The organism is Kriegella aquimaris (assembly GCF_900103215.1).
GTDB lineage: Bacteria > Bacteroidota > Bacteroidia > Flavobacteriales > Flavobacteriaceae > Kriegella > Kriegella aquimaris.
On record NZ_FNGV01000005.1, the window covers coordinates 115,343 to 173,013 of the forward strand.

The 57,671-nt window shown below is 40.3% G+C and carries 44 protein-coding genes (2 of these 44 running past the window's edge); 24 read left to right on the forward strand and 20 right to left on the reverse strand.

Features of this window, described 5'->3' with window-relative positions; all coding sequences use genetic code 11:
* Window positions 1–277, reverse strand: the 5' portion of a protein-coding gene (locus BLS33_RS12185; protein WP_089889216.1) for a hypothetical protein. 140 nt of this gene lie to the left of the window's left edge; 277 of the gene's 417 nt are visible here — the first part of the coding sequence; it begins with the start codon at window positions 275–277; its stop codon lies beyond the left edge, outside the window.
* A gap of 169 nt (window positions 278–446) precedes the next feature.
* Window positions 447–1,451: a recombinase RecA gene (gene recA, locus BLS33_RS12190; RefSeq protein ID WP_089889219.1), complete on the reverse strand. Its 1,005-nt coding sequence runs from the start codon at window positions 1,449–1,451 to the stop codon at window positions 447–449.
* Window positions 1,452–2,003: 552 nt separating this feature from the next.
* On the opposite strand from recA, the gene trhO reads away from it, so the two are divergent.
* From trhO to BLS33_RS12225, 7 genes are all read left to right on the forward strand, one after another.
* Window positions 2,004–3,035, forward strand: a complete 1,032-nt coding sequence (gene trhO, locus BLS33_RS12195) for an oxygen-dependent tRNA uridine(34) hydroxylase TrhO (protein WP_089889222.1) — start codon at window positions 2,004–2,006, stop codon at window positions 3,033–3,035.
* A gap of 226 nt (window positions 3,036–3,261) precedes the next feature.
* Window positions 3,262–4,425 (forward strand): PSP1 domain-containing protein, encoded by a 1,164-nt coding sequence (locus BLS33_RS12200; RefSeq protein ID WP_089889225.1) that lies wholly within the window; start codon window positions 3,262–3,264, stop codon window positions 4,423–4,425.
* Window positions 4,418–4,903 carry a gliding motility lipoprotein GldH gene (locus tag BLS33_RS12205; protein WP_089889234.1) on the forward strand — a complete coding sequence of 162 codons (486 nt, stop codon included), beginning with the start codon at window positions 4,418–4,420 and terminating at the stop codon, window positions 4,901–4,903. The genes BLS33_RS12200 and BLS33_RS12205 overlap by 8 nt, the downstream gene beginning before the upstream one ends.
* 4 nt (window positions 4,904–4,907) lie before the next feature.
* Window positions 4,908–7,250 (forward strand): penicillin-binding protein 1A, encoded by a 2,343-nt coding sequence (locus BLS33_RS12210; RefSeq protein WP_089889751.1) that lies wholly within the window; start codon window positions 4,908–4,910, stop codon window positions 7,248–7,250.
* A 260-nt stretch (window positions 7,251–7,510) separates the two neighbouring features.
* On the forward strand, window positions 7,511–8,212 hold the full coding sequence (locus BLS33_RS12215; RefSeq protein ID WP_089889236.1) for a CoA transferase subunit A: 702 nt from the start codon (window positions 7,511–7,513) through the stop codon (window positions 8,210–8,212).
* 11 nt (window positions 8,213–8,223) lie between these two features.
* On the forward strand, window positions 8,224–8,877 hold the full coding sequence (locus BLS33_RS12220; protein ID WP_089889239.1) for a 3-oxoacid CoA-transferase subunit B: 654 nt from the start codon (window positions 8,224–8,226) through the stop codon (window positions 8,875–8,877).
* A 60-nt stretch (window positions 8,878–8,937) separates the two neighbouring features.
* Window positions 8,938–10,701: a carboxypeptidase-like regulatory domain-containing protein gene (locus tag BLS33_RS12225; protein ID WP_089889244.1), complete on the forward strand. Its 1,764-nt coding sequence runs from the start codon at window positions 8,938–8,940 to the stop codon at window positions 10,699–10,701.
* Between the two features lie 108 nt (window positions 10,702–10,809).
* On the opposite strand, the gene BLS33_RS12230 is transcribed toward BLS33_RS12225, so the two are convergent.
* From BLS33_RS12230 to BLS33_RS12285, 12 genes are all read right to left on the reverse strand, one after another.
* Entirely contained in the window at window positions 10,810–12,600 is a 1,791-nt protein-coding gene (locus BLS33_RS12230) for a carboxypeptidase-like regulatory domain-containing protein (RefSeq protein WP_089889247.1), read from the reverse strand.
* Between the two features lie 655 nt (window positions 12,601–13,255).
* Window positions 13,256–16,273 carry a right-handed parallel beta-helix repeat-containing protein gene (locus BLS33_RS12235; RefSeq protein ID WP_089889250.1) on the reverse strand — a complete coding sequence of 1,006 codons (3,018 nt, stop codon included), beginning with the start codon at window positions 16,271–16,273 and terminating at the stop codon, window positions 13,256–13,258.
* Window positions 16,274–16,496: 223 nt separating this feature from the next.
* Window positions 16,497–19,382: a T9SS type A sorting domain-containing protein gene (locus tag BLS33_RS12240; protein ID WP_089889253.1), complete on the reverse strand. Its 2,886-nt coding sequence runs from the start codon at window positions 19,380–19,382 to the stop codon at window positions 16,497–16,499.
* Between the two features lie 199 nt (window positions 19,383–19,581).
* A complete protein-coding gene (locus BLS33_RS12245) occupies window positions 19,582–20,727 on the reverse strand; it encodes a methionine aminotransferase (RefSeq protein WP_089889755.1) in 1,146 nt (381 codons plus the stop codon).
* Between the two features lie 122 nt (window positions 20,728–20,849).
* Entirely contained in the window at window positions 20,850–21,395 is a 546-nt protein-coding gene (locus BLS33_RS12250; RefSeq protein ID WP_089889256.1) for a type 1 glutamine amidotransferase domain-containing protein, read from the reverse strand.
* Window positions 21,396–21,483: 88 nt separating this feature from the next.
* A complete protein-coding gene (locus tag BLS33_RS12255; protein WP_089889258.1) occupies window positions 21,484–21,960 on the reverse strand; it encodes a very short patch repair endonuclease in 477 nt (158 codons plus the stop codon).
* A gap of 123 nt (window positions 21,961–22,083) precedes the next feature.
* On the reverse strand, window positions 22,084–22,830 hold the full coding sequence (locus tag BLS33_RS12260) for a succinate dehydrogenase/fumarate reductase iron-sulfur subunit (protein WP_089889261.1): 747 nt from the start codon (window positions 22,828–22,830) through the stop codon (window positions 22,084–22,086).
* A gap of 52 nt (window positions 22,831–22,882) precedes the next feature.
* Entirely contained in the window at window positions 22,883–24,886 is a 2,004-nt protein-coding gene (locus BLS33_RS12265; RefSeq protein WP_089889264.1) for a fumarate reductase/succinate dehydrogenase flavoprotein subunit, read from the reverse strand.
* Between the two features lie 2 nt (window positions 24,887–24,888).
* Window positions 24,889–25,557, reverse strand: a complete 669-nt coding sequence (locus BLS33_RS12270; RefSeq protein WP_089889268.1) for a succinate dehydrogenase cytochrome b subunit — start codon at window positions 25,555–25,557, stop codon at window positions 24,889–24,891.
* A gap of 219 nt (window positions 25,558–25,776) precedes the next feature.
* Complete coding sequence (locus BLS33_RS12275) at window positions 25,777–27,765, reverse strand: serine hydrolase (RefSeq protein ID WP_089889271.1); 1,989 nt, start codon at window positions 27,763–27,765, stop codon at window positions 25,777–25,779.
* Between the two features lie 106 nt (window positions 27,766–27,871).
* The gene (locus BLS33_RS12280; RefSeq protein ID WP_143017604.1) at window positions 27,872–28,534 is read right to left on the reverse strand and encodes a collagen-like protein; all 663 of its coding nucleotides are present in this window, start codon (window positions 28,532–28,534) and stop codon (window positions 27,872–27,874) included.
* 313 nt (window positions 28,535–28,847) lie between these two features.
* Window positions 28,848–29,729: a helix-turn-helix domain-containing protein gene (locus tag BLS33_RS12285; protein WP_089889277.1), complete on the reverse strand. Its 882-nt coding sequence runs from the start codon at window positions 29,727–29,729 to the stop codon at window positions 28,848–28,850.
* Between the two features lie 449 nt (window positions 29,730–30,178).
* On the opposite strand from BLS33_RS12285, the gene BLS33_RS12290 reads away from it, so the two are divergent.
* Both BLS33_RS12290 and BLS33_RS12295 read left to right on the forward strand, forming a co-directional pair.
* The gene (locus tag BLS33_RS12290; RefSeq protein WP_089889280.1) at window positions 30,179–31,075 is read left to right on the forward strand and encodes a RimK family alpha-L-glutamate ligase; all 897 of its coding nucleotides are present in this window, start codon (window positions 30,179–30,181) and stop codon (window positions 31,073–31,075) included.
* A gap of 22 nt (window positions 31,076–31,097) precedes the next feature.
* A complete protein-coding gene (locus BLS33_RS12295; protein ID WP_089889758.1) occupies window positions 31,098–32,078 on the forward strand; it encodes a succinylglutamate desuccinylase/aspartoacylase family protein in 981 nt (326 codons plus the stop codon).
* Window positions 32,079–32,313: 235 nt separating this feature from the next.
* On the opposite strand, the gene BLS33_RS12300 is transcribed toward BLS33_RS12295, so the two are convergent.
* The 3 genes from BLS33_RS12300 to BLS33_RS12310 all read right to left on the reverse strand — a co-directional run bounded on the left by BLS33_RS12300 (window position 32,314) and on the right by BLS33_RS12310 (window position 36,754).
* Complete coding sequence (locus tag BLS33_RS12300) at window positions 32,314–32,706, reverse strand: DUF2721 domain-containing protein (protein WP_089889283.1); 393 nt, start codon at window positions 32,704–32,706, stop codon at window positions 32,314–32,316.
* Window positions 32,707–33,693: a ThuA domain-containing protein gene (locus tag BLS33_RS12305; RefSeq protein ID WP_089889286.1), complete on the reverse strand. Its 987-nt coding sequence runs from the start codon at window positions 33,691–33,693 to the stop codon at window positions 32,707–32,709.
* A gap of 190 nt (window positions 33,694–33,883) precedes the next feature.
* A complete protein-coding gene (locus tag BLS33_RS12310; protein ID WP_089889290.1) occupies window positions 33,884–36,754 on the reverse strand; it encodes a VPS10 domain-containing protein in 2,871 nt (956 codons plus the stop codon).
* Between the two features lie 309 nt (window positions 36,755–37,063).
* Here BLS33_RS12310 and BLS33_RS12315 point away from each other — a divergent pair, with 309 nt between their 5' ends.
* Complete coding sequence (locus BLS33_RS12315) at window positions 37,064–38,356, forward strand: aminopeptidase P family protein (RefSeq protein ID WP_089889293.1); 1,293 nt, start codon at window positions 37,064–37,066, stop codon at window positions 38,354–38,356.
* A 302-nt stretch (window positions 38,357–38,658) separates the two neighbouring features.
* A complete protein-coding gene (locus BLS33_RS12320) occupies window positions 38,659–39,393 on the forward strand; it encodes a transglutaminase domain-containing protein (RefSeq protein ID WP_218129557.1) in 735 nt (244 codons plus the stop codon).
* Between the two features lie 208 nt (window positions 39,394–39,601).
* Here the strand turns inward: BLS33_RS12320 and brnQ are convergent, their stop codons facing one another.
* Window positions 39,602–40,876: a branched-chain amino acid transport system II carrier protein gene (brnQ, locus tag BLS33_RS12325; RefSeq protein WP_089889296.1), complete on the reverse strand. Its 1,275-nt coding sequence runs from the start codon at window positions 40,874–40,876 to the stop codon at window positions 39,602–39,604.
* Between the two features lie 229 nt (window positions 40,877–41,105).
* Between brnQ and BLS33_RS12330 the strand changes: the two genes are divergently transcribed.
* Entirely contained in the window at window positions 41,106–41,324 is a 219-nt protein-coding gene (locus BLS33_RS12330) for a hypothetical protein (RefSeq protein ID WP_089889299.1), read from the forward strand.
* A 23-nt stretch (window positions 41,325–41,347) separates the two neighbouring features.
* Here BLS33_RS12330 and thiL read toward each other — a convergent pair whose 3' ends face one another.
* Together thiL and BLS33_RS12340 are read right to left on the reverse strand one after the other, a co-directional pair.
* The gene (gene thiL / locus BLS33_RS12335) at window positions 41,348–42,397 is read right to left on the reverse strand and encodes a thiamine-phosphate kinase (protein WP_089889303.1); all 1,050 of its coding nucleotides are present in this window, start codon (window positions 42,395–42,397) and stop codon (window positions 41,348–41,350) included.
* Window positions 42,398–42,555: 158 nt separating this feature from the next.
* Complete coding sequence (locus tag BLS33_RS12340) at window positions 42,556–44,013, reverse strand: Gfo/Idh/MocA family protein (RefSeq protein ID WP_089889306.1); 1,458 nt, start codon at window positions 44,011–44,013, stop codon at window positions 42,556–42,558.
* A 441-nt stretch (window positions 44,014–44,454) separates the two neighbouring features.
* Between BLS33_RS12340 and BLS33_RS12345 the strand changes: the two genes are divergently transcribed.
* From BLS33_RS12345 to BLS33_RS12400, 12 genes are all read left to right on the forward strand, one after another.
* Window positions 44,455–44,784, forward strand: a complete 330-nt coding sequence (locus BLS33_RS12345) for a HesB/IscA family protein (RefSeq protein ID WP_089889310.1) — start codon at window positions 44,455–44,457, stop codon at window positions 44,782–44,784.
* 48 nt (window positions 44,785–44,832) lie between these two features.
* On the forward strand, window positions 44,833–46,275 hold the full coding sequence (gene sufB, locus BLS33_RS12350) for a Fe-S cluster assembly protein SufB (RefSeq protein ID WP_089889313.1): 1,443 nt from the start codon (window positions 44,833–44,835) through the stop codon (window positions 46,273–46,275).
* Window positions 46,276–46,302: 27 nt separating this feature from the next.
* Entirely contained in the window at window positions 46,303–47,055 is a 753-nt protein-coding gene (gene sufC, locus BLS33_RS12355) for a Fe-S cluster assembly ATPase SufC (protein WP_089889316.1), read from the forward strand.
* Between the two features lie 72 nt (window positions 47,056–47,127).
* Entirely contained in the window at window positions 47,128–48,444 is a 1,317-nt protein-coding gene (gene sufD, locus BLS33_RS12360; protein ID WP_089889319.1) for a Fe-S cluster assembly protein SufD, read from the forward strand.
* Window positions 48,445–48,513: 69 nt separating this feature from the next.
* On the forward strand, window positions 48,514–49,740 hold the full coding sequence (locus BLS33_RS12365; protein ID WP_089889322.1) for an aminotransferase class V-fold PLP-dependent enzyme: 1,227 nt from the start codon (window positions 48,514–48,516) through the stop codon (window positions 49,738–49,740).
* A 73-nt stretch (window positions 49,741–49,813) separates the two neighbouring features.
* Window positions 49,814–50,236, forward strand: coding sequence for a SufE family protein (locus BLS33_RS12370; RefSeq protein ID WP_089889326.1), 423 nt, complete (start codon window positions 49,814–49,816; stop codon window positions 50,234–50,236).
* Between the two features lie 5 nt (window positions 50,237–50,241).
* Entirely contained in the window at window positions 50,242–50,571 is a 330-nt protein-coding gene (locus BLS33_RS12375) for a DUF59 domain-containing protein (RefSeq protein ID WP_089889330.1), read from the forward strand.
* A gap of 85 nt (window positions 50,572–50,656) precedes the next feature.
* Window positions 50,657–51,163 carry a DUF2480 family protein gene (locus BLS33_RS12380; RefSeq protein WP_089889333.1) on the forward strand — a complete coding sequence of 169 codons (507 nt, stop codon included), beginning with the start codon at window positions 50,657–50,659 and terminating at the stop codon, window positions 51,161–51,163.
* A 76-nt stretch (window positions 51,164–51,239) separates the two neighbouring features.
* Window positions 51,240–52,172, forward strand: a complete 933-nt coding sequence (locus tag BLS33_RS12385; RefSeq protein WP_089889337.1) for a DUF3078 domain-containing protein — start codon at window positions 51,240–51,242, stop codon at window positions 52,170–52,172.
* 1,207 nt (window positions 52,173–53,379) lie between these two features.
* Window positions 53,380–56,193, forward strand: coding sequence for a hybrid sensor histidine kinase/response regulator transcription factor (locus BLS33_RS12390; protein ID WP_089889340.1), 2,814 nt, complete (start codon window positions 53,380–53,382; stop codon window positions 56,191–56,193).
* A 350-nt stretch (window positions 56,194–56,543) separates the two neighbouring features.
* Window positions 56,544–57,521 carry a carboxypeptidase-like regulatory domain-containing protein gene (locus BLS33_RS12395; protein WP_089889343.1) on the forward strand — a complete coding sequence of 326 codons (978 nt, stop codon included), beginning with the start codon at window positions 56,544–56,546 and terminating at the stop codon, window positions 57,519–57,521.
* Between the two features lie 62 nt (window positions 57,522–57,583).
* Window positions 57,584–57,671 carry the 5' end (the start) of a hypothetical protein gene (locus BLS33_RS12400; protein ID WP_089889346.1) on the forward strand. Its footprint extends 350 nt past the window's final position, so 88 of the gene's 438 nt are visible here — the first part of the coding sequence; its start codon is at window positions 57,584–57,586; its stop codon lies beyond the right edge, outside the window.

Below are 57,671 nucleotides of genomic sequence, written 5' to 3' on the forward strand. Positions count from 1 at the left end.
AATCTTTATTGTCAAGTATGGCACCGATGGCTACGATGTTACGGGTAGTCAAATCGCCCCTAGTTACATCGAACCCTTCGATCAATGTACAATCGTCTGGTCGTAAAAGCTTTACTTTAATATTATACACTTCATTTAGGTCGAATGATTCGGGAAGCTCTACATTGGTAATCTGCAATGGTTCATAATGGAAATTCGCTCCGTCATCGTCTAAACTACATGCGCCCAAGGTGAGAAAAAGCACAATGGCACAGAAAATCAAATTTAACCTTTTCATATTACAATTAGTTTATTTCTAAGATGTAATTACTGTGAAAAGGTTGCGTTTATGCCGGGCGGAGATATAAAAAAAGCCTCAATTTGATTGAGGCTTTTTTTTAATTATAAAATGACCAAAATCGGCACAATTTCTAATGTTTTACCGACTTTGCTATTGTCAACAATATTTATTTTATAGCGGCGATTGCCTCCCGAATTTTTCCGTCCAATTCTTCAAAGAGTTCGGGATTATCATTGAGAAGTGCTTTTACTGCATCTCTTCCTTGTCCGAGCTTGGTGTCTCCATAACTGAACCATGAACCACTTTTTTTGATAATTTCATACTGTACGCCCAGATCAATAATTTCACCGACTTTTGAAATTCCTTCACCATACATGATATCGAATTCGGTAGTTCTGAATGGAGGAGCTACTTTGTTCTTCACAACCTTAACGCGGGTCTTGTTCCCTTGAACGGCACCATCTGTGTCTTTAATTTGTGTAGACCTTCTAATGTCAAGTCGAACGGAAGCATAGAATTTAAGAGCGTTACCGCCTGTTGTGGTTTCAGGATTACCGAACATCACCCCAATTTTTTCACGCAGTTGGTTAATGAAGATAACGGTACAATTGGTTTTGCTAATGGAGCCGGTTAATTTTCGCAGGGCCTGTGACATTAACCGAGCATGAAGGCCCATTTTTGAATCCCCCATTTCACCTTCGATTTCACTTTTTGGTGTAAGGGCTGCAACAGAATCGATAACAACGATATCAATAGCGCCCGAACGAATCAGGTTATCAGTAATCTCTAACGCCTGTTCACCATTATCTGGTTGTGAAATAATCAAATTATCGATGTCAACACCTAATTTCTGTGCATAAAAACGATCAAAAGCATGTTCAGCATCAATAAAGGCAGCAATGCCACCATTTTTTTGCGCCTCGGCCATGGCATGAAGTGTTAGTGTAGTCTTACCAGAAGATTCAGGACCATATATTTCAATAACTCTACCTCGCGGATATCCACCTACTCCGAGGGCAATGTCCAGACCTAAAGAGCCCGATGGAATCACCTCTACGTCTTGCACGATACTATCACCCATTTTCATTACTGCACCTTTGCCATAGGTCTTATCCAGCTTGTCAAGGGTCAATTTTAAGGCCTTTAATTTTGCGTCTTTTTCGGAACTCATTATTTGAATTTTAGGGAAGCTAAATTACTATTTCTTTTGGCATAAAACCACTTATATCCCTTATTTTCTAAAATATCGAATAGATTTTAAGAATCGACTATTATAATCTTGCTGCAAGAGATAATGGGGTTTAAGTGAACGAAAACTTTACCTTGTGAATGCTATTGCTCCAACTCTTTTGGAGGTCGAATTATTTTTTTTGAGGAGAAAATTTTTTGTCGGACGCAACCTTTCTGTCTTAAATGCATCTAATTTAAAAATAGCATATACTAACTCAATTTTATATGTATGCCATCGCTTTAAAATGCGATGGATTTTATGGCCTTTTCCTTTTGCATCTTTGAAGAATGCTATGAAAAAGAAAAAAATGGACTGGCCAATGAAGAGTCTCGATTACATCGGGACTCTTTTTTTTAGTATTTCCCATTCAGAATATTTTAAAGGGTGGTCTGAGCCGCCGTTGGTTTTGTGAGCACAATGCACCCGAAGCTTTTGTGAACATTTATTATATTTGCACTTTAGTCATTCTTTAACTTAAACGATTCGTATAGCATGCAACTGTACAATACCTTAAGTGCAAAAGAAAGGGAGACGCTTATTGAAGAAGCAGGGCAAGAGCGCCTGACCATCTCTTTCTACAAATATGCACATATCGGCAACCCCGTAATTTTTAGAAACCATTTGTTTATCCATTGGAACGAACTTGACGTTCTGGGCAGAATTTATGTGGCTAATGAGGGAATAAATGCTCAGCTTTCCGTGCCTGCTCTAAATTTTGAGAATTTCAAAGAGCATCTTGATAGTATTTACTTTTTAGAAAACGTACGCCTTAATATTGCCATCGAGCAAAATAATAAGTCGTTTTTAAAGCTTAAAGTGAAAGTGCGCAGAAAAATAGTAGCAGATGGGCTTAATGACAATACGTTTGACGTTACGAACAAAGGCATTCATGTTGGTGCCGAACAATTTAACGAACTTATTGAGGATCCCGATACGATTTTAGTCGATATGCGTAATCATTACGAGAGTGAAATAGGGCATTTTAAAAATGCCATTACTCCTGATGTAGATACCTTCCGCGATTCGTTAGATCTTATCGAAAACGATTTGGCGAATCACAAAGAAGATAAAAAGCTTGTGATGTACTGTACTGGGGGCATTCGTTGCGAAAAGGCCAGCGCTTATTATAAGCATAAAGGTTTTAAGCAAGTGTACCAATTGGAAGGTGGTATAATAGATTATGCCCGACAGGTAGAGAACAAAAAACTTGAGAACAAATTCAAGGGCAAGAATTTTGTTTTCGATCACCGGCGTGGTGAGCGCATTTCCGATGATGTTGTTGCCCACTGCCATCAATGTGGCGACCCATGTGATACCCATGTGAATTGTGCCAATAAGGCATGCCACCTTTTATTTATTCAATGCGAAGATTGTGCCGAAAAAATGGATGATTGCTGTTCGCTAGACTGCAAGGAAATACATGCATTGCCTTACGAAGAGCAAAAAAAACTTAGAAAAGGGAAAGAAGTGAGCAATAAAATTTTTAAAAAAGGCCGATCTGCAGTATTGAAGTATAAGAAATGAAAAATGGTTAACGGGGTATAAGCTAGTTAACAGATAGATTGATATTTTTTGAATGTCTTTAAGACTTCTTGGCCAAAAAGACAAGGGGCAATGAGAAATGGTGAACAAGCCACCTCATTCAAAACTACTTTCTTTCCTATACAAAAAACACTACCTTTACTTTTAAGAATAGTATGAACCTTTTTTGACAAGAACGTTTGGTTTTTGTTGAATCAAGATATAAAATATGGGTTGTAGCAGTTGTTCAACCGACAAGGATGGACAACCGCGCGGGTGCAAGAACAATGGGACTTGCGGTACTGACGGTTGTAATAAATTAACGGTTTTTGATTGGCTTTCAAATATGTCGCCTCCAAATGGGGAAATGCAGTTTGATTGTGTAGAGGTGCGTTTTAAAAATAGTAGAAAGGAATTTTTCCGGAATAGTGAAAACCTTTCCCTTTCCATTGGAGACATTGTTGCCACACAGGCACAATCAGGTCATGACATTGGTATGGTGACCTTAGTGGGCGAACTGGTCAAAGTACAGATGAAAAGGAAAAAGGTCGACTTCAAAGATGATGCTCTTCCGAAAGTGTATCGAAAGGCATCACAAAGCGATATCGATAAATGGCAAAAATGTAGAAATCGCGAAGAAGAAATTAAAAAGCGGGCACGGGAAATAGCCATTATCCTAAAACTGAAAATGAAAATTTCAGATGTGGAATTTCAAGGTGACGGTTCTAAGGCTACGTTCTATTATACGGCTGAGGAGCGTGTCGATTTTCGACAACTGATCAAAGACATGGCCAAGGCTTTCGGTATACGAATCGAAATGCGCCAAATAGGTTATCGTCAAGAAGCCCAACGTTTGGGAGGCATTGGGTCTTGTGGTCGTGAGCTTTGCTGCTCTACTTGGTTGACAGACTTCAGATCGGTGAGTACTTCGGCTGCACGATATCAACAGCTCTCCCTTAATCCACAAAAACTCGCCGGGCAATGTGGTAAGCTCAAGTGCTGTTTGAATTATGAACTGGACATGTATCTCGATGCCTTAAAAGATTTTCCATCATCGGATACTAGGCTTCACACTGAAAAGGGAATGGCATTCTGTCAAAAAACCGATATTTTCAAAGCTACACTATGGTTCTCCTACAAAGAAGATCCTGCAAATTGGCATGCCCTTTCGAAAGAGCAGGTAAAGGAGATCTTAGAGAAGAACAAAAAGAAAGAAAAGGTAGCAAGCCTTGAAGAATATGCGATTGAGAATACGGTCGAAGAAAAAGTGGTATTTGAAAATGTCGTCGGGCAAGATAGTCTTACGCGATTTGATAGACCAAAAGGCAGAAATAATAGAAATAAGAACAAGAAGAGAAGGAACAATAGAAAAAGACGTCCAAAAAATGCCTAAAAACTTGTTTGTCTTAGTCGTCCTTATATGCTGTATTTCTTGTAATGATGCATTATTGGTTTCAGAATACAAAGCCACAGATAAAGGACAGTGGAACAAAGACCACACGATTGAATTTACGTTTTCGGAAGTTGATACAATTCAGCGTCATGATATGTTTATTAACGTTCGAAATGACGCAACTTTTCCTTACAGCAATCTTTTTTTAATAGCTGAACTCAATTTTCCTAGTGGAGAAACCGTTAAGGATACATTAGAGTATGAAATGGCCCTACCAGATGGTACATGGCTGGGTACAGGTCACGGAAGTATTAAAGAAAACAAACTTTGGTATAAAGAAAACATCGTTTTTCCGTCTTCTGGCGTATATACATTGAGTGTTTCACATGCAATGCGAAAAAATGGCAGTGTTGATGGCATAGCCAATTTGCCAGGTATAACTGATGTAGGTTTTGAAATTGTAAAAAGTAATGAGTAAAAATATGGCAGGGGCCAATAAGAAAAAAGCGGACCAAAGTTTTTGGAAATTCATTAAATGGTTCTGGATATTGTTCGTCACAGGTATTTTCGCTGTGGCCGCACTATTTTTATTGGCGTCTTGGGGCGCCTTTGGTGAATTGCCCACTTTTGAGTCTTTGGAAAACCCACAGACCAATCTGGCATCGCAGATTATTTCTTCTGATGGAGAGTTATTGGGAAAGTTTTATTTGGATGATAACCGTACTGATGTTTCCTACGAGGATTTACCTCAGAATTTAGTAGATGCTTTGATTGCCAGTGAAGATGTTCGTTTTCGGGAACACTCGGGTATCGATTGGTATGGAACATTACGGGCACTTTTCTTTTTAGGCAAACGTGGAGGAGCGAGCACCATTTCACAGCAGTTGGCCCGCCAATTATTTGTCGGTGTTCGTTCAAGAAACAAATTCGAGACTATAAAGCAAAAAGCGATGGAATGGGTCATCGCAACGCGTTTGGAGCGGAGCTATACCAAAGAAGAGATTATGAAGATGTACTTAAACATCTATGATTTTGGTAACAACGCCGATGGTATTCGTTCGGCCTCTAGAATTTATTTCGGAAAAGAACCTAAAGACTTAAAAATCGAGGAATCGGCCATGTTGGTAGGGATGTTACAGAATTCCTCCTATTATAACCCTTTACGACGCGAAGAAATTACTTGGAAAAAAAGGAATCTAGTATTGAGCCAATTGGCAAAATATGAATTTATCAATGATTCGGAGAAAGATTCATTGCAAGCGATGGAGATTAACTTGAATTATAATCCTGAATCTCACCGCGATGGTATTGCCACTTACTTTAGAATGTACCTTCAAGGCTTTATGAATAGTTGGATTAAGAAAAATCCCAAACCTGCACTTAAAGGGCAACGGGATAAATGGAATCTTTATTTAGATGGTCTGCGTATATACACAACCATAGATTCGCGCATGCAACAAAACGCCGAAGATGCGGTCGGTGAACATATGAAAAGATTACAGGCCGAGTTTTTTCATCAGAATACACCTGACCGCAATGCCACAGCTCCTTTTTTAGATTTAGACAAAAGCGAAATCAATCGTATTATGGAGCGAGCTATGAAAAATTCCCCTCGCTGGCGTGGAATGAAGGCAAACGGAAAGTCTGAAAAAGAAATTCGCGAATCGTTTACCAAGAAAGTCGACATGACCGTTTTCGACTGGAATAGTGAAACACGTGAGAAAGATACGATAATGACCCCGATGGACTCCATTAGGTACTACAAGACTTTTTTAAGAACAGCGATGATGTCTATGGAACCCCAGACAGGCCATGTAAAGGCCTGGGTCGGTGGAGTAGATTACAAACATTTTCAATATGATGGTGTTTATCAGGGGTCTCACCAACCGGGTTCGACATTTAAACCTTTCGTATACGCAGCGGCCATTGATCAGCTACGCCTATCACCCTGTGATTCCTTGCCTGACATGCTATATTGCATAGAAGCGGGAAAACACGGCAATCCTGAAAAATGGTGTCCGAAGAATGCCGATGGTAAATATTCGGGAAAAATGTATACGTTAAAAAAGGCGCTCGCTAATTCAGTAAATACAGTTACGGCCCAATTAATCGATAGAGTGGGGCCCAAATCAGTGGTCTCTATTGTAAAAAACTTAGGATTTACCAGAGAAATTCCAGAAGTACCTTCCATCGCCTTAGGAACACCTGACGTAAACCTCTACGAGATGGTTGGGGCCTATGGTGCTTTTGTAAATCAAGGTGTTTACGTCAAGCCGATAATGGTAACACGAATTGAAGATAAAAATGGTACCGTGCTTTACGAATATGTTCCTGAAACAAAGGATGTATTAAGTAAAGATGTAGCTTATGCGATGTTGAATCTTATGGAAGGGGTAACCGAGGGAGGTTCTGGAACAAGATTACGTCATAGCTACCAAAAGAATGCTACGGAGTATAAAGAGATTATAACGGGTTATCCGTATGGATTCACTAATCCTATTGCAGGAAAAACGGGCACAACACAGAACCAAAGTGATGGATGGTTTATGGGAATGGTTCCAAATCTGGTTACTGGTGTGTGGGTTGGTGGAGAAGATCGAGCAATACACTTTTCGAGTCTGAGATATGGTCAAGGCGCCTCCATGGCCTTACCCATTTGGGGTCTTTATATGAAGAAAAATTACACAGAAAAGGACCTCGGAATATCGGATGGAGAATTTCCGAAACCGGAAAACCTATCTATAAATGTCGACTGTTCAAAGACTGGTAACGATACTAATGAGGAAGTTGATCCAGGTGATGATTTGGACGATTTGGATTTTTAGAGACAATTCAGTCTGGTATTTCCTATTTAAAGTCTTTCGGTTTAGGAACACCTACTTCTAGCAGATTCATTACGTCTTAATTAGTCTTCGTAATGGCTGGCACAGGTTCTGAACCTTTGCTAAATTATCTTGGAATTGTTTATGTATTTCCAATCGCTAATTGCTTTCCCAATATTTCTGATTTTTGCTTCACGGGTTGTAAAAAAAGTGGTATTTTAAAGACATGCAAGATGCGTTTGTAATTAATAAAATTAAGCGAAATGATTCGTAAAACGGTTTCCGGTGTAGAAGACGCCATGGTTGACGTTCAAGATGGAATGACTTTCATGTTGGGCGGTTTTGGTCTCTGTGGCATTCCTGAGAACATGATAGCTCAATTGGTGCGTATAGGCGTAAAAAACCTGACCTGTATATCAAATAATGCAGGAGTCGATGATTTTGGATTGGGACTTTTGCTGAAAAAGCACCAGATAAAGAAAATGATTTCATCTTATGTGGGCGAAAATGAAGAGTTCGAGCGTCAGATGTTAAGCGGGGAACTTGATGTTGAATTAACGCCGCAAGGAACCCTAGCTGAAAAATGTCGGGCGGCCCAAGCAGGATTTCCGGCCTTTTACACTCCGGCTGGCTATGGTACGGAAGTGGCCATAGGCAAAGAAACCCGTGAATTCAATGGTAAAATGTACGTGCTCGAAGATGCTTTTAGAGCTGATTTCGCGTTTGTAAAAGCCTGGAAAGGTGATGAGGCAGGAAATTTAATATTTAAGGGTACAGCGCGAAATTTTAATTCGTGCATGTGTGGTGCTGCAAAGATTACTGTTGCAGAAGTAGAAGAATTGGTGCCTGCAGGGGAATTGGATCCTAATCAAATTCATGTCCCGGGTATTTTTGTTCAGCGAATTTTTCAAGGGAAGAACTATGAAAAGCGTATAGAGCAGCGCACGGTGCGTAAACGAAACTGATATTAATGACCATGTTGGATAAGAACGGAATCGCAAAACGAATAGCACAAGAAGTTAAAGACGGATATTATGTCAATTTGGGTATAGGGATTCCCACCTTAGTGGCCAATTTTGTCCGTGATGACATTGAGATAGAATTTCAAAGCGAAAATGGTGTGCTGGGCATGGGCCCATTTCCTTTTGAAGGAGAGGAAGATGCCGATATCATTAACGCGGGTAAACAAACTATTACGACGCTGCCAGGAGCCTCCTTCTTTGATTCGGCGACCAGTTTCGGAATGATTAGAGGGCAACATGTTGATTTAACTATTTTGGGTGCCATGGAAGTAGCCCAAAATGGAGATATTGCTAATTGGAAAATACCTGGAAAAATGGTGAAGGGTATGGGGGGCGCTATGGATTTGGTGGCATCTGCTGAAAATATTATTGTCGCCATGTTACATACCAACAGGGCGGGCGACTCCAAACTTCTGAAAGAATGCACATTGCCTTTGACGGGCGTAGGCTGCGTAAAAAAAATAGTGACTAATTTGGCCGTTTTAGAGGTGACCCCGCGAGGCTTTAAATTGCTTGAGCGAGCACCCGGGGTTTCCGTAGCCGACATAGTGAATGCAACCGAGGGAGCTTTACTTTTTGATGGAGATGTGCCGGAAATGAAACTATAACAGGTAATCGGAACTTTTTATCGGGACTATCTCATAAATAGATTGTGTAATCATGCGAATATGAAAAATTGGTCGGCGTTTTTAGTTCTATGGTTTGTAGTACCATTTTACGCTCAAACTTCTGAACAAACCATTTCAGGGATGGTGACCGATGTATGGGAAACTCCCATTCCAAATGTAAATATTCTTCTCAAAGGCACCGACCGTGGAACTCAAACAGATGAAAGCGGATGGTTTTCGTTATATACACTTGTCAACGAGGTTTTGGTGTTCTCTTCCCTGGGATATGGAAGTGTTGAAATTGACGTGCCGGAAACGGGAGAAGAACTAAAAATTGTCTTATCCCCAAAGGCAACTGAATTGGATGAAGTGACCTTAAAGAAAAGGAAACTCAAAAAGCAAAAAGATTTTTTGGCCGAATATCCCGAAAACGCAAATTTGATCAAGACCTCAAGTGGAGTTTTAGACAAGGATCGTTCTTCATCGGCGTTGCGGGTTATCAACGGTACGGATTTGGTGGCAATAGGACCTGATTTTTTATCTTCTTTGAAGAATTTTAGTCCTAATATGAGGGTTGTTAGGCCCCCTTTTGCTCCTGATGTTGAGGTATATTTGTTCAGAATCGTTTTTACTTCCATTGATGATGAACTGGACATACCACCGAAAGCTATTTTTGATGTGGACGGATTTATACAAGAGACAGCGCCAACATATCTGTCAGCAAATGATATTGACCGTGTGGCTATACTCGAGCGCAATGCGGCGATTTCCAGATATGGACCAAGGGGTACCGGAGGTGTTATTGTAGTGAACACCAAGGCCACCACCCAAATGGACCAATTTGGGGTTGACAAGCGGTATGATAATTCCGTTTTGCATGACAGCCTAAGTGAGCTGTTTATTGACCAAAGAGGCTATTCACCAAAACCTCCCGATTACATGGAAGCTTATGGGGAGGCCACTACCGTTGTAGTGGCAGAACGATTACTGGAAAGAGACAAAGAACTTTTCTTGAAAAACCCAATCTTTTTTTTGGACTTAGCCGATTATTTTAGAAAGCGCTGGAAAGATGACAAGACTTCAGATATGCTCCTTAAGGAGGTTCGTCAACGCTTTCCTGAAAATAGTGCGGTATTAAGGTCACTGGCATACAGATATGATATTTTGGGAAGGAAGAACGAAGCTTTGGATCTGTTCCTTGAGATTTTAGAGCTTGATCCGTCAGCCGCACAATCCTATTATGATTTGGCGGATGTATATGCCGAAAAAGGAAATGATAAAAAAGCCTCGGAAGTTTACGATCGCTATCTGCACCACAGGAATAATGATAGTATTGCATTTGACGAATATGGAGCTGACCTAATGATGACTCTAGAATCTCTTAACACCTTGAAGCCCCAAAAAGAAAAAATAAGTTGGGAAAAATTAGAGAAAGAAGCAGGGGTTGAAATTTCACGGACCCGAGTTCTGCTAACTTGGAGCAACCACAACATTAATATAGGGTTTCTAATGGCAAGCCCCGAATCATTGTACGATACTTGGACAAATACCGTGAAGCTAAATAGATTGCAAAACGGCGAAGCGCTTAGGGGATATGCCTGCGCCCAATTTTTTCTAGACGATGACCCAAAAGGGAAGTGGCAGTTGAATCTACAACATTATGAAGGAGCGGACCAAGAGCCCACCTATTTACACATATCGGTTTTTTTCGACTATGGGCTTCCTACACGGCACAGGGTATTGCGATTGTTCAAGTTGACCTCTGAATATGAGGGTACGGGCCTTCTCACCGTTAACACCCAATCGGGTACTGTTAGCGATTAAATACCGTGCGTCTAGAGAAGGCACGGGGAGGGACCCTTTCTATTATAACTTAAAATAAGAGTATGATTTTTGTAATAGTAGATCATCTCTCTTTATACATGAAGTAGTTTATTGAACCATGGCAAAATTGTCAATATTTAATTTTATTTTTATTCGGTTGTTCCATTTAACCAAACCCTCCTCATCATTGCCGTGACGGGTTTCCTTATCCATTTTTTTTACTTCGGATGAGGCCCCAATATACATTTCATCATATACCGCTTTTACTTCATCAAAGGTCATATTTTCGGTAATTCGGGAAGCGCCCAATTGTCTATACACCTCATAAATGTCAAAAATAATATTATAGTAGACCAACTTATTTTTTGTACGTTCATAGCTGAATCGAGAAGAATTGATATCCAACAAAGTTCGGCTAGGCATTTTTTCAATCCCATTTTCACCTTTATAACTATCCACCACATAACAGATATTGAAATTGTCTTTGTTATTTCGGGAAGTTTTGCTTTGCAGTTGCTCAAACGGTGTATCGTAGGCTTTGCCTGATGTTATATCTTTTCCTGGGTTATTGCTCATTGCATCGTTCTCATTCTCTTTTGAAGATATATCATATATATGTCCCCATTTAAGTCGTCTCTCTTTTTGCCATGAAAGGACCGTGGGTTTTGTATATTTTAAATCATCTAACGGGATGTAATTGTTATAATTAATCAGGAACCCATTTTTTTTCATGAAATCCATCGACCTATTTTCGCTGATACTTTTGGGAAATTGGTAGTTGATCTCCCAGAAGTCGTCAGATGCCCGCAAGGCAATCATTTTGTCATAATCGTTGTTAAATGGAATCACCTCGGTAAAATAGGGATCTTTAAAAAAAGTGTCGTAATCAAAGAAATATAGAAAAGTGTGGGAATCAATGACCTCCGAAACATTTTTAGATTTGTAACCCATTCGAAAGGTAAGGTCTAGATACTGTATTTTTTCAAGGTCCATAGGATTAAAAACAATGTTCAGTAGAATCTCTGTTGGGGTCAAGACAACATCTTCATTGATTGAAGTCAATGCATTTGTTATGGGGTTTTTGGTCCAAAGTTCGATTTTTTTGACCACCAAAAGCTGAGGGTCTACCAACATTTTTCCATGAAACAATCTGCCATTGGTCTCTTTAGGGGAAAACGAAATGGATACCTCCTTCTCGCCACATGTAATGCAGTCATCAATTTGTACGTCGTATTTTCTTTCAATGGCATTATAGGTCAGATTGCCCGGATAATCGGGAAATATTTGCTTTGAGGTCTCAAAAAGTTGAAAGTCACTTAAAATTTTGGTATTGTCCAAGCTATAGAAGGGGAATGAGCTGTTTTGGCCAAACCGTCCACTTTTGACCCTGAGGTCCAAAATACCTTTTGCTAAATTCTGTTCACTGTTGTAGAAACCCTCTACTTGCTCAATCGGAATATTTCTTGTTGAGGAAATCATGGTCAAAAAGGCTTTGCTGACCGTTGTATTTTTACTATTTCGATACACTTCTATAACCCTGCCCAATAGCCTATAGGGGTAATCCTTGTCTTCGTCGGCGGTCAGCACAACTTCGTCCAAAACAGAAACATCCATTTCCATATAAAGTTTGGATTCTTTCTCAAAATAAGATACCACCGTTTTTTTTGGTTTAAACCCTAAGTATCTTATTTCTAACGAATCCGTAGAAAAAACGTTATCGACAGCGAACTTCCCATCCTCGTTTGTTATCGTATAATTGGTTTTTGTACTGTAAATCCTAATCGTACAATAAGGCAGTGGATCATTTGTTGTCTCGTCATAAATAAAGCCTTCTATTTTTGACTGCGCCAAACTTTTTGTGCAAATGATGATGATCAAAAGAAAAATGATTTTTTTCATACCGCTAACTTCTCCCTCAAATGTATTGCTACACTAAAATAACCGTTTTATTTGTGAGGTGTGATTTAATTAGAGGTTTATTGCCAAGGTTCTTCAAAAAGAATTTGTACAAATTTTTATCACGATGGTTGTACCTGACGACCTATAAAAAAGGGTCAGACTTTAGATAAAAGTCCAACCCCTGCTATTTTGAAGGTGCAAATTTAATGGGATAGTATCTATCTATTCGATATTTTTTGAAATTCGTGTTTTTACAACACAAAGAGAACTGTTCACAACATTAATTTCAAACCTTGCCCTCTTCATAGTATATTTATCGTGTAATTAATTAGAAGTCCTCCAATACCAATTGGAACCCAAATCAGACTCTTTAAAAAATACTTAACTATGGATGCCCAAATGAACCACACCTCAGCCGAAAAAGAAATTCAAGTGTACAAAAATGATTTTTTAAGTGGAATTGTAATGCTGGCAAGAAAGCTATTTATGTTATAACGGTTTTCTAACAAAATTTAAAAAAAGGAACGACATCCCCAAAGTCGTTCCTTTTTTTTGTTTCAATTTGTTATCATATTAGTAGTGTATCAATAGAATCATGTGGAGATTCTTTGACCACACTATGTTCCACGTGTTTCGCTTTATCTACTTAAGAGCTTTATTCTTTTAATACTTTCAAGAATTCGGAGTTGCCATCCTCATCCATGACATTGAGCAATAATAGGCCTTTCGGGGCGGATGAAATATCGACGACGAAAGCGTTTCCAATAGAATTGATTTGTCCTTGTTTTATCATAACACCTGAAAGCGTATGCAGTGCAAACTCGGTATAGTTAGAGTGTTGCGGCAGGGCGACGTTCATATTTCTTTGCACCGGGTTCGGAAACACGGAAATTTTAGGGCTTTCCATTTCGGTGTCGGTAGAAATTGCTTCGCCGATCCGTGCCTTGAACGAACTTCCCTTTGGTGTGACCGTTAGATATACACTGGTTTGACAGCCATTTGCTGAGGTCAGTACATATGTGCCACTATCAGAGGAAGTCAAATTTTGAATTCTAAAGTTGTCTCCCAATGTGGAACCATTTGGTCGCCTAACAGTAAGGCCAATACCATTCGGAAGCATGCTGAAGGTTACATCTTTTCCTTCAATGGCTGTGATACTGCTACTTCCACTTCCCCATACACCGTTAACTCTGTATTCTGATGTTATTCCGGTCGAACAATTATTGTTGTTCGAGTTGCTACCAGAAGATCCCCCAATACTTAGGTTCAAGGTTGTTTGGCAACCTGTAGCTGAAGTGAGTATATAAGCCCCACTATCTGCAGAGGTTACCTTGCCAAGCCTGTAGTTATCACCTACTGTTGATCCGTTGGGCAACTTAATAGTGAGTCCGACACCATTGGGAATCATACTCAGTATTACGTTAGTGCCTTCTGCCAAGCTAAGATTATTCTGACCGCTCTGCCATGATCCGTTTAAACTGTATTCCGGGGTAATGTTTCCTGACGGGCAGTTATTGACAGGAGTATTGCTATTGTCGTTACTACTTGAGTTTCCAACCGTCAAGTTCAGAGTGGTTTGACACCCATCTTCCGAGGTAATTACATAGCTTCCGCTATCTGCTGCTTTTACTTTGCCAAGACTGTAATTGTCCCCTGCGTTCGAGCCATTAGGCAAAGTAATGGTGAGGTTTTTCCCATTTGGCAACATGCTCAAAATAACATCTGTGCCTTCGGCTACATTTAAGTTATTCTGACCACTGCCCCACGAACCGTTTAAGCGGTATTCTGGAGTAATATCTCCCGAAGGGCAATCATTTTTTGCACTATTACTGGAACTTCCTACAGCCAAATTTAAGGTGGTCTGGCAGCCATTTGCTGAAGTCAATGTATATGCACCACTATTGGCGGTCGTTACTTCGCCTAGTTTGTAATTGTCTCCTACCGTTTTACCATTTGGAAGCTTAATTGAGAGTCCTATACCATTCGGAATCATACTTAGTATAACATTGGTTCCCTCGGCGACATTAAGATTGGTCTGCCCGTTTTTCCAAACACCATTCAAGCTATATTCTGGAACTACTTCACAAAGAACGGGATTATTGTTATTACTCGTCTGAGAACCCTGATATTCGTGTGGGCCTATGTCGGGTGTTGAAATCAATGAATTCCCATTTAAATCGGTGGAGCGCCCTGAAAACGTAACCCCTGCATTTATTGCCGGGCTAGTTACCTTTAATTTATATCTTGCGGATTGGGTTCCTGAATTGGTGAATAAGGGGTTTGTATTTTTCGTACTTGAAAACCCGGAGGTAGGAGTAGTAAATGAATTGTTATGAAAAATGTTATTATCACCATCAACCGAGATACTTCCCGAGCTTATTGTGGCCCACTTTTTGGAAGTGGAATTAACAACAATGTTGTTTTTGAAGTTCATGGAGGTTCCTGAGTTATAATAGCGAATTCCTCCAGACTGCCCATCAAAAACGTTATTATAAATGTCAATATTCTTACTTGTTGTTTTTTCGTAACTCCCTTCCCCAAAAGAGACAATTCGTCGACCACCTTTGAAGACATTGTTAAAGACTTTAATGTTGTTGGGACTTGCCGAGGATACTATTGGATTATAGCCCTTGACTATAAATAAAAGTGCAGCGTGGTCGCATTCGAGATAGTTGTTTTTTAAGGTTATATTGGTAGCTCCATTCTCAATAGTTACCTGATTGTCGTCAGAACCTGTCATACTATTTCCGTCAAATACTGCACCTGATGAACTCGGATACCTAACTTCTATAATTGTTCTATAAATAAGATTGCCTCTCCATGTATTGTTCCTACCACCTCCATTGGATAAACCGTGGCCATTGTGAGAGCCATTATGCAGCCGATAAATTTTATTATTTTCAAATAAATTATTGGATGCTGTGTTTGAATCGGTTCCTTTGTAGCGAGTGGTTAGGTAGTAGTCTGTCTGACGATTTGAATCATCGTTGCGATACTCATTGTTCTTTATGGTATTATTATTTCCTTTTGCCGAGGTATGCGGATCGATAAATATAAAGGCATATGCCGAGTTTTCACCATAGCAATTGCTAACGGTGTTATTATTTCCCCTAATGTAGACTGATGAGCCCTGATACCCTTTTGTATCTAAACTTAGGTCGGAGAATGCAAGGTTGTCGAGCTTGTTGTTATTTCCCTGTACTAGAACGGCATAACCAGCTCTTCCATAGGGATCATTAAATCCAATATTATGAAGTTCAATATAATTGCCTCCAACGAAAATTGCATATGAATCACTGGCATTGGTGGGGCGTATCACAGGAAAACCTATAGAACTTATGGAGTTCCCATAATCCATTGTGCCGTAGGGTTTGCTTGAAATGTCTCCAGGGCTGGAGGTGTATCCTCTGAAAATGATGGGCTTGGAACTTGTACCACTTTGCTTAAACCAGAGACCTGATACGTTATAGCTGCCAGACTTGACATGCACAACATCTCCAGCTTGAACTCTACTAACGGCGGCTTCCCAGTTCCAGGCGGAGGCTTCCGATAGTCCGTTATTGGTTGATTTACCACTAGTGGTTATATAATAAGTCTTGCTTTGCGCTATTAATGTTTGAAAAAAGGAGACGGATAAAAGTAGAATGATTAAAAAACATTTATTGTAGGTCATGGCACTAATGTTCTAGAAATTTTTATAGTTCAAAAAAAGTGGGGGCTTTTCTTTATTATATTTAATCGATATTGATTCGTGTTTTGAAAATGGCTTTATTTTTAATATCTAATTCACTTTTTTAAAATTTATAAATAGTATTTCATTTGGGTATGTTCCCAAAAATTGATTGATTTATTATAAAATGGGGGAGATTGAGTCGTGCTTAATCCTTAACGATTCTTTATTTTTTCAGAACTTTTAAAAATTCATTATTACCGGTGTCATTACTAACATTTAGAAGGATTAAACCTTTTTGTGCTTTTGCAACGTTAATGACAAAATTATTTTGACCATAATCAATTGTACCTTCCTTAATCAAACTTCCTGAGGTGTTGAACAACTTATACGTCGTGTAGTTGGAGCCATTGGGTACGGATACATTTATTTCTCTTTCTACCGGATTAGGATATACTGTGAGCTTATCAACTGTATATGTCGAGTTTAAATAACTTTGTTCCGCAGCTAGGGCTCCTTCCGCATTTAACCTGACTTTTAATGATGTTCCTTTAGGGCTCACATTCAGATTGATTACAGTTTGGCATCCACTTGAAGAAGTGAGCAAGTAGGTTCCACTGTCAGCTGTTGTTAAGTTTTGAAGGGTATGATTGTCTCCGACTATAGATCCGTTGGGCAATTTTATGGTTAGTCCAACCCCGTTTGGGAGCATGCTTAATGTTAAATCTTCTCCTTCACTAGCATTAATGTTATTTTGACCACTTATCCACAGCCCTTCATATCTATACTCTGGAATAATGTTGCCTGCTGGGCAGTTATTAATTGGGTCATTACCTACGGTGAGATTCAAGGTGGTTTGACAACCCTCCTCGGAAGTGATAATATAAGTTCCACTATCTTCCGAAGTTACGCGGCCCAAGGCAAAGTTATCACCTACGGTCGATCCGTTGGGCAGCTTAATACTAAGATCTACTCCATTGGGCATCATGCTTAGCATAACATCGGTTCCTTCATCAACATTCAAATTGTTTTGGCCACTGGTCCAAACGCCATTCAATCGATATTCTGGAGTGATGTTTCCAGTTGTGCAATCGCTATCGCTAGAGCCACCACTACTATCATTGGGTGTATCTCCAACACTCAGGTTCAAGGTCGTTTGGCAACCGTCTTCCGAAGTAATCACGTAGGCGCCACTGTTGGCTGTTGTTACTTTGCCTAACGAATAGTTGTCTCCCACAATGGACCCATTAGGTAATTTAATGCTCAAGTCAACTCCATTTGGCATCATACTTAATAAAACATCCGTACCCTCATCGACATTCAAATTGTTTTGGCCACTGCTCCATGTACCGTCTAATCTATATTCAGGAACAATGGTACCTGCTGCACAATCTTCATCGTTAGATCCGCTGTCGTTGGAACTTCCTACTTTTAAGTTTAAAGTTGTCTGACAACCATCTTCGGAGGTTAGTAAATAGGCCCCACTATCAGCTGCGGTGACTTTGCCTAACTCATAGTTGTCACCTACTGTAGATCCGTTCGGAAGTTTAATGGTTAAACCTACACCATTGGGATACATGCTCAAGGTAACGTCGGTACCTTCCTCTACATTCAAATTATTGGATCCGTGGTCCCAAGCACCATCCAAGCTATATTCTGGGGTAATGGTTCCTGTACAATTTTTGCCCACCTCAGTGCCACCCACTTTTTCCATACGGTCAAAATCTCCTGCTGCATAGGCCAAATATATTTCTAGGGCAGAATAACCGGCATTATTTATTACTTGATAACTCCCGAAGTTATAGCTTCCCTTTACTTGACTGCTAGAAGTGATGCTATGTGCTGATTCAAAACTGTCAGGTATGTAGTTGTTATTGCTATCCGTTGAGGTGGATCCGCTTTTGATGCTGGGGAAAGAACCGCTGGTCGCCGTACCTCCATTGCCATTCTTATATTGGCTAATAAGTCGGCTATCGACGGCATCGCGATTAGCAAAACTTGCGCCTACATGGGGCAATAAAACACTTTCTATAGATGATGCTGGTATGGCTGCACCAACAAGTCCTGAAGTCTTATAAGGTGAAGATTTGATATAGGGTGAAAGATTGGAACTATATTGCCCTTGACCTGATACTTGAATGTTTCCTTTAATATAGGCGTACGTATTCGACGTCGATCCGGTCCCATCACTTTCTCCATTTACAGAAGTAGAACCTTTGGAGCTTACTTGGCTAGACGCCTTGTATTTATTATTTAAAACCGTAAATTTTGTACCAAGGCTAGTATTCGTTCTCCAAAGTGCACCATGTACTAAATTATTGACCATTTCGTATTGCAACTTGGAAGCTTGTGGATGATTGCTCCTTATATTTCTTTCTTTATTATGGATAAAAAGATTTCTATAAACAGAGATGTTTTCATTTTTCTTGTAGCTCAAAAGGCCATAGTTGCTCTCTGCAACTATACAATTTTGAATGGTAACGTCTTTGATCGTGGAACCGGAAAAGTTTCCAACTAATGATAGGTTTTCATCCCTTGCCCAGCTAAGACTGCAATGGTCGATGATTATATCTTCGATATGGGTTCCATTATAAGCAGATATGTTAATACAATCTTCATTACTGCCAGAACTTGAACTCGACTGCCGTATTCTTAACCCTCTAATGATTACGTTTGAAGCGCTTATGCGTATTTCACCACCTTTTATCAAAATACCGTCACCAGGAGCGGTTTCGCCGGCCACTGTGACATTGCCTGCATTGTATGGGATGTCTAAATAATTGCTGCCACTGTGGGTTATGGTGCCTGATACTTTAAAAACAATAATTCTCCGTCCGGTCATTTTAAGGGCGGCATCCAGACTTCCGGAGCCACTTGAGTTAAGATTTGTAACCGCGACAATTTTTCCACCTCTTCCGCCAGTTGCATATTTGCCATATCCTTCTGCTGTAGGAAAAGCTTTTTTAGAGGAAAGTGTTATCGTAGGAATAGCAGGTTTCGGATAATAGTTACTCGATATGGTAGCAATATGATTGTTGTTGGTCTCGGGAAGATGTGCGTAAAAAGCAAAAAGTAATGCACAGAAAATGGTGGTAAGTAAATATTTCGTCATTCGGGGCAAATATTGGGGGGATTAATGTAAATAATTGGTAATGAGAAATATCAAAACCGCGGCAAAGATGCTTTAAAAGCATTCCCGAGTATCTTAAAAAAGTCTTAAAAAAGAGTTAAACTCGATGAAATGCAACAAAAATAATCGTTGTATGGATGAAATAATCGACAAAGTGCGAAAATTCCTCGTTTTTGAGGCTTTATATTGAATTTAAAATGTTAACGGCTTTTTCTAAAGTGGATTGCGTTTTTGCAAAACAAAAGCGAAGTTTTTGGTCGTCTTTTTGATCTATGTTGAACACCGATATGGGAATGCAGGCAAGTCCGAAATCGGTGATAAGTTTTTTCGCGAAGCTTACGTCACCTTCATCGTTTAACTCAGAATAATCCAATAGTTGAAAGTAAGTGCCTTGACAAGGAATTATTTTAAATGAAGATTGGGCTAATGCATCTATAAAATAGTCCCGCTTTTTTTTATAAAAATCGGCTAAATACAAATAATGACTAGGCTCTTGAAGATAAACTGCTAAAGCACGTTGAACGGGATGGTGTACACTAAACACATTAAATTGATGAATTTTTCGGAATTCCTGCATCAATTCGGCTGGGGCGACACAATAGCCTACCTTCCAACCCGTCACATGAAACGTTTTGCCAAAAGAGGCACATATAAAACTACGGGATGATAAATCATCGAAACGTGAGGCACTCTCATGTTCCAACTCATCAAAAATAATATGTTCATAAACTTCATCACTAATTAGAATGATGTCTGTGCCCCGAAGGCTTTTTTGCAGCTCGAGCATATCTTCCCTTGAAAACAGGGTTCCGCTTGGGTTGTGCGGGGTATTTATAATTACCATTTTAGTTTTGGGAGTTATTTGGGCTCTAAATTTTTCCCAATCTACTTTAAAGTTGTCCCCGCTCATTTGTACCAAAACAGAAATGCCACCATTTATTTCTATTGCGGGTTCATAGCAATCATATGCCGGTTTGAACACAATAACTTCGTCGCCCCGATTTATAAATGCGGTAATTGCCGTAAAAATAGCCTGTGTGGCACCGACGGTAATGGTGATTTCTTTTTCGACATGGTACTTCCTATTGTGAAGTTTTGCGATTTTTTGAATAATGGCTTCACGTAACGGATAAGATCCAAACATCGGGGCATATTGGTTATGACCTTCGCTCATAGCTTTGGTCACCAATTGCATCAATTCTGAATCGGCTTCAAAATTCGGAAACCCTTGAGAAAGGTCGATGGCATTATGTTGCCTGGCCAAGTTGCCTACCGTTGTGAAAATAGTTGTTTTTGCGTTCGGAAGTTTGGATGAAATGTTTTTCATTAGCAATGGCTTTGAAAATGGCATGAATTCATAAAAGTACTAAAATATCATTGTGCTCGGTGCATAAAAAACCCCAGCCACATGGCCGGGGTTGTTACATAAATTTAAAGTGTATTCAAAAATTAGGCATGCTGTTCTTCGTGTTTGCCTTCTTTGATCTCCTCAATCAATTTTGAGTTAAATGCTGGTAAATCGTTGGGATTTCTACTGGTCACAAACCCATGATCTACTACGACCGCTTCGTCTACCCAGTTTGCACCTGCATTTACCAAATCGTCTTTAATAGAGTTAAAACTAGTCATTTTACGACCTTTTACTACGTCAGCGCTGATGAGTGTCCACGCGGCATGACAGATGGCGGCTACAGGCTTTTCTTGCTTAAAAAAGTCTCGCACAAAAGCCAATACCTTTTCATCTCTTCTTAATTGATCGGGATTAATGACACCACCAGGCAACATCAGCGCATTATAATCTTCTGCTGTTACTTGATTAATGGTCTTATCTACTTTATATGAATTAGACCAATTCCCGTTGGCCCACCCTTTAATTTCTCCAGATTCCAGACTTACTATATCGACCTGAAAGCCTTCTTTTTCCATGGCCTCTTTAGGAGATTTCAATTCACTTTCTTCAAATCCATTCGTAGCTAAAATTGCTATTTTCTTCATGTGTACTATAATTTTAATGATTATTAATTTATTTCATAAACAATGTACAATGAATACGTTATGCGGTTTGACGGAAAGCAATGAAATTTTAGCTCGTTCGATTAAGTTGTAAGTGAGCAATTACTTCTTCCAAACAACGCTCCAACTCCTTTTTGATTTCGGTCTCCCAAAATCTAAAAACCTTGTAACCTAAGCGGTTTAATTCTACATTTACCTCCTGGTCACGCTGCATATTACGTTCGATTTTTGCAATCCAAAATTCACGGTTCGTTTTTACTTTGGGCTTTCGCTCTTCCCAATTATAACCATGCCAATACTCCCCGTCGATGAAGATTATGGTTCTATACTTTTTTAAAACAATGTCGGGTTTCCCGATGAGTTTTTTGTAGTCAACCCTATAGCGATACCCCGACGCATATAGCGCTTTTCTAAAGGCCAATTCGGGTTTGGTATTCTTTCCACGGATTTTTCCCATGATTTTTGATCTTTCAGGGGTAGTGTAAAACCCTGATTCTTCATTGAACCGAGGGACTTTGATGCGTTGTTCAGAATACTTTTTGGACATACTTGAAAATACAAAAAAATCCCAAAATCCATAAATTTGGACTTTGGGATTTTTTACTTTCTGTTGGAGTGGTATAAAAGGTTAAGTTGTTCGGCAATTCGATTTGACGCCAAAAAACCTGATTTATCCTTTAGAGGTGGCACTCAAATATTCACGGTTCATACGAGCGATGTTTTCTAAAGAAATCCCTTTAGGGCATTCGATTTCACAGGCACCTGTATTTGTACAGTTGCCAAAACCTTCGAGGTCCATTTGGCGCACCATACTTTGAACACGTTCCGTGGCTTCTATCTGGCCTTGCGGCAATAAAGCAAATTGAGACACTTTTGCCGAGGTGAAAAGCATGGCGCTGGCATTTTTACATGCAGCAACGCAGGCACCACAACCAATGCAGGTCGCCGCGTCCATCGCTTTATCGGCATCATGTTTGTCAATAGGAATTGCATTGGCATCGACGGTATTTCCAGAAGTATTTACCGAAATATAACCCCCTGATTGCTGTATGCGATCAAAAGAACTTCGGTCGACAATTAGATCTTTGATTACGGGAAATGCCGTTGCCCGAAAAGGCTCGATAACGATGGTGTCACCATCATTGAATTTACGCATATGTAATTGGCAGGTAGTTACCAAGCGATCAGGACCATGGGGTTCTCCATTAATCTGAAGGGAACAGGTGCCACAGATGCCCTCTCGGCAATCATGATCGAACTCAACAGGTTCTTCGCCTTTGTTTATAAGCTCTTCATTGAGAACATCCAACATCTCTAAAAATGACATATCACCTTCTATGCCATTTAAGGCATAATCAATAAGTTCACCTGAGGACTTGGCGTCTTTTTGGCGCCATATTTTTAGGTTTAGTTTCATAGTTTTTGTTTTGTTGTCGGTTGATTGTATATAAATAAACAATCACCGTAAACTATTTATAACTTCGTGTTTTCAATTCTATATTCTCGTAAACCAAATCTTCTTTATGAAGCACGGCATCTTTTGGTTCTCCTTTAAATTCCCAAGCAGCTGCATATTTGAAGTTTATGTCATCACGTAAGGCCTCACCTTCCGGTGTTTGATATTCTTCCCTGAAATGTCCCCCACAAGACTCATTTCGGTGCAAGGCATCTTTGGCGAAAAGTTCCCCCAGTTCCAAAAAGTCGGCCACACGACCTGCTTTCTCAAGTTCTTGGTTCATCCCTTCCATTTTCCCGGGAATCTTTACGTTTTCCCAAAAATCGGCACGTAGTGTGGAAATTTCTGTAATGGCTTCTTGCAGTTCTTTTGCATTCCGGGCCATTCCGCATTTGTTCCACATAATTTTACCCAGTTTTTTATGATAATGGTCAACTGAATGCAGTCCCTTGCCTCCCATAAGCTTCTCCAACCTTCCAGTAACCGCATTTTCCGCAGCATCAAATTCAGGGGAATCTGTAGGGATAGTCCCTGTTCTGATATCTTTGGAAAGGTAGTCGCCAATAGTGTAGGGCAATACGAAATAACCGTCGGCCAAGCCTTGCATCAATGCTGAGGCTCCCAATCGGTTGGCACCATGATCACTAAAATTAGCTTCCCCTGCACAGTAGCAGCCCTCAATGGTGGTCTGTAGGTTGTAATCGACCCAAAGTCCACCCATGGTATAATGTACCGCAGGATAAATCATCATTGGAGTCTCGTATGGGTTTTGATCTACGATTTTTTCGTACATCTGAAAAAGGTTTCCATATTTCGCCTCAATAACTTCTTTTCCTAATTTGATAATTTCTTTATCATCGGCATTTTTTATACCGTGTGTCAAAGCTTGTTCTTTGCCATACCGCTGAATCGCAGTAGCAAAATCAAGATAGACAGCTTCACCTGTTTTGTTAACTCCGAAACCGGCATCGCAACGTTCTTTTGCCGCCCGTGATGCAACATCGCGAGGCACCAAATTTCCAAAAGCGGGGTAACGTCTTTCTAAATAATAATCCCGATCCTCTTCTTTTAATTGAATCGGCGTCAATTTACCTTCCCGAATCGCTTTGGCGTCGTCAAGTCGTTTAGGTACCCAAATACGGCCATCATTTCGCAGCGATTCTGACATCAATGTCAGTTTCGATTGGTGGTCACCTGATACGGGAATACATGTGGGGTGTATTTGTGTATAACACGGGTTGGCAAAGAATGCACCTCTTCGGTGTGCCCGCCAAGCCGCCATCACATTACTTCCCATGGCATTTGTAGACAAAAAGAAAACATTGCCATAACCCCCAGTGGCCAAAACAACGGCATGTGCCGAATGGCGCTCAATTTGACCGGTAACCAAGTCACGGGCGATAATACCCCTAGCTTTTCCATCGACCAAGACAAGATCCATCATTTCATGACGGTTGAACGGTTTTATCTTTCCTCTGTTGATCTGACGGTTCATGGCTGCGTAACAACCTAATAACAACTGTTGTCCCGTTTGACCTTTTGCATAAAAAGTTCGAGATACTAGTACCCCTCCAAAAGAGCGGTTGTCTAATAGTCCTCCATACTCACGCGCGAAAGGAACACCTTGTGCTACACATTGATCGATAATATTTCCGGAGACCTCGGCCAAACGGTATACATTGGCTTCCCTGGAACGATAATCGCCTCCTTTTATGGTGTCGTAGAACAAACGGTAATTACTGTCGCCATCACCTTGGTAGTTTTTTGCAGCATTGATTCCGCCCTGTGCTGCAATAGAATGCGCACGTCGTGGAGAATCTTGATAGCAAAATGTCTTCACATTATAACCTAATTCGGCCAAAGTCGCTGCGGCCGCACCACCGGCAAGGCCAGTACCAACAACAATGATGTCGATATTACGTTTGTTGGCGGGGTTTACGAGGTTTATGTCGTTTTTATGTTGAGTCCACTTATTGGCCAATGGCCCTGATGGAACTTTTGAATCCAATATGCCCATAATTAATGTGTTATTGGGTTAAAGTGATGATATAAGGCGATGAAAATAAAACCTAAAGGGATTACAATCGCATATATTTGTGTGAATACCCTTATAGAGGGCGAGTATTTATTGTTTACGCCCATGCTTTGGAAAGATGAAGCAAAGCCATGCCAGAGATGCAAGGCCAATAAGACAAACGAAATAACGTATAAAACGGTGCGCCAAAAAGGCTCAAACTTCTCCACTGTTTCCGCATAGTATCGTGTCGGGTCTTCAGGATTTGCCTCAAGATATTTATAGGTCATTTCATGTATCCAGAAATCGTAGATATGTAATCCAAGAAAAGCTAAAACGACCAATCCGGTGATAATCATATTACGTGACATCCAAGAGGCATTGGCACTACCATTATATTTCTTATATTTTATCGCACGGGCCTTATTGTTTTGAAGCTCTAGCTTAATGCCCATTACGAAATGGACAATGACACCAGCAATTAGAACAGGCTGTAAAATAAATTGAACCAGCCCATTATAACCCATAAAATGGGACCATTCGTTGAACGTATCAGGGGCTAGTACCGAAGTTATGTTAATGGTAAAATGTTGGGCCAAAAAGAATACCAAAAAAAGACCCGATAGGGCCATGACCACTTTTCGGGCTATCGAAGATTTTATCAATCCACTCATTATAGATAGGTTGGAGTTAATGTGAATGAAAGCAAAATTAGGGCATAGGCTCGGCTTTAACAAACTTTGCAAGAGATTAGTATCATATTTAGACCCATTTTAATCTAGTTGTCAAACCTGCCGAATTTCTAGTGTTGTGACCATTGAATTTTAATGGTTTAGCACAATGCGAAAAGGCTCCCTGATTCAAGAGAGCCTCTGAAATTTTTGATGGAAGAGTCAAAAAAGGTCTATCGCCGGCCACGATTTAACTGCTTGGATACCCTCTTCCATAGCCTTGTTCATGGCACTACTTTGCTTATTGGCCTTATCACTGCTTTTATCCTTTCCTCGATCGGTTGAATTTGATAGAATGGCGTAACTGATACTATTGTCTATTTTTTTCAACATGGTAGTGGTGCCGCTCATCCCTCCACCGTGACTCATAACGGTGGCTGTACTATTAACGCCCCAGCCTTTTGCGTACCCGCTGTTTGCCGAAGATCCAGTTGTCATAGTCTTAAAAGTGTTGGCTTTTAGAATATCCTTTTTGGAGTTTTGGCCATCTACCCTTACCATAAACCGTAATAGGTCCACAGATGAGGCTATCCAACCTCCATGGCTGTCCATTCTTCGCATTTTGAGCTCATAGGCCCCAGTGCCTTCGCCGGCATAGTAGGCTACTTCTTTATATCTTTTATTCTCTTTCTTATTTGCCCCGATGTACATATCGGTAATACCACATTTTCTGAGCACCTGTTTTCTCAGGTAGGCTTCATAACCCATTCCTGTTTTTTTCTCAATAATTCGACCCAACAGGCAAAATCCAAAATTGGAATACTCATAAATGGTGCCTGGATCATGGCTCGGGTTTCTGTCATCAAGGACCCACCCAATTAATTTGCTTTTATTAAGGTCTTTTTTTTGGAACATCGGCGCACCCCATTTATCTACTGAGTTATTGGGTTTTGTATTATGATCCCAAGCATGACCTCCGGCGGTATGTTCCAATAACTGTGCTACGGTAACCGCCTTTTCCCTATTACTATAGGGCTTGCTTCCATATTTTGTACCCAAAATACTCCCATTACCTAGTACTTTATCGGAGAGTTTTAGTTTGCCCTGTTCGACCAATTGCATTATAGCAACGGAGGTTAGCGGCTTTGAGACACTTGCCAAACGAAACAAACTGGTTGCCGCGGCGATTTCCTTTTTATCCTTTTCTCCATATCCGTACCCTTTCGCAAAAACCAATTTTCCGTCTTTGACGATGGCGAGCGAAAGGCCCGGTATCTTATAATCAGTCATCACCTTTTTGATTTTTGTGTCCAATTGGGCGATATCGGAATTTTGCCATCCGCCAACACTCTTAAACGCGGCTGAATACCCTCCTTGATTGCCGGCATCATGGCCGCTAACACTAATGGGCATAAAACCTTGATAATAATGGTTATCGACCTGAAGCTGATAGTTTTTGTTGTTCATGCCGTGTCTCGAGCTGTATCTTCCGTTTACCTTTTCGAGAATACAGGCATAGTAAACTTTTCCGGCAACATCATAACCATCTACTTGGGTTACCCTATAGCCTAGTGGCGAATATTTGCTGACCACATCTTGATATTGCTTACTGGTAAGGCCGTGACGGGTAATTTGTTTGGTATTGTCCCCTTTTTTCCAAATCGCCGAATAAAAAACCTTGCCTTTAACATCATATCCACTGACATGTTCGAGCTTATAACCGGCCTTATAATTTTTAGTGGCTTCTTTTTGGTACTGTGATTCCGTAAGGCCATGTTTTGTAATCAAACCCGAGGTACTTCCCCTTTGCCAAATAGCCGCGTATCTTGCGTTCTGACCATCGGAATAGCCATCTACATGTATCAGGCGATACCCTGCCTTATGGTTCTTTGTGGCCTCATTCTGATACTGTGCGCCGGTAAGGCCGTGGCGCGCTTTGAGACCTGAGACATTGCCTTTATTCCAAAGCGCGGTAAAATATATCTTTCCGTTTACATAATGGCCGTCTACGGCGGTCAACCTAAACCCTTTTTGATGATATTTGTTAACTGCATCTTGATATTTTTGGCCCGTCATCGCATGTAGCGCTACCCAATTCTTGATCGTATAGGGGTTCATTTCTTCATTTACAGTTTTGTGCGCATGGGTCTTGTGGACTATAAAAAATAGCAAGACCATACACCAAACGATGGTGTTTGATACTTTTTTCATGATACTTTATTTTAAGATTAGACAAGGGGCAATCTTTGCGCCTTCATAGGGGAAAGGTGCTATTTGAGTTCGTTAAGATTTATCACCTAATAAGGTGTTTTGTGGTCTAATCGGGAATATTGAACCACTCGGCTATTTCTTCATAGGTCATTTTAGTGTAGTCTTCAGTTATAGATTTGCCACTTGACACCACTCCTCCGGGAATAACAACATAACGGTATTGCTGTATGAAAGTGGCATTCCCAACGTTTGTTCCGTCAAAAGTCTGGACTGAAACTCGAATTTCATTACCATTATAGACCGAAGACGAATAATAATTGCCCGACCCGTTAAATGACGTGGGTAATTGATAAAATAAGTAATGAAGATCACCGGTAATACCATCAATGAAAATGCGTCTGCCAAAGACAAACACGGCACCAGAATTCAGTAGCGTGGAACTACCTTCGGGAAAATCAACGCTAAAAGAAGCCGCCTGTGCGTTAATGTTATCTCCAAACTCAGTATCAAACCATTCGGAGTAGATAACATTGGCCGTACCTGTATCGCCCTTAGGGCCTTCCTCTCCCTGTATTCCCTGCTCACCTTGTTCTCCTTGATTGGCTGCCGCACCATCTTGGCCCGGATCACCTTTATCGCCTTTGGGGCCTTGCTCCCCCTGTATACCTTGTTCCCCTTGTGGACCAATGTCACCTTCTTTCGAACAGGCCATTGTTAAAGCGCCCAGTAAAAGAATGGCCAAAAAACCATTTATCAAATTCGTTTTCATAGTTTTAGTTTTGTAGTTAATCATGGCACAAACCTACTACCGATTCGCAGCTAGGGTGTCCTGAATATTTGAAATTAAAAGAATCAGGACGTTATTTAATATACTGATATTCAGTTTGTTATAATATTATTTCACTGTTTGTACATGAATATTGGTCAGCTGTAATCTGTTTCGTGCCAACCATACAAAAGTAGTGCTGTCATTATGTGTCGAGGAACAGGGGAAGATTAGAGAGGGGGTTGTTTTAATATGTGCAAAATGATGTAAAGGATATCTAAGACTTATTGTCGTTCACCTAAAGATGAAGAAACTTTCAGGGAACCATGAGCTGTTTCTGCCGATATTGAGATGGTGTAAGGCCCGTGTGTTTTTTAAAGGAAGAATAAAAAGCCGATTTTGAATTAAACCCGGCCTCAAGACCAATGGATAGAATAGTGTAATGTCTGTACTCATCAGCGTGCAGATTTTTTTTTACATCGGCCAAGCGATACCCATTTATATAATCAATAAAACTATTGTCATTGAATGCGTTGAATATACTCGATAGGTAACAAGGCGAAATACCCAACAAATCGGCCACGGTACGCAAACCAAGGTTCGGGTCGCGGTATATTTTTTTAAACCGTAACAGCGTCTCCAGCTTTTCAAAATAGGTTTTCGAATGCTTCAGAGGTTTTTTCCCCTGTATGCGTATGGTCTTTATTCTTTGTGAACAAAGGGCGGCAATAATGGTAAGTAGATGTAAATGTTTCTCGGTAAAAAATAGCTTTTCGGGGTGCTCGGTATCGATAACGCCAAAAAGTCGCTTGTTTATAAGTATCGGAACGCACAATTCGGAAAACCGTTCTTCGTCATCAATAATATAGCGTGGGTCTTTAGAAGTATCCGTAACTATTTCAGGTTTCAAATTTTCGGCCACACTACCTACAATACCTTCCCCAAACTTTATTGCGATTTTATTATGGATGATCGTATCCGCAGGGTTCTTTTGACCATAAGCAGCTTTTTGAATCAACAGCTTCTGCTCTGGGTCATATTTATAGATAACACAATCTACCAATCCCAATTGATGAACCACATTTTTGGTTATGGCCCATAATACCTCCTCCTCTGATTGTTTTGTATTTAATGAGGTAGAAAAAAAGCTGATGGCTTTTATCTCATCTAGGCAGTATGTAGTCGTGTTATTCTCCATAGTACTATTCTCTTTTCAACACAATTTTTTCATGTTCCTTCACATGAGTTTTGTCGCCCTTATCCCTTTTGTAAAAAGGGGCGCTGCACAAGAAATTCCAAAAATTTGTTCGGGGGCAATTAACCGTTATATTAATTTCTTGCGGTCTTAATGGTAGTGGTGAACTAATTGCCAAGTTCAAAGGTAATTCGGTAAGTAAGGAAACCGTAGCACATATGTAACAGGGTATAAAAGAAATGTAACAGTCAATGGGTTGATTATGCGTTAGATAGAGCCTTGTAATTTCTTATTAGATGTATTTTTTGGCTCTAATATTGTGTGGTTCTTGTATAATAATGTATAGATGGTAAAAAGCATAGTGTTTTTGCTGATTTTCTGTTCGAGGTTCGGCATATTCCGTTTTTTAACCGATATTCATCTTCCTAAATAACATTAGAATAGGTTAAATAATGAATATTGGTCTTCTATCCGTAAGTACGAACGTCTATTCGACAAGAAGAATTATGCAAGAGGCTGAAGAGTTGGGCCACTATATCGAGCAAATAGACCATACCAAATGTGCTGTGAAACTTGGTTCAGGAAAACCCAAAATTTATTTGGGGGATGAAGATATCACGAATGAGTTCCATGCTATTATTCCAAGAATCGGTGTAAGTGTTACAAAGCACGGCGCAGCCATTGTGAAGCAATTTGAAATGAACAAGGTGTTCAGTTCGGCTCGGGCTTCAAGCATTTTAACTGCACGAAACAAAGTTCGAACGTTGCAAATTATGGCAAGTAAGGGTATTCCGGTGCCAGAGACCTTATTCTCGATATACCCTGATAATATTGACGAACAAATCAATTTGTTGGGAGGTCCGCCGGTGGTAATCAAATTACAAGAAGGTACTCAGGGGTTGGGGGTGATACTGGCGGAAACCAAAAAATCGGCAAAATCGATAATCGATACTTTTTATAAAATGGATACCAGCATCCTTATTCAAAAATTTATAGAAGAAAGTAATGGAGAAGACATCCGCATTGTTGTGGTAGGCGACAAAGTGATCGCTAGCATGAAGCGCCGTAGTGCCGCAGATGATTTCAGGTCTAACCTTCATCGAGGTGGTAATACGGAAGAAGTGAAATTATCTGAAAAAGAAAAAGATATGGCGTTGAACGCTGCCAAATATTTAGGATTGGGTGTGGCAGGGGTAGATTTGATACGCTCAAATAAAGGTCCGTTACTTATCGAAGTCAATGCTTCTCCTGGTTTGCAAGGTATTGAAGCTGCTACCGGGGTCAATATTGCCAGAGAAATTGTGTTATTTGTGGAAAATAACGGGAGTAAGAGCAAGAGAAGAAAATAATAGAAATATAAGTGGTGTTAATATGCAGTTTCAATTTGTGAGAAAAAGTGAGGATATCATAATAGGAGGGGAAACGGTCTCTCCGGGAAACTCCAAATTATTGCAAATTAGTATCGATAGGCTTCCCACGGGCACGTTGATCGATATTCCGGTCTATGTGTTCAATGCAAAAAAACCTGGTCCGCATTTATTGGTACAAGCGGGTTTGCATGGCGATGAGGTCAATGGTGTTGAAATTGTGCGGCGCATGTTGCACGAGAAACGCTTTCGTGTAGAGCGGGGTGCGGTTATCGCTGTTCCCATTCTAAACATTTTTGGGTTTATTCATTTTTCTAGGGATGTACCTGACGGCAAAGATGTCAATCGCAGTTTTCCTGGAACTAAATCAGGTTCCATGGCCAGTAGAATAGCCTATCATTACACCTCCCAAATTCTTCCGCAGATTGATTTTGGGATCGATTTGCATACGGGTGGTGGGCAGCATCATAATTTTCCTCAGGTGCGTTATACCAAGGGGGATGAAAACAGTAAAAACTTGGCAGAAATATTTGCCGCGCCTTTTTCTTTTTCTTCTAGGTTGATAAAAGGTTCTTTCCGAAATATTACCTACCGAACAGGTATACCTACAATTGTATTTGAAGCGGGTGAAAGTATGCGTTTTGACAACTACTCAATTTCAGAGGGCATGCAGGGGATTTCGAATATATTAGGGCATTTTAACATGGTTGGCAAACTTGAACCGCGTTATGCTAAACGAAGGGATACAATTTCTCTTGCCGAACGAAAATGGTTACGGGCGCCAACCGCGGGTATGTTCATTCCTGAAGTAACTAATGGTAGCGCAATAAAAAAGGGACAAACTATTGGTATGGTTTCCGATACATATGCCAAAAAGGCAAAAAAAATCAAAGCCCCTTTCGACGCATATGTGATTTGTATCAACCATCAGGCCGTGGTCAATCAAGGCGATGCACTTTTTCACGTGGGTAAAGTACTTCAATAGTCAAAAGCTCAAACAGAATACGTTAATATATCAGACGTTTTACACATTTTAAGACAATAGCGACCAATTAAAAACAAACCATGTAGTTTGTCAATCGATTCTTGGTAGTAATCGTCATGTAATTTAGGCAAGTAATCGAGTTTTTTGTGCTCAAAATCGGAAGTCGGTTATACTGAATGTAAAAGCAAAACAACGATAACCGACTAGGTGGTCTGTAAATAGAAATAGTCGTGAGTTAGAGAGTATCCATATCTTTTAACTGAATGGATAGTGCTTTTGTAGACAATTGCACCTCGATAAGGCTTAGAATTAATGAGATCATAAGAGCCAACAAACTGACACCAAATATTAAATTGGCCCAAAACCTTAGTTCAACGTAAATCAAGAACATGGTTATAACGGCTAGTAAAAAACTGACGATGGCTACTGCCTGCATGTTTTTAATTATGGATAATCGTTTGCGTAATTTCTTTACTTGTAGACCAACTTCGGGTGATTCCGTCTCCTGAAATTTTTGATGCAACTGTCGAATTAGGGCGGCAATTGCCAAATAACGCGCGTTATAGGCCAACATTGTTAATGAAATGGCCGGAAAAAGTAAGGCGGGAATGCTAAGCGATAATTCCATTTAATTCTTTTCGAATGTGCGAGAGCTCGACTTAGTAGCGGTCGGAAAATCTTTGGGTATTTTTTGGGTAACTTTTCCCGTTGCGGCCCACTCCGATCCTCGAAGCATGCTGGTTAAAAATCCGACACATTGTACTGAGTAATCGACATGCCCCATGATATTATGAAAGATTCGACCCTTGCCATAAGTCAAAGCCATTAGCGCCGGTTCGTGTCTGCCCGTTCCTTTGTTCTCCGTATCGGAATAAGCCGTGGCTAAAACTTCCATGTTTTCGGCAGGTCCCCTCAGGCTGTTGTAAAGTTCGTCTTTGGTATGCATCCAAGTTAGAGGCATTCCTTTTGTTATAGGGTGGTCGGTTTGACGTATTTGAATCTGATATTCACTTTGTGGCCCATGGGCACCGGCTTTTCCAACGGAATTGTCACGGACCAATTTACCTTGGTTATCGTAATACACGTAGGGGCCGTCTTTTTCTGTACGATCACCCCAACCACCAAGACCGATCATTTTGTTGTAGGCTTCCCACTTGGGAAAAGAATTGTCGGCCGCATGAAAAACGACCAATCCGCCACCTTTTGCAATAAATGTCTCAAGATTTTTTTTCGTTTCTTCCGGCCAAGGAGCGGCATTCCAACCGAAATTACAGATGACCAAATCGTATTTTGAAAAGTTGGGACTGTAATTAGGATCTGGCTTTGGCTTTTCAAGACTTTCGCTTTCTGGCATGCCGTCAATAGCATATTCTTTTAAAAAATCATCACCTTTCCAAGTGAAGGCAGTCCGTTCTACATCGACCGTAAATAGCCCTGTATCTTCCATTTGGCTTTTTAACATATATGTGATTTTGGGCCATTCGTCATGGTTGTTCTGACCGTCAACAATAAGCGTTTTGATTATTTTGGAAGATTTTTTGGATCGGTTTTGCGAATAAAGCCAGGTGCAGGCAAAAAATGCCATTATCGCAAAGAACAAGCTGTATTTTTTCATGAAGTCATTTTTAATCGTTTCAATATAGTCAAAAATTCTACGATTTCTGAAGGAGGTTGTACTAATCTACAATCCGCTTTCCCTCATTGATTTTAATCTCAAGATTGCCGTTAGTAATTCTTTTGCCATTATTATCGGCATTTTTTCAATTACATGACAGTGTAAGGACAATAGCTTGAATTTCTTGTTTTCAAGGAACTTCTAACTCAAAATCCGATTGCACGGTTTCGCCATTACCAGAAATTTCGACCGTATATTTTCCCTTGGGCAAGTAGGTTTTTCCATTTTCTGCTTCATGCAGTTCTTTTTTGTTCATCTTTAAGTAGGATGATTTTCCGACTTTTGAAAAGGTAACGTCATATGATAGAATGTTCAGCCCTTTATCAGCTTGTATTTCCGAAGCACTTACGATTATGCCATCAGCGGATTTTATTGTAGCAGAAAGGATACTCGATTTCGAGGAATAAAAAGTTAGGTCAAGTCCTGGAGTATTAGGTTTCGACCACGCCCCGGGAGCATTGCCCCAATTGGTGCTATAACGTATATTATCAACATCGAAGAGATGTAAGGGCTTACTCAAAATATCAGTAGTCATTTGCTGGAGGTGCGAAATATCAGCTTTGTAAATACTTCGACCATGTGTGCCGACCAATAAATGTTTGGCTGTGGGTTGAATAACCAGGTCATGTACGGCCACGTTCGGCAATCCGTTTTGAAAAACTTCCCAGTTGGCGCCCCGATCGAAAGAAACATAAAGTCCATTATCGGTGCCAATGAATAACAAGTTTTCGTTTTCAGGGTCTTCTACAATGACATTTACGGGCGATTGAGGAATGTTACTTGAAATGCGATTCCATGTTTTACCATAATTCTCACTACTATATAGGTATGACCTAAAATCGTCCCAACGATATCCATTTAAACTGGCGTAGACCCGTTGTTTTTTATGTTTTGAGGCCACTACGCGACTTATCCAAAGCCTAGTGCTGTCATTTGATAAATTGATGTTCTTACCAATTGATGCCCAGCTGTGACCTCCATTTTGAGTCACTTGAATGCGCCCGTCATCACTTCCTGTGTAAATAAGTCCGAATTTAAGAGGTGATTCCGAAATGGTGGTCAGTGTACCATAGGCCACGTTTCCTTTCTGGCTACCTTGGGTCAAATCGGGGGAAATGGTTTCCCAACTGTCGCCTTGATCAAGTGAACGGTGCAAGTGATTACTGCCCAAATAGAGAATATCTTGGTTGTGGGAAGAAAGCAAAATAGGGGTTTGCCAATTGAACCGGTACGGATGTTCGCCCAGTTCGTGTTTCGGCTGTATGTATTTTCGTTTGCCTGTTGAAAGATCAATACGCGAATAGTTTCCAAATTGAAATCCGGTATAAATAATATTGCTATTTCTGTTATCGATTTGGATTTGCATACCGTCACCGCCCATTATCGATTTCCAAGGGTAAGATCCGCTTTGATGCCATTTGTCACTTTCTTTAGCATTGTGCGGGCCCATCCAAACCCCATTATCTTGAAGTCCTCCATAAACAACATAGGGCTCTTGATTATCGACGTTTATTGCGTAAAATTGACCCACGGAAGGAGAATTATTTTTGATCCAATGGGCGCCATCATCATAAGAAATATTTACACCCCCATCATTGCCATTGACAAAATGGCCCGGCATTTTCGGGTCGATCCAGAGGGCGTGGTGGTCGGCATGCACATTGTCTCCGCTAATAGAGGAATAGGTCTTGCCGCCATCATTCGATTTAATTAGGGGAACACCTCCAATATAAATTTTGTCACGATCTTGGGCATCGACCCGAATTTCACCAAAATAGTAGCCGTAACTATAATACAGATTATCAAGATAGTCTTCATTCATCTTGGTCCAGGTCGCCCCGCCGTCATTGCTTCGATATACTTCGGCCCCTACAACAGGGGTGTCGAACAATCGTGAATTGGCATCCTCCAAATAATTTGCCAAATCAACGGGCTTGGTCGCACCGCTACGCACCATTTGTTTGATGTTTTCAGCCCTATATTTTTCTCGAAACCCGTTTGTTTTTAAAAATTCGTTGAGTTTTTTGTCATCTAGTTTTAGAAAAGCCGTCACATTCATCAACTTAAAATCTTCTTTAGTCAAGACATCCGTTTTTTTGACATTGCCGATTTTCTTTGGTCTGCGAAACTGATTGTCGTAGAGCGCATATATCGTATTTTTATCAAAAACGGCCAACCCAATTCGACCGACTCCTTCACCCGTTGGCAATCCACTACCCGTTTTGGATATGATTTCCCAGGTATTTCCACTATCAACACTTTTATAAATTGCGGAAGCAGTCCCGTTACCCCTAAAATCCCACGCCTTTCTATCTTTTTCCCATGCCGCAGCGTACATGATTTTAAAATCTTTCGGGTTATGGGCAATGTCTATGATGCCGGTACGATCATTAATGAAAAGTGTTTTTGCCCATGTTTGGCCACCATTTGTAGTTTTGTAGATACCGCGATTTTCGTTTTGTGAGTAAAGGTGCCCGGTAACGCCTATCACCACTTCGTTTGCATTTTCAGGATTGATAACAATGCGCCCGATATGGTGGGAGTCTGACAACCCCATATGTTTCCAAGTCTTTCCGCTGTCGCTTGATTTTAAAATGCCGATACCTGCATAAGAAGATCGTGAAGCATTATTTTCGCCGGTACCGACCCAGAGAGTACCAGATTTCCAATCAACGGCAATATCTCCTATATTTTGGGTGTCAGAATTATCTAAAATTGGGGTGAACGATGTTCCATTGTTGTTGGTGTACCACAAACCGCCCGATGCATAGCCGACATAAAATTCGATGGTATTGTTGGGGTTGACATCTATATCGACTACTCTGCCACTCATTACCGAAGGGCCTATATTTTTAAGGGGAACATTTTTGACCAAAGACTGGGCGGCCATCTGTCTTTTTTGTTGGAGGGCTTTTATAACTTCGGTATCTGAAGATGGAACGGATTGAGAAATACCGATCAGACCTATACTTAAAAAGGTTACCAAGCATGCGAATTTCATTTCAAAATGACTTTAAGAGACTATTTTAATTGGTGATCGGAAGATACGGAATTACACAATCACTGACTATGTAGCAAAATAGAATTACAAAAGAAAGAAATAGATTACCTATTGCGGAAATCATCGATTTTAGTCTTAAATAATTTCGTAAAAACTTAATTTTCTGTTAAATTGACCCTGTTATAAGTTGCACTGCTGTTCGCATTTGTGCAGTAGTCAACAAAGAAATATAACCAACTTTAAACCTTAAGGGACTTTATTTAAGTCCCTTTTTTTTGTTGCCCCTTATCGAATCTTTATTTTTGGGACATGAAATATGATTTGATAAGTAACAGGCTATTTAGCAAAAACCGCAAAAAATTCATGGACCAAATGGGGCCAAAGAGCATTGCCGTCTTCAATTCCAATGATATTTATCCGATCAGTGCCGATAGCACGATGCCTTTTCAGCAACACCGTGATATATTTTATCTCAGCGGAGCGGACCAGGAAGAAACCATTTTGGTGCTTTTTCCCTCAGCCATTGATAAAAAACATCGTGAGGTATTGTTTGTGCGGGAAACCAATGCTCACATCGCGGTTTGGGAGGGTGAAAAATTGACCAAAGAAAAGGCGACTGAGGTTTCTGGTATCGCGTCTGTTTACTGGTTGTCCGATTTTGACAAAATCTTTTTTGATTTAATGACAGAAGCCGATACCATATATTTAAACACCAATGAGCATTACCGTCAAGCGGTTACCACACAAACCCGAGAGGCTCGTTTTGTGGAGAAGGTAAAGCACGATTTTCCAGCACATAAGGTCGCCAAGAGCAATCCTATTCTACAGCAGATACGTGGGGTAAAGGAGACCGAGGAAATTGAACTGATGCAAAAGGCCTGTGACATTACCGAAAAAGGATTCCGGAGAGTGCTCGAATTTACAAAACCGGGGGTCTGGGAATATGAGATTGAGGCCGAGTTGCTACACGAGTTCGTGCGAAACCGTTCTAGAGGCTTTGCATATTCGCCGATCATTGCTTCGGGGAACAATGCCAATGTGCTCCATTATCTGGAAAACAACAAACAATGCATAGCAGGTGATTTGATTTTGATGGATACCGCTGCCGAGTATGCGAATTACTCCAGTGATTTGACCCGGACCATTCCTGTAAGCGGAAAATTTACATCACGACAAAAAGAAGTCTACGAAGCGGTACTTCGGGTAAAAAATGAAGCGACCAAAATGTTGGTGCCCGGTACGCTTTGGGCCGAATACCATAAGGAGTGTGGTAAAATTATGACTTCCGAACTATTAGGTTTAGGACTGCTTGACAAAGCCGATGTACAGAATGAAGACCCCAAATGGCCCGCTTATAAAAAGTACTTTATGCACGGTACTAGCCACCATATCGGGCTCGACACCCATGATTACGGTGAATTGAAGACCCCCATGAAAGCCAATATGGTCTTTACTGTCGAGCCCGGGATCTATATTCCCGAAGAGAAAATGGGTGTGCGCTTAGAAGACGATGTGGTCATTCAAAAAGAGGGGGAGCCCTTTAATTTGATGAAAAACATTCCCATTGAAGTAGCGGAAATTGAAGAACTGATGGCCAAGTAGTTTTTTCTCTGGCTGCACGTTATGGTTTTTGTGGAACATAAAAATCATTAAAAACAGATTTTATATAAAACGCTATCGATTATTCCCTAAACAAAGATACTCATGAACACCTATGGTATTAAATGGGTTAAGGTATGCTTAACTTATGGTTAGCAAGTTGCTTTTTCCGCGATTTAATCTTATGTTCTCCAATATCTATTCACAAATGTGAAGGTGTAATCCAAACAGAAAAAATCGTCATGTGGTTAAACGCATCTTGCTTACTTGAATTTCAAATACCGGTTCCTACTCCGTTTTTACTAATGCTGCGTCCACGAAGTGGAGGAAATCAGTGGATTGCACGTGAAGAATATGTTTTGTCGCCTAGTACCCCGGTGAATGAGTTCACAGACATGTTCGGCAACTTGTGTCAGCGACTGGTTGCGCCGGCAGGATATTTTTCAGTGCGAACGTCTGCTCATGTCGAAACAGCGGACTCCTCTGATGCCGCCCCCCATGCTCCATTTATCGAAGTGCAACAATTGCCTGATGAAGCCCTACCTTTTCTTTATCCAAGCCGTTATTGTGAGTCGGATCGATTTACCGAAATGGCTGCATCACTTGTAAGGGGGCTTTCTACGGGTTATGATCAATGCACTGCCATCGTAGATTACGTACGAAGTACAATACAGTATACACCAGGTGCAGGGCAGCAGATCATCAGTGCTACAGAACTAAACCAGTCTAGTAGCGGAGTATGTAGGGATATGGCTCATTTGGGAATAGCTTGCTGCCGAGCGCTATCGATACCTGCCCGTATGGTAGTGGGCTATCTTGAGGACCTTGAACCGATGGATTTACACGCATGGTTCGAGGTCTATGTTGGAAATCGGTGGTACACACTGGATCCTACACAAGCTGATTTAAAGGGGGGTCGTATAGCAATTGCTTATGGTCGTGATGCAGCCGACGTGGCCATTTTTACACAATTCGGAAATCCCGTTGAGCTTTTAAATATGAAGGTTAACGTTGAACGGATGTCCAGACCGAATTACTAAAATCGACGATTTTTTTCCTTAGCAGGCCGATTTAATTCGCTGTTAAAAAATGAATATTATATAAAATCATATAGATTAACAAGTTTGTAGTCAATGTATTTTGGTGTAGGTGTTTTATCAAACAGTAAAATTTAAATTCGAAGCGATAGTCAGTTGACTTGCCTGGTCTCCGCACTACTAATACCGTAACCAATAAGTGTATCTCAAATCATAACTGTTTCCTTCCAAATAAATTTACCGCCCCAAAAACCACCACAGCAGGCATCACCCACCCCATACTAAATTGGCTTAACGGAATATAGGAGGGTAGCGAACCCAATAGCGCTTCCCATCCGACACTATCTAAAAAATCGGGAATACTAAAAAGAATAGTCGTAACGACCACCGCTTTAAAAACCGTGGCCGATGCATATTTTTTTGGCGTTACATTTAATAGAATTAAAACAATGGTAATCGGGTAGATAAACATGAGGACCGGTAGGGCAATGGCGATAATGTAGTCAACTTTAAATTGCCCCATGACCACACCCAGTACACAACCGATAATGGCTGTAATAATATAGGCACCTTGTGAATTATGGATCCGACTTTTGATAAAATCGGCAGTTCCTGTAACAATACCGACGGCCGTTGTAAAACAGGCCAACCCAACCAAAAGACTTAAAAATAAATTACCGATGTTGCCCAAGGTGGCTACGCTTATTCCTCGAAGGAGGGAAGTTCTAGAGATATTGGGTTCGAATTCGCCGTGAAGCAAACTTCCGGTAAGAATAAGTCCGGCATAGATAAGGGCAAGCGCGATTCCCGCCAAATAGGCTGCCCGTCTGATAAGCACTTTCTTTTCTTGATAGGTCGCTTTCCTGTTTTTTAAATTGATGGAAACAATAAGCACGCCGCCTACGACAACTGCGCCAATAGCGTCAAAGGTTTGATAGCCCTCTAAGATACCATCAGAAAAAGGGTTGCTGAAAATGGAATCCCCTGAAATAAAATCGTGTGAAAAGAGGGTGATGCCGATTATCGTCAATAGAATTAGAATAATGGCGGGAGTCAACAACTTTCCGAGAATGTCTAAAATTTTGGAGCGGTTCGTGGCAAAAACAAAGACAAGGGCAAAATACCCGATGCTGGTAGCTAGGGCCGGCACATCAAAAAATGGAGCTATGGCCATTTCATGGGTAACTGCAGCGGTACGTGGTGAAGGCAGACTAACAGATATGGCATAGATAAGTAGTGAATATATCACGCTAAACTTGGGAGAGACCTTTTTGGCAAAATCGAAAAGGGTACCCTGAAGTTTGGCGTGGGCCAAAATGCCCAAAATCGGAATAAAAACGGCGGAGATACAAAACCCTAAGGCGACCAACCACCAAAGTTCGCCAGATTTAAACCCCAAAAAGGCCGGTAGAATTAAGTTTCCGGCCCCAAAGAAAAGTGAAAAGAGCGCAAAAGCGGCAACAATGGTTTCTTTGGTTCGGTTCATGGGCGTTTATTACCTTGGAAATATAAACGTAAATCACATACGGTGGAGTGTCTCATCAAAGAAAGTTGTCCGTTTGTCGAAAATATAGCATTAATTTTACCGTACACCCAATAAATGGCAGGAGGGTGCGTTCCTAATAAAGATTATCGTCATTAATGGTACGATGGTCCCCCAAACTGATTTTGAATAAGATCCCAAGTCTTATTTGTTACCTCTTAAAACCTACATTATGAAAAGAGTATTTTGCCACATTTTTGGCCACCACTACTCCGTGTCTAAAAAAGTCACCCTACACATCAAAGAGTACAAATGCATACACTGCAACAAACAAGTTACTACCGACGTAAGCGGAAGTCTTTCGGAGTTAACCCCTGAGTTGCAGGATATTAATAAAACTTTAGAAGTTATTTATCAAAAAAGACATAGGGCTGCGCAACAAGTAGCTTAACACTGAACTTGATTCAGTGTCACCTATGCTTTGGCAAAGGAATTCCAACCCTGAGCGGTCAATGGAATTTTAGAATTATTCCTGGAAATTAAGAAAGCACCTTCATTCATGTCTGTCGTATGCCCCACAACAGTCAAGTTAGGATTGCCCTTTATTTTCGGGAATTCTTTTTGGTCTATAGTGAACAACAATTCGTAGTCTTCCCCACCACTAAGTGCCACCAAAGTGCTATCCAATTTAAACTCTTCGCAACTTGAAATTACCGTTGGGTCCAAGGGAATTTTGTCTTCGTATAAATTGCAACCTACATTGCTATTCTTGCACAAATGCAATATTTCTGAAGATAGCCCGTCACTAATATCGATCATCGAAGTTGGGTGAACGTCCAAACTTTTTAAGAGCGCCACAATGTCTTGTCGCGCCTCGGGCTTCAATTGCCGTTCCACAATATAAGAATACGGCTCTAGATCGGGTTGGCTGTTGGGGTTGACCTTAAATACTTCCTTTTCACGCTCTAATACTTGAAAGCCCATATAAGCACCTCCTAAATCACCGGAAACAACCAGAAGGTCGTTCGGTTTTGCTCCGCTACGGTAAACGATTTCTTCTGATTTCGCTTCGCCAATCGCCGTGATACTGATAAGCATTCCGGTACGTGAAGATGTTGTGTCGCCACCAACGAGGTCGACTTTATGTGCTTTGGCCGCTAAAGCAATTCCTTCGTAAAGCTCTTCAAGGGCTTCTAAAGGAAAACGGTTCGAAACGGCAATGGAAACCGTAATTTGGGTCGCCTTTGCGTTCATGGCATAGATGTCGCTGAGATTGACCATTACAGCTTTATAGCCCAAGTGTTTTAGTGGCATATAGCTGAGGTCGAAATGTACGCCCTCGACCAAGAGGTCGGTGGAGACAATTGTTTTTTTGTCTTTGAAATCCAATACCGCAGCATCGTCTCCAATTCCCTTTATCGTCGATTCATGATTGATGGGAAAGTCTTTGGTCAAATGATCGATTAGTCCGAATTCACCTAACGATTCCAAAGATGTTTTCTCTTGATTCTTTTCTTCTAGCATTTGGCAAAAATAAGCAGTAATTGCGAAAACTCTGGCTTTGAAGTGGGCTTTTGCCCCAATTATGTAATCAATAGGCAAGAGTAGGTAAAAATAAAGCTGATATTCAAAGAGGAATATCAGCTTTATTCAAAAAATAATTCTTAGAAGAGTCTTAAAATCTATCCTAAAGAATAACCATCGCTATAGGTTCGTTTCACATATTTATTTGCCGGTTCGAAGTTGGTGACCTTCATGTTTTCGGCATCCCACTGCAATCGTTTTCTACCATAATATTGAGATCCACCAGACCAGAAGCCTTTGCTTTCTGCATTTGGATCGATTTCAAAATAGGCCTTCAATGCCAAGTTACCGATAAGAATACTTTCGGTAAACGGACCTGCATAGTCAAATGAAGAGCTAGTTTCGGCATTGCCATAACCTGCCATACAAGCATTTACCCATTGTAGGTAGTGGCCTTCAGGAACTCGAGCAATGGTCTCTTCAACTTCAAATTGTTCGTTGAGGGTTAAAGGCAATAGTCTTGGGTTGGCACCGTAACAATCGGCCAACAACTTTCCTTTTGTACCTATAAAAAGTACACCGCCATCCCAGTTGCCGAGTGCTTCATCATCGCCCATTTCATCGGGTCGTTCGGGCAATAATCCGCCATCCATCCAGGTTACCTTGACCGTACCTTTGCCATCGGTTCGTGGGTAACTCAAATGAATTTTACTTGAGTTCGGAAAACTTTTAGGATAATCGGCTGTTTCAAATTTTCCTTTAAAGGAATCGGAAACGCTACATTCTACTTGACTCGGGTATAGAATAGGAAGTATCCTGTAAACGGGATCCATAATATGACAAGCCATATCACCTAAAGCGCCAGTGCCAAAATCTGACCAACCCCTCCAGTCAAAAGGAAGGTAAGCGTTGTTGTAATCACGTTTTTCCGCAGTCCCTAACCATAAATCCCAATTTAAACCTTTTGGTATTTTATCTTTTTTTGTTGGAGTTTGTAATGCTTGAGGCCAAATGGCTCGGTTGGTCCAGCATTTAACCGTGTGTACATCACCAATGATTCCGGTATCATATATCTCTTTCATCGTGCGCACACCATCTCCTGACCCTCCTTGGTTGCCCATTTGGGTGACCACCTTGAATTTTTTTGCTGCCTCGGTCAGCATTCTGGCCTCCCAAATATCATGGGTAAGTGGTTTTTGAACATACACATGTTTGCCCATTGACATGGCTTGATAGGCAGCAACCGCATGGTTGTGATCAGGGGTAGATACCGATACGGCATCAATGTTATCTTTTTCCTTTTCGAGCATGTTTCTGAAGTCGTGGTAATAATTGGCTTTTGGAAACGATGCTCTAGACTTAACGGCCTGCCTGTCGTCGACATCACATAGGCCCACAATATTTACGTTAGGGCTTTTTGCGAATGAGGCTATGTCGCTCTCTCCTTTTCCACCGGCACCAATACCGGCGATATTCAGTTTATCACTTGGAGGTATAAAGCCGGGGCCGCCCAATACATGTCTTGGGACAATCATAAATCCTGCTGCGGCGAGTCCGGAGCTCTTAACAAAGTCCCTTCGGGATTTGTTGCTTAACGTGGTCTTTTTTTTAGACATAACTGTTTGTAATTTTTTGGAATTTTTTTTGAAGGGTTTAAGTTAATTCAATTATTTAAAATTTACCATAGTTAGCAGCAATTCATTTCGTAGTGTGCGTAATGCAGTTGCCATTTTTATTATTTTAACCTGCTTAGAAAATTGAAACTAAGTTTTTTTTCCGGGATTCGCGTATTTGGAAAAAATTCTATTCTGTCGTGTAAACGACCCTTTGATTTCAAAGAAAATCTGTCAAGAAAGATACTGGAAGATACTGTGAAGTTCATCCTGATTTGAAGTTGATTCTTACCCTAATTTTCGACTTCGCTTTCCTTTGTTCTTATAACACCTATAGCTCTATAGAAAATCCCTATTGGCACATTCGTTATAATAATGTTAGGAGTTATGGTAAAACCCTACTAATGCCATATATTTGTAAACTATTTAGAATGAAAAAAAATAATGATACAGGTTTCAGAAACAGCTAAGAAAAGGGTGGTCAGCCTAATGACGGAAGAAGGGTTTGATGCCGCGAAAGACTATGTACGCGTCGGTGTGAAAAGCGGGGGGTGCAGTGGTTTGTCCTATGAATTGAAGTTTGACGACAAAGTTGACGAATCTGATAAGGTTTTCGAGGATAATGCGATTCGTATCATCGTGGATAAGAAAAGCTTTTTATACCTAGTGGGAACTATATTGGAATATTCCGGTGGATTAAACGGAAAAGGGTTTGTGTTCAACAACCCTAATGCGCAGCGTACCTGCGGATGCGGGGAGAGTTTCTCCCTATAGACATTGAATTTGAAGTTTTAAAATCTTCAGATTTATAATTTGAAAAGTATGGCATATACAGAGGAAGAATTAAAAAAAGAGCTCGAAACCAAGGAATACGAATACGGATTCTACACGGCTATCGAGTCCGATACATTCCCGAAGGGGCTGAATGAGGGCATTGTTCGTGCTATCTCAAAAAAGAAGAATGAGCCACAATGGATGACGGACTGGCGTTTAGAGGCTTTTCGTATTTGGGAAAAAATGGAAGAACCAGATTGGGCAAATGTCCACTATGAAAAACCAGATTTTCAAGCCATCAGTTATTATTCGGCACCTAAAAAAGATCCCAATAGATCTTTGGACGATGTGGATCCCGAATTATTGGCGATGTATAAGAAATTGGGAATTTCTGTTGACGAGCAAAAGAAATTACAAAATGTTGCCGTTGATATCGTAGTCGATTCCGTCTCCGTGGCAACCACATTTAAAAAGACATTAGGAGAAAAGGGAATTATTTTTATGCCCATTTCCGAAGCTATCCAAGAACACCCGGAATTGGTAAAAAAATATATGGGTACCGTCGTTCCTAAAACCGATAACTTCTATGCGGCTTTAAATTCGGCCGTATTCACAGATGGGTCTTTTTGTTACATTCCTAAAGGGGTTAGGTGCCCAATGGAATTATCGACCTATTTCAGAATCAATGAGGGCGGTACAGGTCAGTTCGAACGTACATTGGTAATTGCCGACGAAAGTAGTTACGTAAGCTATTTAGAGGGATGTACGGCGCCATCAAGAGATGAAAATCAGTTGCATGCCGCAGTAGTCGAACTCATTGCTTTAGACAATGCTGAAATAAAATACTCAACGGTACAAAACTGGTATCCTGGAAATAAAGAAGGAAAAGGCGGTGTTTATAATTTTGTGACCAAAAGAGGTTTGTGTGAGAATAATTCCAAAATTTCTTGGACACAAGTAGAAACGGGTTCTGCTGTCACATGGAAATATCCTTCTTGTATTCTGAAGGGAAATAATTCGGTTGGTGAGTTCTACTCTATCGCTGTCACCAATAACTTTCAACAAGCGGATACCGGTACCAAAATGATTCATTTGGGTAAGAACACGAAAAGTACTATTATTTCAAAAGGTATATCTGCAGGAAAATCTCAGAATAGTTACCGTGGATTGGTTCAAATTGGCTCAAGAGCGGAAAATGCCCGAAATTTTTCACAATGTGATTCCCTTCTGATGGGGAACGAATGTGGCGCGCACACTTTCCCTTATATCGAGGTGAAGAACAAAACCGCTCAAATAGAACATGAAGCGACGACCAGTAAAATTGGAGAAGATCAAATATTTTACTGTAATCAACGCGGAATCAATACCGAAAAGGCCATTGCCTTGATTGTGAATGGTTTTAGCAAAGAAGTGCTGAACAAGCTTCCGATGGAGTTTGCAGTAGAAGCACAGAAATTATTGGAAATTAGCCTTGAAGGCTCAGTAGGATAGTAAAAAACACCATAAAGTAGATTGAATATGTTGAAAATCAGTGACCTACATGCACGTGTAGACGACAAAGAGATTTTAAAGGGAATCAACCTAGAGGTAAAGGCCGGAGAGGTACATGCCATTATGGGCCCCAATGGTTCTGGTAAAAGTACACTTGCCGCTGTCATTGCGGGAAAAGAAGAATTTGAGGTGACCAAAGGTTCGGTAAGTTTAGATGGTGAAAATCTAGAAGATTCGGCTCCTGAGGAGCGTGCACATAAAGGAATTTTTCTATCGTTTCAGTATCCTGTGGAAATCCCTGGGGTATCGGTAACCAACTTTATGAAAACGGCCATAAATGAATCACGTAAAGCTCGCGGTTTAGAAGACATGCCGGCCAATAAGATGCTAAAGCTCATTCGTGAGAAATCTGAATTGCTTGAAATTGACCGTAAATTTTTGTCTAGATCCTTGAACGAAGGGTTCTCTGGAGGCGAGAAAAAGCGTAATGAAATTTTTCAAATGGCCATGTTAGAGCCGAAATTGGCTATTCTTGATGAAACCGACTCTGGCTTAGATATCGATGCCTTGCGTATCGTTGCAAACGGTGTCAACAAATTGAAAAGTAAAGACAATGCGGTCATCGTGATAACCCATTACCAAAGATTGTTAGAGTATATCGTTCCTGATTTTGTTCATGTAATACACGATGGTAAAATTGTAAAATCAGGTGGCAAAGAACTCGCTCTCGAGTTAGAGGAAAAAGGATACGATTGGCTTAAGCAAGAAACTGTGGTTTAATGAGTAAACAGTATTCAGTGGGCAGTAAATTATACTGCTTACTGTGAACTGCTTACTGCTTATTGAGAAAATATGGATTTAAAAGATAAATTGGTTTCATCATTTTTAGCCTTTGAAGACAAGGTCGATGTACACAATCCTGTACACGATATTCGGTCAGAGGCGATGAAGACCTTCGAGGCGAAAGGGTTTCCTTCAAAAAAAGAAGAAGCCTGGAAATATACTTCATTGAACACGTTGCAAAAAATAGACTTTAGCATTTTTCCAAAAGAAGAGAATGCGCTCGAATACAATGACGTAAAGAAATATTTTTTACACGAAATCGATTCTTATAAAATCGTTTTTATCGACGGTATTTATAGCTCTTATCTTTCGGAAACGACACATGATGGTGTTGATATTTGTTTGATGAGTGCCGCACTTACCAAACCGATGTACAAACAAGTGATCGATGTGTATTTTAACAAAATCGCGTCTAAAGACGATTCACTTACTTCGCTGAATACCGCTTTCAGCCGCGAAGGAGCTTATATTTATATTCCCAAGAACAAAATGCCCAAAAAGCCAGTGGAAATCTTACACTTGGCTACGGGGAATGAGGCCGCATTGATGTTGCAGCCGCGCAGTTTGGTTATTGTTGAAGAGAATGCCGAACTTCAAGTTATTGAACGGCACCAGAGTATTACGGGCAACGAGGTGTTGACCAATTCCGTAACCGAGATTTTTGCTGCCAAAAATGCCATTGTAGATTATTATAAGGTACAGAACGATGCCGATACGGCGTCTTTGATAGATAATACATATATCAACCAAAAAGATAAAAGCGTCGTTAACGTACACACTTTTTCATTTGGAGGAAAATTGACCCGGAATAATCTGAACTTTTATCAAAATGGGGAGTATGTTGATTCTACGATGAAAGGAGTGACCATTATTGGAGAGAAGCAACATGTTGACCATCATACATTGGTGCACCATATTGAGCCCAATTGTGAGAGCCACCAAGATTATAAGGGCATTTATGGTGAAAATGCTACAGGCGTTTTCAATGGGAAGATTATTGTCGACAAAATAGCCCAAAAGACGAATGCCTTTCAACAGAACAACAATATTTTGGTAAGTGACAAGGCGACTATTAATACAAAGCCGCAATTAGAAATTTTTGCCGATGATGTAAAGTGTTCCCACGGTTGTACTATTGGGCAGTTGGACGAAGATGCCCTATTCTATTTGCAATCAAGGGGTATTCCAAAGAAAGAGGCCCGTGCTTTGTTAATGTACGCTTTTGCAAATAATGTGCTAGCCAGTGTTAGGATTCCTGAACTAAAGGTGCGGATCAATAAATTGATTGCCAAGAAATTGGGCGTCAACCTAGGTTTTGATTTATAAAGTATAAAAGCCTGCATACTATTCCATCGAGGCGCACACCATCTGTATAAACATTAGTTTATTTCCGATATGATTGAAACAGTACTAGATATTCAAACTATTCGTAAAGATTTTCCTATACTTAACCGCGAGGTAAACGGCAAGCCTTTGGTCTATTTAGATAATGCGGCAACCTCTCAAACGCCTCAACAGGTCATTGATGTTATTGTAGATTATTACCAGAACTACAATGCGAATATACATAGAGGTGTTCATGCACTTTCGCAAGAGGCCACAGATAAATATGAGCAGGCGCGTCAGAAAATCCAAAAACATTTCAATGCGGGGAAAGGATACGAAATCATATTTACCTCAGGAACTACCCATGGAATAAATCTTGTGGCCAACGGATTTTCATCCCTCTTAAAGAAAGGAGATGAAATTCTGGTCTCAGCCATGGAGCACCATTCGAATATCGTGCCTTGGCAGATGCTTTGTGAACGAACGGGCGCCGTTTTGAAGGTGATTCCGATGAATGAGGAAGGAGAGTTGTTGATGGATGAATACTCGAAATTACTTTCTGAGCGAACAAAGCTGGTTTTTTGTAATCATATTTCGAATGCATTGGGTACCATAAATCCCATTGAAGAAATTATTGAAAAGGCACATGCTGTAAATGCTGCTGTTTTGATAGATGGTGCCCAAGCTGCACCCCACGTAAAGGCCGATATGCAAGCCTTAGATGTAGATTTTTATACCGTTTCTGCCCATAAGATGTGCGGTCCTACAGGGGTTGGTGCGCTTTATGGAAAGGAAGAATGGTTGAATAAACTACCTCCCTATCAAGGTGGAGGTGAAATGATCGCAGAGGTTACCTTTGAAAAAACGACATACGCTGATTTGCCCCATAAATTTGAGGCAGGCACCCCTAATATTTGTGGGGGGATTGCCTTTGGCGCTGCATTGGATTATATGAATGCCATTGGTTTCGATGCGATTGCTGCATACGAGCATGAACTTTTGGAATATGCTACCGAACAACTTCTAAGCATCGAAGGTCTTAGGATCTACGGGACCGCTAAACATAAGACTTCAGTAATCTCATTTAATATAGGAGGTATTCACCCTTACGATATCGGCACTATTTTAGACAAATTGGGCATAGCCGTTCGTACGGGACATCATTGTGCACAACCGATAATGGACTTTTATAAAATTCCAGGTACGGTTCGGGCCAGCTTTAGTTTTTATAACACTAAGGAAGAGGCAGATGCGTTGGTTTCCGGGGTTGAAAGAGCAAGAAATATGCTTCTGTAGGTAACCAAGTTATGGTTCCCTTAAAATATTGAATACCAAGCTTACTTATCGTATTTTTGTATAAAATTAGCCTATGACGATTAAAGAGATACAAGACGAAATAGTAGATGAGTTCTCAATGTTCGAAGATTGGATGCAACGGTACGAGTATATGATCGAGCTGGGTAAATCACTACCGTTAATCGACGAAAAATATAAAACGGAAGATAATATAATAAAAGGATGCCAAAGCAAAGTATGGGTACATGCCGAATTGGAAAATGATAAATTGGTATTTACGGCCGATAGTGATGCCATTATAACCAAGGGTATTATTGCCATTCTGATACGTGCCTTTAGCAACCAAAGACCACAAGAGATTATAAATGCCGATACGGCCTTTATAGATGAAATCGGACTTAAAGAACATTTGTCGCCGACCCGCGCTAACGGATTGGTAAGTATGATAAAGCAGTTGAAGTTATATGCGGTGGCATACCAAACACAGTTGAATTAGAAAAAATGAGCGAAGAGACAGCAAATGATACCCAAGATTTGGGCGAAAAAATAGTAAAGGTTTTAAAAACGATTTACGATCCTGAAATCCCCGTAGACATCTATGAATTGGGTTTGATTTATGACGTTTTTGTAAATGAGGAAAATGAGGTCAAAATACTAATGACTTTGACCTCGCCCAACTGCCCGGTTGCAGAAACTTTACCGGTTGAGGTAGAGGAAAAGGTGAAATCGTTGGATGTTGTCAAGGATACGGAGGTGGAAATTACCTTTGACCCACCTTGGACACAAGATTTGATGAGCGAAGAGGCCAAATTAGAACTTGGATTGTTGTAACCTTCTTAATAACAGCCAAATGATGTCTTGATAAAACTATATAGTCGAGCAACAATTTGAAATTTATTATAACCCTTAATCGAATATGTCGGAAGAGATTGTCAATAGAGTTGCGCAGAGCAAGCTTCTTACTTTTGACCTCGAGGATTATTATCCTCAGGGCAAGAGAGTGCTTCTTGATATCAAAGATTGGCTTTACGAAGGTTTTATTCTTAGGGAAAAGGAATTTCGAAACCATGTTTCGAGCCACGATTGGGCTCAGTACGCCGATGCGTATGTGGCACTTCATTGTTCTACCGATGCTATAGTGCCAGGTTGGGCGTATATGCTTATTGCTACAGAACTGCACCCTTTTGCTAAAAAGACAGTTCAGGGAAATCTAGAACAAATGGAAACTACCCTTTATCAATCTGTCATTGAAAACATGGATATTTCCAAATTTGAAGACAAATCCGTGATTATTAAGGGTTGTAGTACTAAGCCCGTTCCACCTAACGCCTACCTGTGGATAACCAACAGGTTATTGGGTGTTGCAAAGAGTGTTATGTACGGTGAAGCCTGCTCTTCCGTGCCTCTTTTCAAAAGAAAATAATTGTTAATAACCTTGTTTACTTTCTGTTAACAATTCTTACATTTGCCCCATCATAACTATAATTAAACACAAAACCATGAAGAAGTTAGTATTATCAGCAGCAGTTGCTGTGTTCGCCTTTTCGACGGCCCAGGCACAGACATTAGATGAATTAAAGGCAGAAAAATCAACGAAAAAAGATTCCATTGCCGCCATTCAAGGAAGGGTAAATGCCCTTCAAGGAAAAATCGATGCTTTTCCGGGCTGGAAGAAAGGAGCTTTCGGTACCATAGGAGCCAACATCTCAGGGTTCAATAATTGGTATTCACAAGGAAAGCCCAATAACTCCGCTGGAAATATTGGCGTAACTGTTAATGCATTTGCCAATTTAGACCGGGATAAATATTTCTGGAGAAACTCAGGTAATGTCAACCTGCAGTGGGTAAAATTGGATGATAAAGATAATCCAGCAGATGACGATAGCTTTAACGGAACTACCGATGTTTTTAACATAACATCGCTCTACGGGTATAAGCTAAGTAAGAAATTTGCGATTTCGGCTTTGGGCGAATATCGAACATCGATTATTAACAATTTCAACGACCCAGGTTATCTAGATATTGGGGTGGGTGCTACTTGGACTCCCATTACAGATATGGTTGTAGTAATACATCCATTGAACTATAACTTTGTGTTCACCAGTGAGGATAATATTTACGAATCGTCTACCGGTGCAAAGATAGTTGTTGACTACACTAAGAAATTAGGAAAAGTAAATTTCAAAACTAATTTTTCGACCTTTCAGAGCTACAAGAGCTCCGATTACTCAAACTGGACATGGATCAACTCGTTTGGCTATACACTTTGGAAGGGCATAGGCCTTGGGTTTGAATTCGGATTAAGAAACAACAAACAAGAGGCGCTAGATTATGCATTGAACGGCCCAACGCCTTCTGCAGCTGCTACATTTGACAATATAGATGTTAAGACACAGAGCTATTGGATGTTCGGTCTTAACTATGCTTTTTAAATAGCGGTTAAACCCTATTCAATAAATTAATTATAAAAAGAATGCCCTCCAAGTTTATGGAGGGCATTTTTAGTTAAGTAGGATACGTTAAATTTGGCGGTTGCACAGTCATTGATAAAATAAACTTCCTATGGCAGAAAGCATTTGATAAGCAGCGGTTAAGAAAAAGTTTTTTCGGGACATAACGCTAAATATTAAATACAATACGAATGTAATTTCACACTTTTAAACCGCTAAATTTTTGTTGTGAAAAGGGTGTAATTTGTTGTCAAATGCAGTTATTCATGTGTTTCATCGATGAACTGCACTTATTTTTACCTGTGTGGGACGGTTTTTTAACCAAAAAACCCTGACCAAAGGGTCAGGGCAATTTTTTAGTAAAGTAGGTCGTTCTTTTAAGATCGGGTTTCCGGTCGCCCGGAATAAGCTTTTTAGGTCAAGTGGCGATTGGGAATCAACACTTTATTTTGGATTAAGATCGTAGTTCGATTTGGGGTCAATACTATCACTTAATTACACTGTAAATATAGAGTTGATTTGCGTCTCCTTGAAATTATTGTTGTGAAGCTAAGGCATTCTGTTGTGAATAATATAAGTGGTATTGTTTCTCCGTTGAAAAACCAAAATTCCGACACAATATAAAGCGAGGCTTGACTGTCACCGTGCCGAAATGGATAGAGAGATTCTACACATTTACTTAGTAATTAGCAAGGGAGTAAAATCTATTTGCATTTTTCAATTAAACTTTTTAATTGGTTGGTATGGGGTCAAAAAAAAGCCTCGAGGTAGGTCGAGGCAATTTTTTAGTTAAGTAGGTTCTTCTTTTAAGATCGGGTTTCCAGTTTCCCGGAATAAGCTTTTTTAGGTCAAGTGCCGATTTGGGGTCAACACTATAATTTCAATTAAGATTAGAGTCCGATTTGGGGTTAACACTATCACTTAATTACACTGTAAATATATAGTGGATCTGTATTTTCTTGAAATTAATGTTGTGTAGCAAAGGCAATATGTTGTGAATAATACAAGTGGTATTGTTTTCAGGATGAAATACGTTGACGTATCGGTTTTTGAACCATAGGTTGCTCTTGGGTTCTTCATATTAAAATTGGGTACTTATGTGTTCGGGTCCTAAATATGTCCATGTTTATCATTGTAGAACGCATACATACTTAAAATTTAGGTATCTTTAATATATAACCTATTGGAGATGATGCGTTTACTTCTCCCCCCTCTTTTACTTTTCACTTCCTTATTGCTCTCGCAATCAAAGGTCGATAGTCTTCTACATTCCTTGGAATCACTGGGAGAGGATAGTCTTAAGGTTCAGACTTATTTGAGACTTACCGTCGAATATAATCGAATAGACCATAATATCGCATTAAACTATGTAAACAAAGCCCAACAATTGGCAAAAAAATTGGGTTTGGAATCCGGCTTGGCTGAATCAATATACAGGAAGGGTAATGTTCTAAGAAACATTAATTTATATGACCAAGCTATGGAACATTACCTGTCAGCTCTTTCGATTTATGAAAAACTACGGAACACCAGAGAGATAATAGCTGTAAAAACTGAGATGGGCCGCCTTGCGCAACTAAGGTCGAATAATGAAGTTGCACTTGAATTTTATTTAGAAGCATTAAGTCTGACCTCTCAGATTGGTGACAAAAATGGGGTGGCCAGAATACACAATTATATTGGCGGAATATATAAAAATCAAAAGCAATATAGAAGTGCATTAAACCACTACGGACTAGCCTTGGCCCAGGTAGAAGAGATTAATTTTAAACCTGGCATCTCAGCATGTCTGAGCAATTTGGGGTCTGTTCACCTACTGCTTGAAGAATATGCGCAGGCAATCAGTTATAATGAAAGGGCCTTCGAAATTAAGAAGGAAACCGGTGACAAACTGGGAGCGAGTCGTGTTTTGAGCAATTTGGCAAATGTTTATAGTAAAAAAGGACAGCATGATAAAGCCGAAAAATTGTATCGACAGGCCCAGCTTCTTGCTAAAGAAGTAGATAATCGTCACGAAGTCGCGAAAACGGAGTTTGGGTTGGCCGATAATGCTTTCCATAGAAATGACTATGGACAGTGCATTGCAAGGGCGAATAGGATTATTTCTGAATTACCATATTTATATGACGATAAATTGGCGTTGGAAACGCATAATCTACTTGCGAAGGCTTATGGTGCAAAAGGTGAATTTGAAAAGGCATTAGAGAACGCTGTTTTGTACAACAGACTATCGGATAGTATGTATAATGGTAAAATCTTAACGGTTACCAATGAATTGGAAGCGAAATATGAGAATGAGCAGAAGCGCAAAGAAATAGCGCTATTGGCAAAAGATATTGACTTGCAATCATTAAAACTTAGCAAGAGAGAAAATGAGCGAAATGGAATTATCTTATTTTCATTAGTGCTATTAGTATTGGCAACACTTCTTTACAATCAATTCCGGATAAAGCAAAAAGCGAATAAAAAATTACGAGAACTAGATCGGTTAAAATCCAACTTTTTTGCTAACATCTCACATGAGTTTCGTACCCCGTTGACACTTATTAAAGGGCCCATTGAACAGCTGGAGCAGAACCCTGATGAAACATTGAGCATAGAGAATGTAAAAATGATTCGGAGAAATACCAATCGTGTACTTAAAATGGTCAATCAACTATTAGACCTTTCCAAAATGGATGAGGGTAATTTGAAACTCGAACCTACCGAGGGTAATGTTTACAAATGCCTACGTGCCGTGGCGGCCTCGTTTAACTCTCATGCCGCACAACGAAATATCGATTACAAGGTACAGATTCCGCAGACCATACTTTGGGCAAGTTTTGATAGGGACAAACTTGAAAACATAGTATACAATCTATTGGGTAATGCATTTAAGTTCAGTGAGGATGGGGCGACCATCGTTTTTGAGGTCAATTTCGGTCAGCGCGGACTTTTTATTCAGGTATCCGATTCGGGGAAGGGTATTCCCCAAGAGAGCCTCCCCTTTATATTTGACCGCTTTTATCAAGTCGACGGAAGTAATACAAGGGAGAAAGAAGGCACGGGTATCGGCCTTTCCCTTTCCAAAGACCTCGTAGAACTTATGGACGGTACCATTACTGTTGCCAGTGAAGTGGGCAAGGGTACGTTCTTCACCGTACTGCTACAACTGCAAGAAATTAAAACAGGGGCCGATGAAGCTCTTCAAACAGTTAAAATTGAAAAAGCAACAGTTTTGAAAACTCCATACCTATTGTCCAAAGCCGATATTAGGGAAATTCCGAGAGTTTTGTTGGTAGAGGACAATAGCGACATGCGACACTTTATTCATGAACTACTAATAAAGAGCTATAAGGTAGAAGAGGCTATTCATGGCGTTGCAGGATTAAAAATGGCAATCGACAATCCCCCAGATTTGATCATCACCGACTTAATGATGCCTAAAATGGACGGTATAACACTTTGCAAAAAGCTAAAAAAAGACGTACAGACTAGCCATGTACCCATTATCATGTTGACGGCCAAAGCCGGAATGGAAAACAAATTAGAAGGTCTTGAAACGGGAGCAGATGATTACCTAACCAAACCCTTTGACGGTGAAGAACTCTTGGTACGTGCTAAAAACCTTATCGTGCAGCGCCAAAGGCTGAGGGATTTGTTTACGAATAAAGAAGTTCAGGTAGATCCCAAAAAAGTAACGGTCAACTCCGTCGATCAAATCTTTTTAGAAAAAGTTCTTGAACTTCTAGAAGCCAATTTTTCAGAATCAGATTTTGGAGTCCCCCAAATGCAGAAGTCATTGGCGATGAGCAAGACACAGCTTCACAGAAAGTTAAAGGCCTTGACCAGCGAAGCACCTGGTGAACTGCTCCGTAATTTTCGATTGAAGCGAGCGGCACAATTACTGTCTCAGAAAGCGGATAGTGTGACACAAATAGCGTACAAAGTGGGCTTCAATAATCTTTCCTATTTCGCGAAATGCTTTAAGGAGTTGTACGGAGTGGCACCTTCCTCTTATTAGAATCAGGTCCAAATCATTATTGTGATCTTTCCTTTTTAGAATCATCAATTTTTTGAATTGCTTCAAACCATTTGCCACTTGATCTATCATAAAATAGGTTCAATTTTACCATCCATAAACCAGTTGTTGTCATCTATCATTCGTTTTCTTCAATCTACCATTTGAGAGCTGCTTTTAATGCTGAAACTATGTTGTTGTTATCTGGAACTGACGTGTTAGCAATTAAAATGCCTCTGCATTAGTTTTGAAATGATTATTAAAGGCAAGCGAGCGCCGATAGTTTTGAAATCTTGAAAATCCCCCTAAAAAAATCACGGATAAACTAAGTATTCATATAAAAACTAGAAATCATGGGAACCAAAATTTATGTACCAGGGGGTGCTTTCGATGTGGTGCCGCAACGTATATCGCTAATAGGTTTTTTGGCAATGTTAATGACCTTTGTGGCTTGTGGCAATGATGATCCGCTACAAGATTCGAATCTGCCTGAAGGAACTGGAACAATAGCCGGAACGGTAAAAGACGATAAAGGGAATCCGTATCCCAGCGCACTGGTAAAATTATCCAATGAATCCGATCAACAGGAAAGGGCCACCAATACCGAAGGTATCTACGAAAAGGAGACCAAGGGCGTCGGAAAGTATGAGGTTGCCCTTATTCCCCCCTTGTCGACCGAAGTGGTTTCGACAAACCCTGCTTCCATCGATTTAAAGGCCGACCAAAGGGCAATTGTCGATTTTGTGATCAAACCCAAGCTTGTGGAAGCACACCTGAACTTTGGGAAGGTACAGTTATTGGAAGAAATCGTCGATGAAAACGGCGATACACCTACAAATCCTAACGAACCTCTTTACGCCGCGAACATATTTGATGATCCAATAGGAATGTTGACGGCCATCAAATCTCCTGATGGTCACCATATAACGCTGTCTGAATTTCAAACTGCTGAGGGGAATCTGTTAGTCCACTGTAATGGCAATACGTCTACTGTCGAAATAGCTTTGAACGGTATGATTCCTAACGGAACCTATACCTTTTGGTTGGCCTATATGAACAAAATTAGAAAGGCAGGCGAGCACATAGATTTTATGAACGATTTTGTGAATCCTAACAACCCACCTATTGGTCCATCCGATGGCTCGGAAAATGTGGTTGTTGCCGATGCGAATGGATCGATAAGTGTAATCCTTTCACACGCTTCCTGTATCCTTACAGATGAAGTGGCCCTTGTTATGCCCATACTTTATCATCTCAACGGAAAGACATTTGGAGGTGGTCATGTGCCAGACTCCGAGGAAATGGTTCATATGCTGGTTTATTTTCAATGAACATTTAATTAGAGGTAAAAATAGTATTCCCCATATAGCAACATCTTTAAAAATTAGAAATCATGAGAACAATTAAAAACAGAATAAAAAAAGCTTTCAGTATTTTGATAACACTGATACTAATGGCAGCTATTATGGGCTGTAGTAAGA

Bases quoted from the DNA above. Each gene is read 5' to 3' on its own strand.
- recA (WP_089889219.1), bottom strand. From the start codon at position 1,451: ATGAGTTCCGAAAAAGACGCAAAATTAAAGGCCTTAAAATTGACCCTT.
- trhO (WP_089889222.1), top strand. From the start codon at position 2,004: ATGCAACTGTACAATACCTTAAGTGCAAAAGAAAGGGAGACGCTTATT.
- BLS33_RS12200 (WP_089889225.1), top strand. From the start codon at position 3,262: ATGGGTTGTAGCAGTTGTTCAACCGACAAGGATGGACAACCGCGCGGG.
- BLS33_RS12205 (WP_089889234.1), top strand. From the start codon at position 4,418: ATGCCTAAAAACTTGTTTGTCTTAGTCGTCCTTATATGCTGTATTTCT.
- BLS33_RS12210 (WP_089889751.1), top strand. From the start codon at position 4,908: ATGGCAGGGGCCAATAAGAAAAAAGCGGACCAAAGTTTTTGGAAATTC.
- BLS33_RS12215 (WP_089889236.1), top strand. From the start codon at position 7,511: ATGATTCGTAAAACGGTTTCCGGTGTAGAAGACGCCATGGTTGACGTT.
- BLS33_RS12220 (WP_089889239.1), top strand. From the start codon at position 8,224: ATGTTGGATAAGAACGGAATCGCAAAACGAATAGCACAAGAAGTTAAA.
- BLS33_RS12225 (WP_089889244.1), top strand. From the start codon at position 8,938: ATGAAAAATTGGTCGGCGTTTTTAGTTCTATGGTTTGTAGTACCATTT.
- BLS33_RS12230 (WP_089889247.1), bottom strand. From the start codon at position 12,600: ATGAAAAAAATCATTTTTCTTTTGATCATCATCATTTGCACAAAAAGT.
- BLS33_RS12235 (WP_089889250.1), bottom strand. From the start codon at position 16,273: ATGACCTACAATAAATGTTTTTTAATCATTCTACTTTTATCCGTCTCC.
- BLS33_RS12240 (WP_089889253.1), bottom strand. From the start codon at position 19,382: ATGACGAAATATTTACTTACCACCATTTTCTGTGCATTACTTTTTGCT.
- BLS33_RS12245 (WP_089889755.1), bottom strand. From the start codon at position 20,727: ATGAAAAACATTTCATCCAAACTTCCGAACGCAAAAACAACTATTTTC.
- BLS33_RS12250 (WP_089889256.1), bottom strand. From the start codon at position 21,395: ATGAAGAAAATAGCAATTTTAGCTACGAATGGATTTGAAGAAAGTGAA.
- BLS33_RS12255 (WP_089889258.1), bottom strand. From the start codon at position 21,960: ATGTCCAAAAAGTATTCTGAACAACGCATCAAAGTCCCTCGGTTCAAT.
- BLS33_RS12260 (WP_089889261.1), bottom strand. From the start codon at position 22,830: ATGAAACTAAACCTAAAAATATGGCGCCAAAAAGACGCCAAGTCCTCA.
- BLS33_RS12265 (WP_089889264.1), bottom strand. From the start codon at position 24,886: ATGGGCATATTGGATTCAAAAGTTCCATCAGGGCCATTGGCCAATAAG.
- BLS33_RS12270 (WP_089889268.1), bottom strand. From the start codon at position 25,557: ATGAGTGGATTGATAAAATCTTCGATAGCCCGAAAAGTGGTCATGGCC.
- BLS33_RS12275 (WP_089889271.1), bottom strand. From the start codon at position 27,765: ATGAAAAAAGTATCAAACACCATCGTTTGGTGTATGGTCTTGCTATTT.
- BLS33_RS12280 (WP_143017604.1), bottom strand. From the start codon at position 28,534: ATGAAAACGAATTTGATAAATGGTTTTTTGGCCATTCTTTTACTGGGC.
- BLS33_RS12285 (WP_089889277.1), bottom strand. From the start codon at position 29,729: ATGGAGAATAACACGACTACATACTGCCTAGATGAGATAAAAGCCATC.
- BLS33_RS12290 (WP_089889280.1), top strand. From the start codon at position 30,179: ATGAATATTGGTCTTCTATCCGTAAGTACGAACGTCTATTCGACAAGA.
- BLS33_RS12295 (WP_089889758.1), top strand. From the start codon at position 31,098: ATGCAGTTTCAATTTGTGAGAAAAAGTGAGGATATCATAATAGGAGGG.
- BLS33_RS12300 (WP_089889283.1), bottom strand. From the start codon at position 32,706: ATGGAATTATCGCTTAGCATTCCCGCCTTACTTTTTCCGGCCATTTCA.
- BLS33_RS12305 (WP_089889286.1), bottom strand. From the start codon at position 33,693: ATGAAAAAATACAGCTTGTTCTTTGCGATAATGGCATTTTTTGCCTGC.
- BLS33_RS12310 (WP_089889290.1), bottom strand. From the start codon at position 36,754: ATGAAATTCGCATGCTTGGTAACCTTTTTAAGTATAGGTCTGATCGGT.
- BLS33_RS12315 (WP_089889293.1), top strand. From the start codon at position 37,064: ATGAAATATGATTTGATAAGTAACAGGCTATTTAGCAAAAACCGCAAA.
- BLS33_RS12320 (WP_218129557.1), top strand. From the start codon at position 38,659: ATGCTGCGTCCACGAAGTGGAGGAAATCAGTGGATTGCACGTGAAGAA.
- brnQ (WP_089889296.1), bottom strand. From the start codon at position 40,876: ATGAACCGAACCAAAGAAACCATTGTTGCCGCTTTTGCGCTCTTTTCA.
- BLS33_RS12330 (WP_089889299.1), top strand. From the start codon at position 41,106: ATGAAAAGAGTATTTTGCCACATTTTTGGCCACCACTACTCCGTGTCT.
- thiL (WP_089889303.1), bottom strand. From the start codon at position 42,397: ATGCTAGAAGAAAAGAATCAAGAGAAAACATCTTTGGAATCGTTAGGT.
- BLS33_RS12340 (WP_089889306.1), bottom strand. From the start codon at position 44,013: ATGTCTAAAAAAAAGACCACGTTAAGCAACAAATCCCGAAGGGACTTT.
- BLS33_RS12345 (WP_089889310.1), top strand. From the start codon at position 44,455: ATGATACAGGTTTCAGAAACAGCTAAGAAAAGGGTGGTCAGCCTAATG.
- sufB (WP_089889313.1), top strand. From the start codon at position 44,833: ATGGCATATACAGAGGAAGAATTAAAAAAAGAGCTCGAAACCAAGGAA.
- sufC (WP_089889316.1), top strand. From the start codon at position 46,303: ATGTTGAAAATCAGTGACCTACATGCACGTGTAGACGACAAAGAGATT.
- sufD (WP_089889319.1), top strand. From the start codon at position 47,128: ATGGATTTAAAAGATAAATTGGTTTCATCATTTTTAGCCTTTGAAGAC.
- BLS33_RS12365 (WP_089889322.1), top strand. From the start codon at position 48,514: ATGATTGAAACAGTACTAGATATTCAAACTATTCGTAAAGATTTTCCT.
- BLS33_RS12370 (WP_089889326.1), top strand. From the start codon at position 49,814: ATGACGATTAAAGAGATACAAGACGAAATAGTAGATGAGTTCTCAATG.
- BLS33_RS12375 (WP_089889330.1), top strand. From the start codon at position 50,242: ATGAGCGAAGAGACAGCAAATGATACCCAAGATTTGGGCGAAAAAATA.
- BLS33_RS12380 (WP_089889333.1), top strand. From the start codon at position 50,657: ATGTCGGAAGAGATTGTCAATAGAGTTGCGCAGAGCAAGCTTCTTACT.
- BLS33_RS12385 (WP_089889337.1), top strand. From the start codon at position 51,240: ATGAAGAAGTTAGTATTATCAGCAGCAGTTGCTGTGTTCGCCTTTTCG.
- BLS33_RS12390 (WP_089889340.1), top strand. From the start codon at position 53,380: ATGATGCGTTTACTTCTCCCCCCTCTTTTACTTTTCACTTCCTTATTG.
- BLS33_RS12395 (WP_089889343.1), top strand. From the start codon at position 56,544: ATGGGAACCAAAATTTATGTACCAGGGGGTGCTTTCGATGTGGTGCCG.